Source organism: Rhizobium sp. L9, assembly GCF_002531885.1.
In the GTDB taxonomy this organism is placed as follows: domain Bacteria; phylum Pseudomonadota; class Alphaproteobacteria; order Rhizobiales; family Rhizobiaceae; genus Rhizobium.
In genome coordinates this window covers 112,666-168,332 of the sequence record NZ_NWSZ01000008.1, presented here as the reverse complement: position 1 = coordinate 168,332, position 55,667 = coordinate 112,666, and the positions used below count along the sequence as shown (strand labels likewise).

Genomic DNA, 55,667 nt, shown 5'->3' with positions numbered 1-55,667 from the left:
TCCTGATTTCTCGCTGCGGCAAGCCGCTTTGATCTTTCGATGCCGCCTACCATGGCGTTTTGCCAGCGGAAAGGTTATGAGGCAGCGGAATCGGTACTGTTCCCGGCTGTTTCTGTTGCATTCATCCAAGCTGCAACTATAGTCCGGCAACCTGAAAAGCAGGCGGAGTTCCGCCATAGAAGCCTGAGGAGTTTAGCATGTTCATCACCCCGGCATTCGCCCAGACTGCGACCGATACCGCAACAGGATTCGGCGGTTCCGGTTTCGAAATGATCATCCTGTTCGTGCCGCTGATGGTCGTCTGGTATTTTCTGCTGATCCGGCCGCAGCGCGCGCAGGCCAAGAAGCGTGAGGAAACTCTGAAGGCGATCCGCCGTGGCGACCAGATCGTGACCGGCGGTGGTCTCGTCGGCAAGGTGACGAAGGTCGTCGACGATAAGGAAGTCGAGGTCGAGATTGCCGAAGGTGTTCGCGTGCGCATCGTCCGCAGCGGCATTTCTGACGTTCGCGTCAAGGGTGAGCCTGTCAAGGCCGACGCGGCGTAACAAGCGATAACGGCGGAACCGCCGGATCGGAAGATCGTCGAGAGAATGTTGCATTTTTCCCGCTTGAAAACACTTCTGATTTGGCTGGTTGCATTTGCGGCCGTCGTCGTTGCTGCGCCCAATCTCCTGAGCGAGGCGCAGCGCTCTTCTCTGCCGGGATGGTGGCAAAACGACCGCGTGACACTCGGTCTTGACCTGCAGGGCGGTTCGCACATCGTTCTGAAGGTCGAGCGATCCGATATCGTCAAAGACCGGTTGGAAGAGACGGTCGCGAATGTGCGAAAGGCGCTGAGAGGTGCCGGCATCCGCTATACCGGGCTGACCGGCAACGGCCAGACTGTCACTGTCCGGATTACCGATCCGGCAGAGACGAAAAAGGCGGTCGATCTTCTGAAGCCTCTGACATCAGGTGACGAACATTCAGGCACCGGCCTTGCGCTGCGGCAGGGCGAGGAAGGGCAGCTCTCACTGCAGATATCCGATGCCGGCATCACCACCGACGTCGCCTCGGCCCGCAGCCGATCGCTCGATATCGTCGGTCGCCGCATCGCTGGCTTCGGCTATAAAGACTTTCAGGTTCGCCCCGATGGCGACGACCGGATCGTCGTGCAGGTGCTGGGATTCGTCGATGCGGAGCGGCTGAAGAATATTCTGAACCAGCCGGCAAAGCTTTCCTTTCATCTGCTCGACGAAAGCATGTCGGGACAGGAGGCGCTGAACGGCCGCTGGCCGGCCAGCTCGCAGGTGCTCTATTCGATCGACGATCCACCTGTTCCTTATCTCGTCGACCGCACGGCATTCGTCACCGGCAGCAACATGGTCGATATCGAGCCTGTCGTCGATCCGCAGACGCAGGATACCTTGATTGACTATCGCCTCGATGCGGAGGGCACGCAGCGGCTGGCGCAGGCGACAGCGCAAAATATCGGCAAGCACCTTGCCATCGTCTTTGACGATCAGGTGATGGCTGCGCCGGTCATCGATGCGGCGATCACTGGCGGCGAGGGCCGGATTTCGGCGAATTTCTCCGAGGATGGCGTTCGCGAACTTGCGGTAATGCTGCGCGCCGGCGCCATGCCGGCGACGTTGACCAGCGTCGAGGAGCGCAGCGTCAGCCCAAGCTTCGGCGCCGATTCCATATTCTCCGGCCTGGTTGCCGGTCTCGTCGCCGTCGTACTGGTCGCAGCGCTGATGATCGCGCTCTACCGTATTCTCGGCGCCATCGCCGTCGTCTCGATCTTCTTCAATCTGATCTTCATCGTCGCTGCACTCAGCCTTGCCGGCGCCACGCTGACTTTGCCTGGTATTGCCGGCATCGTGCTTATTGTCGGCATGGCGGTCGATTCCAACGTGCTGATCTATGAGCGCATCCGCGAAGAGGAAAGAACCGGCTCCTCCTTTGCACAGGCTGTCGGCCGCGGCTTCTCGCGCGCCTTCGCAACGATCGTCGACGCGAATGTCACGATCTTTATCGCCGCAATCATCCTTCTGTTTCTCGGCAGCGAGTCTATTCGCGGTTTCGCGGTGACGCTGGCGGTCGGCATTCTGACGACAGTCATCATGGCTTTCACGGTGACACGCTCGATCGTTGCCGCCTGGCTGAAAGCGCGCCATCCCAGGCATCTGCCGAAGAGCGTTCTCGCGCAGCTTTTCGAGCACGCCAATGTGCGTTTCATGGGGATCCGCCGTTACGTCTTCACGGCCTCGGCAGTGATCTCGCTGATCGCCATGGCGGCCTTTGCCACCGTTGGCCTGCAGCTCGGGATCGATTTCACGGGCGGCTCTCTCATCGAGGTGACGGCGAAACAGGGCAATGCCGACATCGCTGATCTTAAATCACGCCTTGACGATCTCAATATTGGCGAGGTCAGTGTCGAGCGTACGGGCGGGCCGTCGAACGCGCGCATCCGCATCGCCTCCCAAGGGGGCGGCGAGAACGCCGAGCAATCAGCGGCGACGCTGGTGCGCGGCGAACTCGAGACAGACTATGATTTCCGCCGCGTCGAGGTCGTCGGCCCCGCCATTTCGGGCGAATTGACGACGATGGCGACGCTTGGTGTCGCAGCCGCACTCGCGTCGATCCTGATCTACATATGGATCCGTTTTGAATGGCAGTTCGCCATTGGCGCCATTATTGCCACGCTGCACGACGTCATCATCATGCTCGGGCTTTTCGTGCTGACCGGCATCGAGTTCAACTTGACGAGCATTGCCGCCGTACTGACCATCGTCGGCTACTCCTTGAACGACACGGTCGTCGTCTATGACCGGATGCGCGAGAATCTCGTACGATACAGGAAGATGCCGCTGCCGATCCTGATCGATGCCTCGATCAACCAGACATTGTCGCGCACTGTCTTGACGGCCGCGACGACACTGCTTGCGCTGCTCGCGCTCTATCTGTTCGGCGGCGACGTCATTCGCTCCTTTTCCTTTGCGATGCTCTTCGGAGTCGCGCTCGGCACTTTCTCTTCGATCTATATCGCGGCTCCCGTCTTGATCGTCTTCCGGCTGCGGCCGGAGGTTCCCGACGGCGAAGAGAGCAACAAGACGGATGCTGGTGTAAAATCCGGCACGGTGGTTTGAAAACATGGCAAAAGGCATAGAAATCCGCGCGGCGCATTTTCCTGGCCGGGCTCCGATCGACACCTACGGCAATGGCGGTTTCCGTTTTGCCGACATGTCCCATCGCGGCTCGATCCTTTGCCTGCCCTCCGGCATTTACGGCTGGGACATGGACGTATCGGAGCCGCTGACGCCTGAAAACTTCCGCCGTGTGCTTGATGAGGCCGCCGATATCGAGGTTCTGCTCGTCGGCACCGGAACCGAGCTTCGCCGTCTGCCCGACGAATTGAAACAGGTGCTGAAGGCGCGCGGCATTTCTTCCGATCCGATGAGCACGGGTGCCGCGGTCCGCACCTTCAACATCATGCTGTCGGAGCAGCGCGCCGTCGCTGCGGCATTGATTGCGGTCTGACGATGGCTGATGCGAAACTAGCGACGAACCAGGACATCTGCCTGGCGATGCTGCGCGACAATGATCGCGACCGTTATCTCGCCTGTCTCCTGTCGCCGCAGGAGAAGCGCGGCGCGCTGGCGGCCCTTTACGCGTTCAACGCGGAGCTTGCCCGCATCCGCGATCTGGTGCACGAGCCGCTGCCTGGCGAAGTGCGCATGCAATACTGGCGCGACCTGCTGGAAGGCAGCGCGCATGGCTCGACGGCAGCCAATCCCGTCGCCGCCGCACTTCTGACGGCGATCGAAACCCATCGCCTGCCGCGCAAGACGCTGGTCGACATGATCGACGCCCGCACTTTCGACCTTTATGACGATCCAATGGAGACGCGGGTCTCGCTCGAAGGTTATGCCGGCGAAACGGCCTCCGCGCTGATCCAGCTCGCAAGCCTCGTGCTTTCGCCGGAGGAGGCACCGCGATCGGCGGATGCCGCCGGCCATGCCGGCGTCGCACAGGCGATTGCCGGGCTGTTGCTGCTGATGCCGCTGCATCGCCGCCGCGGCCAGCTCTATATTCCGCTGCAGATCCTTTCCGCCACCGGGCTCGACCGCGACGCCTTCCTCGCCGGCGAAGACCGATCGCGCATCTCCGCCGCCATCGAGGCCTTCGCCGGGCTGGGCCTTGAGCATCTGGCAAAGGCGAGAGGGGCAGGATCGATTGCGTCAGCCGTCTTCCCTGCTTTCCTTCCCGCGACTTTGGCCGAACCGGTGCTCCTCAAGGCGCAGAGGCAGGGTTCTCTCCTGTTCGACCGGCCGCTGCAGCCGCCGCAATGGCGCCGCCAGCTCAGAATGGCGCTGTCAGCGGGCCGTCGGAAAATCTGATATCGTTCAAATTCGCGCAAGTCTCGCGCGCTATAACGCCTTCACCACTATGCTTTGAACGGAGACTCGGCGTGGGCATTATCGTCTGGTGCGTCCTTTTCGCCATCGTCATCTTCTTTGCTTTCGCAGCCACACGCATGGCTGCGCAAAACAAGGAAGACAATCTGCACGACACGGGTCTGGCCATCATCGAGTTCGGCCGCGCCTTTCCCAACGAGGCGATCCGCCAGCTGCAGGCGACGGAAAACGGGCAGGCGATCTTCGTGCGCCTGCACGACAACAAGGCCGGCCTCATGCGCAACATGGCACGCCATTTCTCCTGCCATCTGATTGAGCCCGGCCGTGTGCGTGCCGTGAGCACGGAGACGGGCAGGGGGTTGGCGATCGAATTTCTCGATGCCCCCAGCCACAACGGCAAATTCGAGTTTGCCTCGCCGAAGGAGGCTTCCGAAGTGGCGCTCTGGCTGCTCGGCAATTACATCGCCGAGCCGGATAAGGATCTGCCATCCGACAGTATTTCCGCGGCCAACAAGCAGTAGAACAGCTGCTAGAGCGGATCATTGCTTATCGGAATCGGTTCTGGATTCCCAAATCAGCAGATTTGTGATTCATCATGGATGCTGGAATGGAGGCCAGCATCCATGACGCGACCCTATTCGAATGATCTTCGCGAGCGAGTCGTTGCAGCGGTTGTGGACGGTCAGAGCTGCCGGGTGGTGGCGGAGCGGTTCGACATAGCTGTCTCATCCGTGGTGAAGTGGTCACAGCGTTATCGGGCCACCGGCAGTGTGTCACCGGGCAAGATGGGCGGCCATCGCCGACGTGTGCTGGAGCCGCACCGCGCCTTCATCGTCGAGCAGATCGAGCAGACATCGCATCTGACGCTACATCGGCTGAAGGATGAGTTGGCCGCCCGCGGCGTGAGCGTCTCCCACAATGCCATCTGGCAGTTCATGCGCCGCGAGGGCTTGAGCTTTAAAAAAACACTGTTCGCCCTTGAGCAGGGCCGCGCCGACATTGCCCGGCGCAGAGCCCGCTGGAAAGCCTGGCAAGACCGCTTCGATCCGAAGCGGCTCGTCTTTATCGACGAGACCTGGATCCGCACCAACATGGCGCCGTTACGCGGGTGGGGGCCGAGGGGCAAAAGATTGCGCGGCTTTGCCCCGCATGGCCGCTGGCGCACCCTGACCTTCCTCGGCGCCCTACGCTGCGACAAGCTCACTGCGCCCTGCGTCTTCGACGGTCCCATCAATGGCGAATGCTTTCACGCCTATGTCCGCCAGCAGTTGATCCCGACCCTCAAACCTGGCGACATCGTCATCCTCGATAATCTCGGCTCTCACAAAGCCAAAGCCATCCGCGACGCCATCAGGGCCGTCGGCGCCAAGCTCTGGTTCCTGCCAAAATATTCCCCCGACCTTAATCCGATCGAACAAGCCTTCGCCAAGATCAAGCACTGGATGCGCCAGGCCCAAAAGCGAACCAGCGAGGAAACCTGGCGCCATCTGGGCTTACTCGCCGACACCATCAAGCCAGAGGAATGCGCCAACTACTTCTCAAATGCGGGCTATGCTTCCGTCAAAACATGAAAGGCTCTAGGCACTTTCGGCAAAGGTCGGCGTCTGGCCGAGCCAGGCGGCGCAGTCGGCAAGCGCGCGATGTGCGATCAACTGCCGTTTCATGATCGTTTTGTCCTTGCCGCGAAAGCGCTTGACGCCCTCGGGCTTGACGATCGAGCCCGGCTCGAGTTCGGGAAACAGCCCGAAATTGATATTCATCGGCTGGAACGATCGCTTGCCCGGCTCCTCGTCGGTGACGATATGCCCGCCGATGATATGACCGAGCAGCGAACCAAGTGCCGTCGTCGCCGGCGGTAGCGAGATTGCCTCACCCTTGCGTTCGGCGGCGGCGAAACGCCCGGCCATCAGCCCGACGCTGGCGCTTTCCACATACCCCTCGCAGCCGGTGATCTGGCCGGCAAAACGCAGGCCCGGTCGTGATTTCAGCGTCAGCGACGGATCGAGCAGGGTGGGGGAATTGATGTAGGTATTGCGGTGCAGGCCGCCGAGCCGGGCAAATTCCGCATCTTGAAGACCCGGAATCATCCGGAAGATTTCCGCCTGCGCGCCGTATTTCAGCTTCGTCTGAAAGCCGACCATGTTGTAGAGAGTGCCGAGCGCATTGTCCTGCCGCAGCTGCACGACGGCATAGGCCTTGACGGTCGGATTGTGCGCGTTCGTCAAACCCATCGGCTTCATCGGCCCGTGGCGCAGTGTCTCGCGGCCGCGTTCGGCCATGACCTCGATCGGCAGGCAGCCGTCGAAATAGGGGGTGCCTTCCCATTCCTTGAAACCGACCGTGTCGCCTGCGATCAACGCGTCGACGAAGGCATTGTATTGCGCTTCGTCCATCGGGCAGTTGATGTAATCCTTGCCGGTGCCGCCGGGGCCGATCTTGTCGTAGCGCGACTGATACCAGCAGATATCCATGTCGATGCTGTCGCGGTAGACGATCGGCGCAATGGCGTCGAAGAAAGCAAGCGAATCCTCACCGGTCTCCGCCTGTATCGCGGCTGCGAGCGACGGCGCCGTCAGCGGTCCGGTGGCGACGATGGCTAGATCCCACTCACGCGGCGGCAGGCCGGTGATCTCTTCGCGCACGACGGTGATGAGCGGATGGTCGTGGATTGCCTTGGTGACTGCCTTGGAGAAGCCGTCGCGATCGACGGCGAGCGCGCCGCCGGCCGGTACCTGGTGGCGGTCGGCCGCGGCCATGATCAGCGACCCCGCCATGCGCATTTCCGCATGGATGACGCCGACGGCATTGCTGGTCGCATCGTCGGAACGGAAGGAATTGGAGCAGACGAGTTCGGCAAGACCGTCGGTCTTGTGCGCATCCGTGCCGCGCACGCCGCGCATCTCATGCAGAATGACGGGTACGCCCACACTGGCGATCTGCCACGCGGCTTCCGAACCGGCAAGCCCGCCGCCGACGACGTGGATAGGGGAGTAGGAGGAGATCGTGTTCATTCCGGGCTGATATCATGTCGGCAGGTGCGATCCAACACCCGGAATCAAAAACGGCGCCCATAATGGCGCCGTCTTGAAACATCGTGCCCGTTGCGAGATCCGCGATTAGCGGAAAGAGCGGGATGCGATGTTGCGGATGTCGTAGCGGCTGACACCGATATCAGACAGGGTCTGGTTCGACAGGCTGCCGAGTTCGTTGATTGTACGACGATAGCTGAGCCAGCTTTTTGCGATACGGATCGGGTTCATTGTCTTCTTCCTCGAACAAATATCCGCGGGACGGCGGGATCGCCTGTCTCTCTGCGGTTGATGTTTATATAGGCGATATCGGTCGCATTGTGCAGTGCAAATAAGAGGCGTCTGCCATGCAATTGTGCACGATGATGCTCGCAATTTGAGCGGTGAATATTTTTTAAGCGGACGAAAGAACGGGGAAGGTCGCAACCGGAGCGGAAGTGCATTGTTTGCAAAAGAAAACGCCCGCTGCGGTGCAGCGGGCGTTTCAATCATTTGCGATCTGCTTGGGAGGAAGTAGCGATCGCCTTGAATTAGCGAGAAGAAGCTTCGCGAGCGACGCGATGGATGTCCGAACGGTCAATGCCGAGGTCATGCAATTCGCGGTTGGTCATGCGACCGAGTTCCGTGACGGTCTGACGATACTTGCGCCAGTTGTTGAAAGAGCGAGTGATGTTCATGTTAAGCCCCTTTCCTAGGGTTTGACCTGCCAGCGGCCACCGATCGGCGCTGACCTCTATTTGATGGCCGGAATATATGTTGCGTCGCGAAGAACGAAAACAGCCAAGTTTTCAAGTCACCCATGCGAGCTGTGCAATGCTTTACATAATCTTACCGCATTCTGGTCAACGAATAGGCAAAATAATCGCTGGAGAAATCCGCCTTTTCTCCCGCTCACTCGCCTTGCGATGAAACAAAGCCCACCTTTCTGACGATCAGTCCGGTGGCGTTTCGCGCTGCATCGCCAAGCTGTTCATTCGTCTCAATGCCAATGGCAAAGCGATGGATCGTGATGGGTCCCGCAGTTTCACGCAACCGGGACTTCGACATCTCGCTTTGGCGGCAGCGCCGCAGCTCGGATGCCGTTAAGTGTTTGAATTGTCTAAGTTACAATCTTCAAAAAGAACGCCCGCCGGGGAGGATCCGGCGGGCGCATTATATTGACTGGCAACTGGGAGGAGGAGTGTTGCCAGTCTATCACAGCGCGCTTGGGAGGAGGAGTGCGCGGCTGCGAATCTCATCACGAACAAAGCGTCCGTGGGCATCCGGAAAACCGGGCCGGGGCGCCATCCCCGTGCTTCGATAGAGCGGTAAATAGTATGACTAATGGATATTTTGCAGTGCAATAAATACATGAGGGGTATGCGTAAACCGCATGTCTGTCTTTTATATGCTCATATTAGCAGTTGCGACGTTAGCGCCCGGTTAACATCTGACCCAAATTAGACCACTGAGGAATTTGCATATTTGTCGCCGCGACGGGCGTTTGCGAAGCCGCTTGCTGCGGCTATAACGATGGAAGCCGCAGCGCCGGAGCGAGCGACACGGAAATGAGGGGTGGAGGTATGTATCGCGGCAGATTGGAGCGGGATCTCTCGCTCTGGGTGGGCAAGGGTCTGATTGGACAGGAAACGGCGGCCAAGCTTCTCACCGAATATGACAGCCGTCCGGCAAGTTTCAGCCTGGGTCGAGTGCTGATGGCGCTGGCGGCGGTGCTGCTTGCTGCTGCCGTCCTGCTGGTCGTCGCGTCCAACTGGGAGGCCATTCCGCGGCTGGTGCGGGTCGGCGCCATTCTCGCGCTGATCTGGGCTGTGCACATTGCCGCCGCTTCCATGTTTGCCCGAGGTGCGACAGCGGCAGCAAGCGGGCTGTTGGTCATCGGCGCGATGAGCTTCGGTGGCGCGATTTCGCTGGTCGGGCAGATGTATCATCTCTCCGGCGACGAGCAGACCGTGATGTATCTCTGGTTCGCGATTGCGACGGTCTCGGCGATCTTGTTTCGTTCGGGCGCGGTCGTCGTCGTCGCGGGCTTTCTCTCCTGGGCGTCCTTCGCCGTCTATCTCGAGAACAACGACACGCATTGGATCGGATTTGATCCCTGGATGGCGCCGGTCATGGCGGTGATCACAGTCGCGCTGGTGCGTTACACCGGTGCCGAGCGCGCCCGTCATCTCGCCTATCTGCTGTTGATCGGCTGGCTCGCCTGGCTCTATACTCTTTATGAGGAGATCGCGGTGGCGCTCGCCTTCGCGATCGGCGGCATGGCGGTGTTCGCGCTGACAGCCTTGCCGCACCCCCGTATCACTTCCCTCGTCAGGAGTGCCGGCGCAGCGCCGGCTTTCTACAGCTTCCTCATCGCCGTCATTGGCTTGCTGCTGCTGCATATCGAGATCGAGCAAGGCTGGCGGCTGGTGGTGCTCGGGGTGGCGACGCTCGCCGCTGCCGTGCTGGCGATCGCTCTGCAGGGCAGGGATAACGGCGCGGTGCGTTATCTCGCCTATACGACCTTTGCCGCGGAGATGCTCTATCTCGCCTCCGTCACCGTCGGCTCGATCCTCGGCACGTCGAGCCTCTTCCTTTTCTCCGGTCTCGTGGTGGCGCTTGTCGCCTGGATTGTCATCCGTCTCGAACGGCGCTTTTCACGGGAGGCGCGCGCATGAGCTCGTTGATGGCTTGGCTGCAGTCCGGCAAGGGATATCTCGTTTCGGCGATCATCGTCGCCGGCTTGCAGACCGTGATCCTCGGCACGATCATCCAGAGCCGTGCATCGATCCTCAGCAGCGGCGCTGAGGTCCTGCTGAAAACCGCCCCGGTCGACCCACGGGATTTCCTGCGCGGCGATTATGTCGTCTTGAATTACGACATTTCTACCGTGCCGGTGCAGACGGTCTCCGGCGGTATTCCCGCCCAACCCGGCGAACGCATGCTGTGGGTCCGGTTGAAGAAGCAGGCGGACGGTTTCTGGACGGTGAGCGAATCGTCTTTCCAGGCGCTGCCGCCGCAGCCGGAGACGGTGATCCTGCGCAGCAAGCCTTTCTATAGCGGCGGGATGGCTGCGGGCGACAGCATCCGGGTCGAATACGGCATCGAGCGCTATTATGTTCCGGAAGGTCAGGGCAAACCGATCGAGGAGGCCCGCAACGATGGCAACGTCGCCATAGCGGTGAGGGTCTCGCCGGATGGAAGCGCGCAGATTCGCAGCCTGCTCGTCGACGGCAAGCCGGTCTACGACGAACCGCTTTACTGATCTCCGAAGCCTTCGGGGCAGGGCGGCTTTGGGCCTTGAATAGCCTGTCATTGGACGTTCATTTTTCCTTTGCCTCGACCAAATCGGGTGATATAGAGACGCCGCGCTTCGGAAGGCCTCATGCGCAGGCATAGGCATGCGGTTCTGTGAACGCGGGTATGGTGAAATTGGTAGACACGCCAGATTTAGGTTCTGGTGCCGCAAGGCGTGGGAGTTCAAGTCTCTCTACCCGCACCAGGCTGTTTGCAGGGGGAGACTAAGAATTTAGTCCCCTGATACCCGGAAGCGAGTGCCGTTCCCCCTTGGGCGGAATGATGCAGGAATTGGGAAAAGCCACGCGCGGCACGCTGCCGGCGTCGTGCTCATAGAAACGAACGGCGTCTGGGCACGGCCGCCACGACATGAAGGTAGGAAGACATGCAGGTTATCGAAACGCTCGCTGAAGGGCTGAAGCGCGAAATCAAGGTCGTTATCCCGGCCAAGGACATGGAACACAAGATGAATGAGCGTCTTGCCGATGTGAAGGACAAGGTCCGCATCAACGGCTTCCGTCCGGGCAAGGTCCCCGCTGCTCACCTGAAGAAGGTTTACGGCAAGTCGATCATGGCCGATCTCGTCAACGAGATCGTCCGCGAGCAGCCCGCCGCTATCCTGTCCAGCCGCGGCGAGAAGTCGGCCACGCAGCCGGAAATCGCCATGACCGAGGACAAGGACGAGGCCGACAAGATCCTCACCGCCCAGCAGGATTTCGAATTCACGCTGTCCTACGAAGTGCTGCCGCCGATCGAGCTTAAGTCCGTCAAGGGCATCAAGGTTACGCGCGAAGTCATCGATATCTCGGATGAGGAAGTCAACGAGCAGGTCCTGAAGGTCGCCGAAAGCGCCCGCTCCTACGAGAGCAAGACCGGCAAGGCCGCAAACGGCGACCGCGTCACCATGGATTATGTCGGCAAGGTCGACGGCGAAGCCTTCGAGGGCGGCACCGACCAGGGCGCCGAACTGGTGATCGGCTCCGGCCGCTTCATTCCGGGCTTCGAAGACCAGCTCGTCGGCGTCAAGGCCGGTGAAGAAAAGACCATCACCGTCACCTTCCCAGCCGACTATCCGGCCAAGAACCTCGCCGGCAAGGAAGCGACCTTCGACATCACGGTCAAGGATGTCGCAGCTCCGGGCGCTGTCGAAATCAACGACGAGCTCGCCTCCAAGCTCGGCATCGAATCTGCCGATCGCCTGAAGGAGATCGTCCGTGGCCAGATCGAATCGCAGTACGGCTCGCTGACCCGCCAGAAGCTGAAGCGCCAGATCCTCGATCAGCTCGACGAGATGTACAAGTTCGAGACCCCGGCTTCGCTCGTCGATGCCGAGTACAACGGCATCTGGAGCCAGGTGAACAACGACCTTGCCCAGTCGGGCAAGACCTTCGAGGACGAAGACACGACCGAAGAGAAGGCACGTGAGGAATACAAGACGCTTGCCGAGCGTCGCGTCCGCCTCGGCCTCGTTCTCTCCGAGATCGGCGAAAAGGCCGGCGTCGAAGTCACCGAAGACGAGATGCAGCGCGCGATCTACGATCAGCTGCGCCAATATCCCGGTCAGGAAAAGCAGATCCTCGAATTCTTCCGCAGCCAGCCGGGCGCCGCCGCTTCGATCCGCGCCCCGATCTTCGAAGAGAAGGTCATCGATCACCTGCTGACCGAAATCGACGTCACCGACAAGAAGGTGACGAAGGAAGAACTGCTCGCCGAGGAAGAAGGCGAGACGAAGGCCGAGACCAAGAAGGCCGCGCCGAAGAAGAAGGCTGCCGCCAAGGCCGAAGCTGCCGACGCCGGTGAAGGCGAAGAAGCCGCGCCGAAGAAGAAGGCTGCACCGAAGAAGAAGGCGGCTGACGAAAGCGCCGAATAATCGCCTTTCAGTTCTGAAACTTGGAAAGGCCCCGCCATCGTGCGGGGCTTTTTCTTTTCGGGTCATCCGGACGGGGTACTCGACGCCCTCTCCGTCATGGTGTTATCTTGGCTGGCAACAACAAATAGTTGAGAAAGCTGCAAGCCGGCGCAGATTTTACTGGCGCATGTTGCCCGGGATCAACATGCATAAAAACCGAGAGCGTTGGGTAATGGAGGACCTGGAAATGACCGCAAAAAATGACATGAAGACGCTGGTAGAGGAAATCTATTCTGTGCGTGGTCGTGGCGACATCGAGGGTACGCTTGCGCTGTTCGGCGAGGGTTGTACCTTTCGCATGGTCGGCAATGCACGGCTGGCGCCTTTGACGATCGAATCGGGCGGGCATGACTTTCGCCAAACGATAACGCAGCTTATCACGGCATGGGACCTATCCAAGGTCAGGACGACCGGCATCTATGTGGATGAGGACGAGCAGATGGTCTTTGCCCATCGTGAAGGCGAGGTCAGACACATCCCATCGGGCGTAACCTTCTCAACGGAATTCGTCGACAAGATCCATTTCCAGGATGGCAAACCCGTCAAGATCGTCGAATTCGTCGACACGCTACAAGTGGCCGAGACGAGCCGGATGATCCAAATCGCATAGAGCGTGGCGCGTCTCTGGGAGGTCGCGACGCGCTTTAGCCGAATCAAAGTCGGAGCCTCCAAGCTTCGCCTTGATGTCGCCTGTGATCTCTGGCCGGCGGGGAGTCGGCCGCTATTGCAAGAATTTCCGCTCAATGCCCCGTCAGTTGCGCGACTTTCCTGACATGGCTGACGGCTGCGGCGCCGCCTGATGTCTGGGTGAAGAGGTGGAGCGTTTCTTCTTCGTCGTCGGCGACGGGCGTCAGAGCCTGATCCATATAGGTCTTCGACTTGGCATCCCGTGAAATCAGGAAGGCCGAAATCGTCAGTCCGATAATCGTGCCGGCGAGCGAAGCATGTTTGCGGAAGGTGTCCCAGGCAAAACGGGGCCAAAAGACCAGCGGATGTTCGCGCGGGAGTTCCGGACGCCGCTCCGACGGCGTCTTCAGGCGCAAGAGGCCGCTCTGCAACGGATGCACGTTTTCCAGCGGCACCGTGGTTGCAAAGGAGACGAGAACCTTGACGAGCCTTGCCAGCGGCACTCCGGTCGCAACGGCGCGGCGCAGCAGCGTCTTCATATGATGGGGCGAATAATAGAGCGACCAGGCCTCGTGGTAGATGTCTTCCCATTCCTGCTTGCTCATCTTGGGATGGGACGTGCAGACATGCTCGACATCGTAGATGTTGAGATCATCATTCATCTCGACGCCCTTCTTCCACAGAACCTGATGGTCCTCGGAGCCGGGAAGCGGCGTCAGGATGAAGAACTCGATGACGTCGAGCGGCAGCTCTTCCTGGATGATGGCGATGTCGCGGCGGATCGATTCCGGCGTGTCGGCGGGGAAGCCCAGGATATAGCCGGCGAGCGTCATGATGCCCTGCGCCTTCCAGGCGAGCAGCATCTTGCGATATTCGGTGATCTTGTTCTGGTTTTTCTTGGCGGCAGTCAGATTATCCGGATTGACGTTTTCGAGGCCGATGAAGACACGGGTGACGCCGGCGCGCTTGGATTTTTCAATGAAATTGGGGATCTTGTGGCAGAGCGTATCGACCTGGATCATCAGGCCGAGCGGAATGCCATCCCGCTCCTTGAGGTCGATCAGCCGGTCGAAGATCGCTTCCCAATCCTTGTTTCGGGCGAAATTATCGTCGGTGATGAAGAACTTGTGGATGCCCTGCGCCCAGTTCATCCGCACGAGCTTTTCGACGTCGTCGGCCGAGCGGAAACGCGATTTTCGACCCTGCACGTTGATGATGGTGCAGAACGAGCACTGGTAGGGACAGCCGCGTCCGGCATCGAAGCTGGTGCTGAGGCCGAGCGTGCGCTGGATGTTGTCCTTCGGCAAGAAAGGAACCGGCGTGCCGCCGATGCCTGGAAGGTCGTTCATGAAATTATAGAGGGGCTTCAGCTCGCCGGCGGCGGCATCAAGCAGCACCATGTCGAGCCGCCCCTCGGCCTCGCCGGCGAACATCGAGATGCCCATATCGCGGCAGGCATCGAGCCCAACCGCTGTGCCGTCGAGCATCGACAGGCAGCCGGACACATGAAAGCCGCCCATTGAGACGGGCAGGCCGGCATTGCGAAAGGGGCGGGCAATGTCGAGCGCGCGCGGATATTGGTTCGATTGGACGCCGACCAGCGCCACCATGCCGAAATTGCCGTGGCGCTTGAACTGGGCGAGCAGCCCGGCAAAATCGATCCGTGTATTGGTTTCATCGATCACGGTAATGTCGATCGCGGTATCCGGCCCGAGCACCTTGCGTTCGGCGCATTCGGCAGCGATGCCGTAGAGGGCCGCGAGCGAATTGGACGGGATCATCGCCCGCCACCAGCGGATGACGTAGCCGTCATCGTCATAGTGAGACGGCTTGATCAGGATGAGCTGAAAACGTCTGCGCGCGGTTTCCGAAGCATGGGGCAAGAGTATCTATCTTTCTCTAGAAACGTCTGCCCGGAGGCAAAAGGGAGTTGAAGGCACAAGTCAGGCACGGCGTATCGATGCGATTGATCAGGGTTCAAACCAAGGCGTAAAAACAGGAAACTGCGCGCAGAAGTTTCGCACAGCGCATCCCTCAATATACTACGCGATATCGAGCAGCAATGCGCGGTGGTCGGAGACCTCGGGCGATTCGACCACCTCGAACCTGGCAACCTCCACGTCAGGCGTAACCAGCATGTAGTCCGCGAAGCGGCCCTGCTTCAGATAGTAGGAGGTTCGCGTGTCGACAAGGCCGTTTCCGGTGACGAGATCGGAAAGGCCCGACCGGGCAAGGATGCGAAAGGTCGCGCTGTCGGGCAGCACATTGAAGTCACCGCAGACCACGAGCCCTTCGTCGCCGGGCCAGATCCGCCCGATGAGGTCGGCCAATGCCAGCGCCTGCTGTTCGCGCTGCGCCGTATCGCCCTTGCCGGCGGGATCGCGCAGGCCATGCATATGGGCGATGGTCACCGCGCGGCCGTGCGCATGGCTGAAGAGGCGAATGCAATGGGCGTTGCGCGGTCTGGGATGTTCACCCCAGCCATCGGCGGAAAAACTGCCATGCACGAAGTCCTGCGACTGTGCGATGATGGAATGTGATTTGCGGACGAAGGTCGCCAACCCGAATTCCGCGACAATGGCGGCGTCGCCATTGAAAAGCTCACCTCGCGATGTCGGGCAGAAGAAGGCGTCGTGGGCGGGCAGGGCGGCGCTGATTTCCTGAAACAGATTGACACGTTGCGGCAGTTCCAGCCCCGCATCCCGGTATATCGACCATCCGCTATCCGCATTCGGCGCCCGCAGCACCTCCTGAAGGCACAGCACATCAGGGTCAGCCTGCTTGACATAGGCGATCAGGGCCTCGTGCAGTCGGCCGCCCCATGCATTCAGTGAAATGATGCGCAAGCTCTCGGCTCCATCTTGGCTGGCGGAATCAGATGGGCGCTGCCGTCGGGCCTTCAGAGTTCCGACTTGATGTCACCCATCCGGTTCCAGGCGTCGAGGCCGGCGATCTTGTAGGCTTCGGCGAGCGTCGGATAGTTGAAGGTGTTTTCGACGAAATATTCAACCGTGCCTTTCAGATTGAGCACCGCCTGACCGATGTGCACCAGCTCGGTGGCGCCCTCGCCGACGATATGCACGCCGAGCAGTCGGCGGGTCTTCAGCGAGAAGATCAGCTTCAGAAGCCCGGTATCGAGGCCCATGATATGGCCGCGCGAGGTTTCGCGGAAGCGGGCAATGCCGCATTCATAGGCGATGCCGCGCTCCTTCATTTCCTCTTCGGTCAAACCGCAGGTCGAGATCTCCGGCACCGCATAGATGCCGTATGGGAAATATTTCTGCGGCTCCTTGGCGACCGCGCCGATTGCCACACGCGCGGCGATGCGGCCTTGTTCCATCGAGGTCGAGGCAAGGCTCGGAAAGCCGACGACGTCGCCGGCGGCGTAGACGTTGGCAACCGATGTCTGGAAGGTCTCGGGATTGACCTTCAGGCGGCCACGGCTGTCAGCCTCCAGTCCGATGGCCGGAAGGTTCAGCGCGTCGGTCGCTCCCATGCGTCCGGCGGCAAAGAGCACCATGTCGGTCACAAGATGACGGCCGTTGTCGAGCATCAGCTGGACCTTGCCGCTATCCAGCCGCTCGACCTTCTCGGCCTTCGTGCCAAGCAGCAGCTTCATATTGCGGTCACGCAGCTGATAGGTGAAATCCTCGACGATTTCCTTGTCGATGAAGTCGAGCATCGTCGACTTCGGGTCGATCACCGTCACGGCAGTATCAAGGGCCGAGAAGATCGTCGCATATTCGATGCCAATAACGCCGGCGCCGATGACGACCATGGTGCGCGGCAGCTCTTCGATATCAAGCAGTTCGTCGCTGTCGAGCACTGTCTTGCCATCGAATGGCATGTAATCCGGGCGGAAAGGCTTGGTGCCAACGGCAAGGAGAATGCTGGCGCCGCTCACCGTCAGCGCTTCGCCGTCATCCTTGATGACCTGCAAGGTGGTGGAATCGATAAAACTTGCCTTGCCGCGCATATGGTGGACACGGTTGCGGGCGAACTGATGCTCGAGCACTTCCACTTCATGGTTGAGGGTAATCAGCAGGCGGCGACGCAGGTCTTCCGCACTGATCTCCTGTTTGACGCGGTAGGATCGCCCATAGAAGCCGCGCTCGCGCCAGCCGGAGAGATTGAGCGCGGTCTCGCGCAGCGTCTTCGAAGGGATGGTGCCGGTATGGACGGACACGCCGCCGACGCGCTTGCCCTGTTCGATGACAAGCACTTTCTTGCCGAGTTTCGCAGCCTGGATCGCGCCGCGGCGCCCTGCGGGACCGCTACCCACCACAACGAGATCGTACTGAAACATCCTCTAGCCTCGGACTTGAAATGGAATCATTTGCGACAAAAATGTCGCTCTTCTATCGGTAGCCGGTCAATGTTACAGATTGTTTTACGGCTGCCGTTTCAGGCGGACCTGTGCTTTTCAGATCAGCGTCAGCCCTTTCAAGCTCACATGGCCGTCCTTGCCGATGATGATGTGGTCGTCGAGAGTGATATCAAGTGTCTTCGCCGCGTCGATGATCACCTTCGTCATATCGATGTCAGCGCGCGACGGTTGTTCATACGCGAGTGATGTAGTCGGTGGAAATATCGCTCACCCCAATGACCCCGAGCAGCGCCATGTTGCTATGCAGTTCCGTCTTCAGGATATCCGCCGCCCTGAGCACGCCCGGTAGCCCCGCGACGGCTGCAGCATAAAGGAACGGCCTGCCCACGAACACGAAACAGGCGCCAAGCGCGAGGGCCTTTATGATATCCGTTCCACGCCGGATGCCGCCGTCGATCATGACGGCAATGCTGTCTCCGACACGTGCAGCAACCTCCGGGAGGACCTGAAGGGGAGATGCGGTGCCGTCGAGCTGGCGGCCGCCGTGATTGGAGACGATCACGCCATCCGCTCCGGTATCTGCAGCCCGTGCCGCGTCTTCAGGATGCATGATCCCCTTGACCACGAGCTTGCCGGACCACCGCTTGCGTATCCGCTCCAAGTGGCTCCAATTGAGATGGTCACGCTTGCCGAAATCGCGCGTGACGTTCGAAGAGATGATCGGCGCGCCTCTTGTGGCGTAGGAATTTTCGAAATGCGGAATGCCGTGCCGGACGATCGTGCGCAGGAATGTGCCGGTTGTCCAGCGGGGATGCGAGATGCCCTGCCATGCCAAGCGGATTCCGGGACGCAAAGGTGTCGAAAAGCCCGCCCTTACATTATTTTCCCGATTGGGCAGCGTGGCGGTATCCACGGTCAGCAGAAGGGTGGTGAGGCCGGCCGCGGCGACCCGATCGATGAGAGCGTCGATGCGGTCGGGTTCGCCGGGGAGATAGGCCTGAAACCATGCTTGTGGCGAAACCGCCGCGATCTCTTCCAGGGGGATGAGTGACGAACCGCTTATAATCATCGGGATTCCCGATTGGTCCGCTCCTTGCGCGAGCACAATGTCCCCCCGGTAGGCCATCAGCGCGCTGATCCCCATCGGCGCAATGCCGAACGGTGCGGCATAGGTTTTGCCGAAGAGGGTCGTCTCAGTGCCGCGCCCCGAGACGTCCCGAAGTACACGAGGCCGAAAGGCATAGGCCTTGAAGGCCTCTGCGTTATGCCGCAGCGACGCATTGGTCTCGGTCGCGCCGGCGATATAACCGAACAGAGGCTTCGGCAGATGCCGCCGTGCCCTCATTTCAAAGTCATCGAGGCAGAGCGCATCGCGGCAGAGCCGGGTCGATCGATCAGTGTTACCGCTGGAGATCGTCATGAAGCTTTATCTTCTCGGCATTTGCGGGCGGCTATTATTCAGAGTGGCGGCGCAGGATTGCATAGAATCCGCGCCGGCGACCGCTGTCAACTGAAGCTTTCCGCAGTCTTCGCTTGCCTCAGATGCTTGCCTGCGGCCTCCGGGTCGAACGGCAGAATGAGCGTCAGCAGCTGCCGCCGGGAAGAAGCAGCAGAGCGCCGCTGATCGGACCGCCGGTCCAGCGCGCGCTCGGCCGCGACCTTTCCGTGCAGGAATGTCGCTAATTATCCGTCAATAGAGTAAACCGACGTCTGTCGCTCCGCTCGCGCGCCAACTGCCCCGCCGCTGCGCAGAGATCGGGCGCATAGAGCTGGCAAGTTTTTCGCTTTTCGATTCCCCTATCAATCAGATCCAGAAGTCGTGCAGGTGCGATGTCGGGCGGCGCGGCAATGCGACCGGTGACGACGTGTTTTTCCATTTTCTCATGATCGGCGTGATCGATGTCGGGGTTGCGCCAGCAATTTGCGCACATGCTCCTAAAGTTTTCGGTGTGTGAATAGATAATGGCGTCCTCGTCCAATTCCCCGCTTAGATCGATCAGTTGCCCTGCTGTCTCTTGCGTGCCCGCGAAAGCAAAAAACTGGTAGTTCCGGCGCACAAGCGTTGCCAGATGCGGGAAGACCGGGACCTCTTGTTCACCGTAGGTATGATACGTAATCGGAGCGCCGTCCATGAGGACGACATCGCCATAGTCGACGCCGAGACTGCCGAACAGTACGCTGCGAATAATGCCATGACATGGACTTAGACGCTCGATCCATACGGTCTCCTCCTCCCCTGGATCATCCGAGTCCGCCGTCCGCTCAGCAAGAGGCCGCTGGGCAAGTCTCACCTTGCAGGCCGCATACCCGCCTTCCGGTAACCCGAACCGCCCAAGCTCGATCTTCTGACCCATCCGCTTCCACACGTCCAAAGCGGTCTCGGCGTCCCCTGCGCCCGTGGCGCAGATTCCAAGGTTCCACTCGGTGCTGTCGATAACCTCCCGCTGCAAGCTTGCAGCAGCCAGGCCCGCCGCTACGCCTTCTGCGAATCTGCCCCGCGTCTTGTAGAAAAGGCCCAAATTGTATTGATGCGCGCTGTTCCGTGGATCGATTTCCGTCAGTTTCCGGAGACTGTTCTCGGCGATTGCATCCATCTGGCGTGCCATCATTCGCGCCGACGTGGCGAGCCCGCGCAGTATCTGCTCCTGTTCAGGCCGCCCGTCATGAAGCTTGGCTAAGCGGTCCAGCGTCGCGGCCATCGACTGAAATATCGGGTGTTCCGGCGGTGGCGCGTTCAGATCATCGATGTCGCGGACGGATTCCAGGCATAGTCCGATCGCCGAAAGGATATCGATATTGTCTTCGTGGGCATCTGCGATCTCGGAAAGAACGTCTGTTGCGTCTTCTCTTGTGAGGCTTTGTTGGTCAACAATCCATAACAATGCCATCGCGGCCTCAGTCTGGTGACGCTGGGCTTTTCGAAATGGTTGGATCTTCTGCCATGCCGCCGACGTGCGGCCCGCCTGTCCTTCTGCAACGACGTCACGCGCTATCGCGTCGATCTCATCGGAAGTGAGAACCGCATTGGGACCATTCGACATGTCGTCTCCGTGGAGGGCTTCGGGGCGGGCGATGGTTATGTAGTCACGTCTCAAGGCGGCGGGATTACATCAACTTCAGCCCCTTCAGGCTGACATGGCCGTCCTTGCCGATGATGATGTGGTCGTGGACGGTGATGTCGAGCGCTTTGGCTGCCTCGACGATCACCTTCGTCATGTCGATATCGGCGCGCGAGGGCGTCGGATCGCCGGAGGGGTGGTTGTGCACGAGGATGATCGCCGTCGCCGAAAGCTCAAGCGCGCGTTTGACCACCTCGCGCGGATAGACCGGCGTATGGTCGACCGTGCCGCGGCCCTGCACCTCATCAGCGATCAGCACATTGCGCTTGTCGAGGAAGAGAATGCGGAATTGTTCTCGTGTTTCATGCGCCATGGCGGCATGGCAGTACTGGATGACCGAGGACCAGGAGGAGAGAACCTGCTTGCTTCTGATCTCGCTCTTCAGGGTCCGGTGAGCGACGGTGGCGATCAGTTTCAGGTCGAGGGCGACATTCTCGCCGACGCCCTTCACCTCCGTCAGTAGCGCCGCCGGCGCGCCAAAGACGCCGGCGAGAGAGCCGAATCGTTCGATGAGCGCCTTGGCGATCGGCTTGGTGTCGCGTCGCGGGATCAGCCGGAAAAGTAGGAGTTCGAGGATTTCGTAATCGGCAAGCGCCGTATCGCCCAGTTCGCGGAAGCGGTCACGCAGCCGCTCGCGATGACCATGATAATGTTCCGGCCCGGAAAGCGAGGCGGGTAGGGCGGTCCGGGCGTTCGGCGCGGCTGGTTTTCGCGGCCGGCCGCCGAAGAACGAGCGTTCGTCGACAACAGGCTCTTCAGTCTCGAAAGGCAGCTTGTCGTCGGAAGATGTCGCAACAGGCCGCTTCGCCATCAGATCTTTACCTGGCAAGCGGCGGCAGTCCGGGCCGGTCGAGGCCACCCGGTGACAGCGTAAAGATTTCGCAGCCCTCGGCGGTGACGCCGACCGTGTGTTCATACTGCGCCGAAAGCGAGCGGTCGCGGGTCACGGCCGTCCAGCCGTCGGCAAGCACCTTCACATGCGGCCGGCCGAGATTGATCATCGGCTCGATGGTGAAGATCATGCCTTCGCGCAGCTCCGGTCCTTCATTGGCGCGGCCATAATGCAGGATATTCGGCGAATCGTGGAACAGCCGGCCGACGCCGTGGCCGCAGAAATCACGCACCACCGAACAGCGCTCGGCCTCCGCATAGGTCTGGATCGCCTCGCCGATCGCGCCGGTGCGGGCGCCGGGCCTGACGGCCGATATGCCGCGCATCAGAGATTCATAGGTCACCTCGAGCAGCCGCTCGGCTGCCCGCTTGATCGTGCCGACCGGATACATGCGGCTCGAATCGCCATGCCAGCCGTCGAGCACGAAGGTAACGTCGATATTGACGATATCGCCTTCGCGCAGCGGCTTGTCGTTAGGAATGCCGTGGCAGACGACGTGGTTGATCGAGGTGCAGGTGGATTTGGTGTAGCCGCGATAATTCAGCGTCGCAGGAAAGGCGCCGTGATCCATGCCGAAATCGAATACGAATCGGTCGATCTCGTCGGTAAGGAGGCCGGGCCTGACGATATCGGCGAGTGCATCGAGGCAGCGCGCGGTCAGCTGGCACGCCCTGCGCATGCCTTCAAATGCCTGCGCATCGTAAAGCCGGATGGCGCCCGTATTCTTCGGCGGCGCGGAGGAGGCTTCGATATAATTCACCATTGCAGGGCCTTAGCGGAGATTGTTAGATTTGTTCATAATGCAGCTATGCCGGGTTCGTCTATTGCGATCAACCGTCGGGACGAGATTTCTAGAAGGTTTCGATCCGCCTTCCGCAGCCATTCGGCGCCGAATTCTGAGTGCCGGAGGAAATATCCACAATCATCCCAAGGGGATAGGATTGATCGAATAAGGTCTCCCCGCTACTCACCGATTGGTGACAGTGGGGAAGGGTCGGTCGTGCTGAATGAAGCTGAAAATTTTGATAATTCGCCCGGGGTCGGCGCGGAGCCGGAACGGCGCGTGCGCGATCGCGGCGCCACCGAGCGCGCCATCCTTGCCGCCGCCAAGGGCCTGCTGGCGGAGGAGGGCTTCCAGAATTTCGGCATCAATGCGGTCGCCCGCCGCGCCGGCTGCGACAAGCAGCTGATCTACCGCTACTATGGCGGACTTGACGGTCTGGTCGAGGCGATCGGCGCGGATCTCGGCACGTGGGTGAGGGATCGCATTCCGGAAGATGCCGGCGGCATGTTCATGCTCACCTATGGCGATCTGATGGAGCGGCTGGCGCTTCTCCTGCTCGACGCCTTGAGAAATGATCCGCTGATGCGCCGCATCCTCGCCTGGGAAGTATCGGAACATACCGAGCAGGTGAGGCGGCTGTCCGAGGCCCGTTCGAAGGCTCTCGCCCTTTGGCTGGATCGCATGCGCGGTTCGCTGGCGCCGCCGAAGGGCGTGGATGCGGCAGCCGTCAATGCCGTCGTGATCGCGGCGATTCAGTACCTCGTGCTTTCCGGCGCAGCCGGCGGCCAGTGTGCAGGCCTGTCGCTGAAGACGTCGAAGGACTGGGAGAAGGCCGCGACGGCACTGAAGCGTCTCGTGCGCGGCGTCTACGGCTGACCCCATTCATCCACAGGGAGGCGGCGCGGCGTTAACCTTAACGAATGGTTTACGTTGCGTGGGGCTGGTTAACCGGACAGTGTGGCGGGGAGCAGAGATGATACGAGTGAGAACCTGCGAGTTGACGCCCATGGGAAGCAAGATCGCGAAAGCCGCAATTCTGGTGACGGCAATGATGTTCTTCGCAATCCTGGCGCTCGATATCGCAATTCCCACGCTGGTGCTTTGCATCATGGCGTTGTCGACCTGGCTGGTTTCCCTCGATCTGCCCATCGCCCGCAAGCAGGGAGGAGAAGCCGCATGAAGTGGTTTCTAGTCTTCTGGGCCGGTCCTATCGTCTTTCTGGGCGCATGGTACTGGCTCTCCTATTACGACATGAATTTCGGCATCTTCATGCTGACACGGCAGGTCCATGACCTGACTTTCGCGATTTATGGCGAAGCCCTCGGCATTCCGCCGGAAACCATTCCGCCGCTCGTTGCTCGCGCCATTGCGGTGGACAGTCTCATCGTCTTCGCCATCCTCGGCTTCAGAAAGCGGAAGTTGATCGCCGCCTGGTGGAAGGCGCGTCAGGCGCTGGATTCGTCTCCCGCAGACCTTGCGAGCGAGGACAGCCTGTCGAGGGCCCCCTGAAGGATGAAGCTTGCCGCGGCCGAATCGATCCGTTCGGCTCGCTTGGCGCGTGAGACGTCCATTTCGATGAGCGTCCGTTCGGCCGCGACCGTCGAAAGCCGTTCGTCCCAATAGACGAAGGGCAGCACCGTTTTCTGCTCCATGTTACGCACGAAGGCGCGCGTCGCCTGCACGCGCGGCCCCGCCGATCCGTCCATATTCATCGGCAGGCCGATGATAAAACCGGCAACCTTTTCCACCGCCGCGAAGTCCAGCAGCGCCTGCGCATCGACGGTGAACTTGACGCGGCGGATCACCGGACGTGGCGTGGCGAAACGCCGGCCGAGATCGGACATCGAAAGGCCGATCGTTTTGGTGCCGAGGTCGAGACCGGCGATCGCCTGCCCGGGAGCAAGGATTTCAGCCATTTGCTCGATCGTCAGCACCGTCATTGCCGTTTCATCCCGTCAAAAGAAATTGAAGCCGCCGCCGCTTTCCTTTGCCGGGGCGTGAGATATGTCCTTACCATCGAAATCAGATTTTGCATCACGTAAGGAGAGATTTCATGAAGATCACCTGGCTCGGCCATTCCGCCTTCCGCATTGAGACCTCAAAGGCGAAGATCCTGCTCGATCCCTTCCTCAGCCACAACGCCTCCTTTTCCGGCCAGGACATCAAGGATGTGTCCGCAGGCATCACCCATATCCTGCTGACCCATGGCCATGGCGACCATGTCGGCGACACCGTGGCGCTTGCCAAGGAAACGGGTGCGGTCGTGCTCGCCAATGCCGATCTTGCCGCCTGGCTCGGCTCCAAGGGCGTCGACAGGATCGAGATGGGCAATACCGGCGGCACGGTCACGTTCGGCGGCTTCTCCGCGACCTTCACCAATGCGCTGCATTCCTCGGCCCAGATCACCGAGGACGGCGTCTCGCATGCGCTCGGCAACGCCAATGGTCTGATGCTGCACTTCGACGACGAAGCCTCGATCTTCGCCATGGGCGACACCGACATCTTCTCCGACATGGCGCTGATCAACGAACTGCACCAGCCCGATATCGGCTTCGTGCCGATCGGCGACCGCTTCACCATGGGCGGCGCGGTGGCGGCACTCGCCTGCCAGCGCTATTTCAGCTTCAAGACCGCGATCCCCTGCCATTACGGTACATTCCCGATCATCGACCAGACGGCCGATAAATTCGTCGCCGGCATGGAGGGATCGAAGACTGAGGCGAGGGCGCTGAAGCCTGCCGAGAGCCTGTCGATCTGACGAAACCCCGTTGCACCGGGCGGACATGGCCTTTATAGCGGGTGGGAAAAATCCTATCCGGAGAATGCCATGTCCGTCGATCTTGCCACCGTGAAGCGCGTCGCCAAACTTGCCCGTATTGCCGTCTCCGAAGATGAGGCAAATCGCATGGTCGGCGAGTTGAACGGCATCCTCGGCTTCGTCGAGCAGCTCTCCGAAGTCAATGTCGATGGCGTCGAGGCGATGACGTCGGTGACGCCGATGGCGATGAAAAAGCGGGCCGACGAGGTGACCGACGGCAACAAGGCCGCCGATATCGTCGCCAATGCGCCGGTCACCGACCATAATTTTTTCCTGGTGCCGAAAGTCGTCGAATAAGGCGTCGAAAGCCTCTTTCCGACCCTGTTGCCATTTTCAAGACCTGAAGCGAAAACACGATGAGCGAACTCACCAGCCTGACCATTGCCGAAGCCCGCGAGAAGCTGCGCGCCAAGGAAATCACCGCGCTCGAACTGACCGAAGCCTATATCGCGGCAATCGACGCGGCCAACGACCGGCTGAACGCCTATGTCAAGGTGACGCCGGATCTCGCCCGCCTCATGGCCAGGAAGTCCGACGAGCGGATTGCCGCCGGCACGGCGGGCGAGCTCGAAGGCATTCCGCTCGGCATCAAGGATCTGTTCGCAACCGTTGGCGTCCACACCCAGGCCTGCAGCCATATCCTCGATCGTTTCGAGCCGCGTTATGAATCGACCGTCACGCAGAACCTCTGGGACGATGGCGCCGTCATGCTCGGCAAGCTGAACATGGACGAGTTCGCCATGGGCTCGTCCAACGAGACGTCCTATTACGGCCCGGTGATCAATCCCTGGCGTGCGTCGGGCTCCAACCAGCAACTCGTTCCCGGCGGCTCCTCCGGCGGCTCGGCCGCTGCAGTTGCCGCCCATCTTTGCGCCGGCGCCACCGCGACCGATACCGGCGGCTCGATCCGCCAGCCGGCCGCCTTCACCGGCACCGTCGGCATCAAGCCGACCTATGGCCGCTGCTCGCGCTGGGGCACCGTCGCCTTTGCCTCCTCGCTCGACCAGGCAGGCCCGATCGCCCGTGATGTGCGCGATGCCGCTATCCTGCTGAAGTCGATGGCAAGCGTCGACGCCAAGGACACCACGTCTGTTGATCTGCCGGTGCCTGATTATGAGTCCGTCCTCGGCCAGTCGCTGAAGGGCATGAAGATCGGCATTCCGAATGAATACCGCGTCGACGGCATGCCTGAGGAGATTGAGACCCTCTGGCGCCAGGGCATCGCCTGGCTGAAGGATGCCGGCGCCGAGATCGTCGATATCTCCCTGCCGCACACCAAATACGCGCTTCCGGCCTATTACATCGTCGCGCCTGCCGAGGCGTCCTCGAACCTCGCGCGATACGACGGCGTGCGCTACGGCCTGCGCGTCGACGGCAAGGATATTGTCGATATGTACGAAAAGACGCGCGCCGCCGGCTTCGGCCAGGAAGTCAAGCGCCGCATCATGATCGGCACCTACGTGCTGTCGGCCGGCTATTACGACGCCTATTACATCCGCGCCCAGAAGGTCCGCACGCTGATCAAGCGCGATTTCGAACTGGCCTTCGATGCCGGCGTCGACGCCATCCTCACCCCGGCAACGCCGTCCTCCGCCTTCGGCGTCGCCGACGAAAACCTCGCGGCCGATCCGGTGAAGATGTACCTGAACGACATCTTCACGGTGACGGTCAACATGGCGGGCCTGCCCGGCATCGCCGTGCCTGCCGGCCTCGACCATAAGGGCCTGCCGCTCGGCCTGCAGCTCATCGGCAAGGCCTTCGACGAGGAGACCCTCTTCAAGACCGCCTACGTTATCGAGCAGGCCGCCGGCAAATTTACGCCGGCCAAGTGGTGGTAACGGGTCTCACGATCCGAAAGATGACGTCCGCCGACCACGAAACGGTCGGCGCCGTCGGCTTCGCCGCATGGGCCGCAGCCGACGCCTTCGACGAGAGTTATCGCGACCCCGCTGTGATTGCTAAAATCAGGCAAGAGTTCACTGTTTTTCCGCGAGAGACAAAAGGTGAGATCTTCGTTGCCGAACTCGACGCGGAGATCGTCGGCTGGATTGCTCGTGAAGGCCAACCCAACTATGTGTCCGATCTCTGGGTGCATCCCCATCATCAGGGCAAGGGTGTGGGCGAAGCTCTGCTGTCGTATCTGTGCGAGCTGATGACGGCCGAAGGACTGACGACCGCCCGGATCGACACCCATGCCAGGAACCTGGGCGCGATCCGGCTTTACAAACGCTGCGGTTTCACCATCATCTGGCACGGTATCGAATTCTCCAGGAGCATGGGCGTCCCGCTCGAAAAGGTGCATCTGGAGAAGCAGCTAGGCTGAGCAACAGCCGAAACTGGGAGGGCTTCATGGCAGGCAATGATCTTATGCGCCTGATCGATGCAATCGATCGCCTTGCTGCCGGCGGCTTCGCCATCGGCGCTGATTGGCAGGCGGTTCACGATATCTGTCAGCGCCACGAAGGCGAACAGCCGTTCGACTGGGGCCACGCCCTCTGCCATCGCATCGAGGGCGACGACTGGAACGCCGACTACTGGTATCGCCGCGCCGGTAAGACCCGCAGAACGGGCACGATGGCCGACGAGTGGGCGGCGATGCGGGCGGAACTATCTGCCAAGGCTTGAGGTTTGCCCCGACCGTGCCGGTTTAAGGCGCGGTCAGAGTGAGTTGGTCGCCGACCTATCTATTGTCCAGCTGCGACCTGACAGCCCCGGCCGCGATGGGCTCCTTGTCTCCCGCGTTAAAGGATGCGCTGCAGCCGACAGTCTTCAACCTGCCAAGGCTGTTGTGCAAATTCTTTTGAGAAGTACGGTTTGGCCAGAAATGCTGGATTGACGAACGTGATTAACAGCATCTCAACAGCATATGCTGGAGCAAAGCAACGTGGGCCGATCTGTTGAAACAAGTTGGCTATCCGGGGTACTAAAATGGCGACGCTGAGAATCGGCGATATTATCGAGATCAACACCGCGAGAGGACTAGCTTATCCGCATTAAGCATAAGCAATATGGTGCGTTGCTTCGGGTGTTTAGGAAACTTTTTTGATAGACGGCCGGACAGTTTTGCCGATTTAGTAAACAGCCGGCCAGTGTTTATGTGTTTCTTTCCGCTAAGCGCATCGGTTGATCGAGGTATTGTGTCAACAATGTGCCGCTGCCATCTGAAGCCACGAAATTCCCGACGTTCCGTGCCGGTGTTGTAGACCCGGCTACGCGGAAGGTGGGCGTGTGGTGGCTGTGGGATGGTGAAAAGGAATGGCGGATTGGGCAGTTATCTGCTGAACAGCATCAGCTGTCGATTCGTGGGGTGTGGAACGATACGTTGTTGGTCGAGCGGATTGAATTTGGTTGGACGCCGGAAATAGATTCGGCGTGACATAGAGCTTTCATCCCTGGGGCGCGACTCTTTCGGAAACATTGTCGGTTCGAGGTGAAAACATCAATGTCTGATACGGTGAAGCTTGATCGTAGCCAAGGTTCTGAAAAATATTTCTGTAATACAATTTGGTGGCGCTTCGAAATTCGGCCCAGTTAACAGTGTTGCTTGCAAAACCATGTGTGATGGCTGTGCTCCAGTCGATGCGCCAAGCGCCGTTCTTCGTCCTCTCTTATCTGAGAGCAAGATACTGTTCGACGAGATTGTGAAGTGATGGGAGCAGCGCCTGAATGTTTCTAAAAGAAATCACATCTGCGCTAGACGAAAAAATGGCGCAGATAGGCTTCATCAAAGTGTCAAAATTCTTGTATTGCCATTAGCAATGATGGCGAGGCAGAGAGTTTTGTCGAGTGGAATTTATTTGGGCGACCCGTCAACAATTTCGCATGTGACTTTGGACTGCGGAACATTGCCGCGTTTAGTTTTGCAGAAAAGTGCTTGAAACTCTACGGCGGGAGAAACAGTCGGATGGAGGGCCGATTTAATGAGCGGTGCCAATTGGGACAATACTACTCATGGGGAGAACGGTCATCGCTGCGGTTGAGTGACCACGGGGGGAATTTGAAGTTAGTGCTTGAGAAGGCTCAAGCCGACATTCGCCGCTTCGACCGAGAGGTGGGAGGGTTTTTGATCTCGAAGGACAAGCTTTGCGATCTTCTGATAAGTGATTACAAATGGATGCCGTGGGACTGGTGTAATGGCGCGGCAAGGGCCGCGGAATATGCCTACCTCGCTTCAAGCATCGGCGGCACAAGCGCAGGCGTAATACGTGCTGCTCTTAAGCCGTACGAGAATGTAAACATAAGATCCGGCCTAGATCGCTCTGTTGAAGTTCGCGAGTATTTGGATAACGTATTCCGGGACTTGGGCGCGATATCACGTGATTAAATGGTATCGCGAAGTCTAGTCTTGAATATACTGGCACCCCGCAAGCGGCGCTGATGGAACAAGATAGATATTCGGGTGACTTTGCCCCGTTCGAATTCCAATTCAAAGCTGAGCCCTGAGCGCGCAGGTTTGATGCGCGACCAGGGTTGGTTGCCCGACCTATCTATTGTCCAGCTGCGACCTCACCAGCCTCAACCCTCGTTCGGAAATCCGGTAGGGCTGGCCGCCTGAGGACTTGATCGCCCTCAGCCGCTTCAGTCTGCGGAAGAGATCGAGGTCGACGCCGGGATAGAGCCAGCCGTCGCGGGTGAAACAACTGACGTTTTCGATCTTTCTGTAGTCGTCGCGGGTAATTTCGATGCGGCCGCCTTGGGCCATGAGATGCAGGATGCGCTGCTCCGTGCGGGAAATGTCCATGTTGTGAGATCCGGTATCGCGCCGTAGGGGCGCACAAAAACGATCTGGCGCTCATTCGAACGCCAGGGTTTCGTTTTTTCGGGCCCATGCGCGCAAGACAACTTGCGGGCAGGGCCTTTACAGGGCCTCAGGCAGGCTCAACATAAAACACCTCGATAAGATCTATTATTCAGCCCCGAAAAAGCGGTCAAGAGCATCCCTGTCGGTGAAATCCGGTCGAAAACCTTGGTTTCGGTTGATCCTCCCTTTGCAGCTACTGGTAAATTCCGCGACTCAGTGCTCTAGTTGGAGGGGTAACGCGGAGGTGTCGTTGATCCACATTCGCAATGCCCGCGACGGGGAAGCGGAACTGTTGAGCGAGATCGGGCTCAGGGCCTGGCAAAAGGCGATGGCGTCGATTGGCGAATCGGATGCGATGATCGACGCGGCGCGCAACGCCTTTCGCAACTTCGTGGAGAACGACTGGCTGACAATCACCGTCATCGAGCAGAACGGCCAGGTCGCAGGCTGGGCTGCACGCGAGGGATTGGACGAAACCATCTCGGATTTCTGGATCGATCCCGTCTTCACCCGGCAGGGACTCGGCTCAGCCCTTCTCGAACGCATCGAGAAGGATATCGCCGGCCGAGGCTTCGAGACGGCGGCGGTGCAGACCCATTCCGGCAATAGCGAGGCAATCGGCTTTTTTCGGAAGCATGGTTATGGCGTCCACTGGCTGTCGGTCGCCTATAATCCGAAGCTTGACCGCGACGTGCCCTCTGTCGGGCTGACGAAGCCGCTGGTTTCGGACAGCCAAGGCGGCTATGGGCAGGAATTCTGACGTTTAAAAATCCAGATGAAGGTGAGGGGCCTATAGCGGCGCGAAGGCCAGCATCATGACCAAGGCGCCGTGAAGGATCAGGATCGCCGCCAGGATCGACCGGAACGGCTCCTTTCTCGTCTTGTGGCGCAGGATCCGCTGTGCCGCCACCGCACCGAGGCTGCCGCCGATCATCGCAAGAGTCAGAAGCGTGCGCTCGCTGATGCGCCACCCGCCATTGCGCGCCGCCTGCTTGTCGAGGAAATAGATCGAAAAGACGATGAGGTTCAGCGCCAGAAACAGTGCGGCCATTTTTGTGATGTCGGTCATCGTCATGCGGCTACACTGCCATCCCTCGGTTAACCCGCGGCAAATGTCGCCGCCCTGCGTCAAACCGCGGTGCGCGATGGGGAAAGCCTTGCACCGGAATGCCATTTCCTTTACCTCACCAGTGGAAAAGAACAGCCTGCAAAGAGCATCAGATGACCATTGTCGACGTCCGCACGCCCGATCCGAAACGCTTCATTCCCGGCGCCACCGGCGACTGGGAAGTCATCGTCGGCATGGAAGTCCATGCCCAGGTGCTGTCCAATTCGAAGCTCTTCTCCGGCGCTTCGACGGAATTCGGCAAGCCACAGAATTCGAACGTATCGCTGGTCGATGCCGCCATGCCCGGCATGCTGCCCGTCATCAACGAGGAATGCGTCAAGCAGGCCGTCCGCACCGGTCTCGGCCTCAAAGCTGAGATCAACAAGCGTTCGGTCTTCGACCGCAAGAACTATTTCTACCCCGACCTGCCGCAGGGCTATCAGATCTCGCAGTACAAGGATCCGATCGTCGGCGAGGGCAAGATCGTCATTTCGCTCGGGCCGGATCGTCAGGGCCAGTTCGAGGACATCGAGATCGGCATCGAGCGCCTGCACCTGGAGCAGGATGCCGGCAAGTCGATGCACGACCAGCACGCGACCATGTCCTACGTCGACCTCAACCGGTCCGGCGTGGCGCTGATGGAGATCGTCTCCAAACCCGATATGCGCTCGTCCGACGAAGCCAAGGCCTATATGACCAAGCTGCGTTCGATCGTGCGTTATCTCGGCACCTGCGACGGCAACATGGACGAAGGCTCGATGCGCGCCGACGTCAACGTCTCCGTCCGCCGTCCCGGCGAGCCCTTCGGCACGCGCTGCGAAATCAAGAACGTCAACTCGATCCGTTTCATCGGCCAGGCGATCGAATATGAAGCGCGCCGCCAGATCGGCATTCTGGAAGACGGTGGTACGATCGATCAGGAGACGCGCCTCTTCGATCCGAACAAGGGCGAGACGCGTTCCATGCGATCCAAGGAAGACGCGCATGATTATCGCTACTTCCCCGACCCGGATCTGTTGCCGCTCGAATTCGACGACGCCTTCATCAAGGCGCTCGAAGCCGATCTGCCGGAGCTGCCCGACGACAAGAAGGAGCGCTTCGTGCGTGAACTCGGCCTGTCGGTCTACGATGCTTCGGTGCTCGTTTCCGAAAAGGCGATCGCCGATTATTTCGAGGCCGTGGCCGCCGGCCGCGACGGCAAGACGGCGGCAAACTGGGTGATCAACGACCTGCTCGGCGCGCTCAACCGTACCGGCAAGGACATCGAACAGACGCCGGTGTCGCCGGCCCAGCTCGGCGCCATCATCGACCTCATCAAGGCTGGGACCATCTCCGGCAAGATCGCCAAGGATCTCTTCGAGATCGTGCTGACTGAAGGCGGCGATCCCGCCGAGATCGTCGAATCACGCGGCATGAAGCAGGTGACGGATACCGGCGCCATCGAAAAGGCCGTGGACGAGATCATCGCCGCCAATCCCGAACAGGTCGAAAAGGTCAAGGCGAAGCCGACCATGGCGGCATGGTTCGTCGGCCAGGTGATGAAGGCGACCGGCGGCAAGGCCAATCCGCAGGCGGTCCAGGCGCTCGTCAAGGCGAAGCTCGGAATCGAGGAATAAGCGGTGTATTTCGTCCGCACCGCCGGCGAGCGCGACCTCGAGAAGGTCCGCGCTCTTCTGGTGGAGAGCTTTCACGCCACCTATGACAAGCTCCACGGCACAACAAAGGTGAACGATCTGATCGCCCATCTCTTTACGCCGGCAGCGCTCAAGGCGCGGCTGGTGCGCAGGGATGCCGAGTTCCTCGTCGCCGATAATGGCAGCAACATCGGCGGCGTGGGTTATGCAGCGATGTCGCAGGCGCTGACGAAGACGGTCATGTTGCATCTCCTCTACGTCAGCCCGTCGCTGAAGCGCCAGGGCATCGGCCGCGATATCTTCGCCGAGCTCGAATCCTGCTTTCCGGATGCCGAGATCATGCGTCTGGAAGTCGAGCCGCAGAATGCGGCGGCGATCGCCTTCTACCAGGCGCATGGTTTCACCGAAGCCGGCCGCAATGAGAACAGCGCGCCCGGACAATCCGGCATTCCCTCGCTGATTTTCGAAAAACCGCTCGAAGGGCATTGAGACCGTGGCGGCCGAATTGTCCGATACTCTCATTCGCGAAGCGCGCAGGGACGATCTGTCGGCGCTTGTGGCGCTGTTTGCTGCCGATGCTCTCGGCGGTCACGGCGATACAACGGATGCCGAGGCTTTTGCCGATTATGCCAGGGCCTTCGCGGTCATCGACGCTTCGCCCGACCAGACGCTTTATGTCGCAGAGCGCGGCCGCGAAATCGTCGGCACGTTCCAGACGATGCTCACCACCTCGCTGACGGGCCGCGGTTCTTCGACGATGATCATCGAGGCGGTGCAGACGCGGCCGACATGCGCGGGCAGGGCATCGGCACTGGAATGATCGAATTCGCCGTTGCCGAGGCAAAAAGCCGCGGCGTGCGGCTGGTACAGCTGACCTCGAACGCCATACGCAAGGATGCCCATCGTTTCTATGAAAGGCTTGGCTTCAAGCCTTCGCATATCGGCTTCAAGATGGCCTTGAAATGACCCCTGCCTCTCGTGGAATCGCTGGACAATTCGGCTTGGCGACGGCATAAGCGGGGAGCTAAATTCTGGTTTGGCCCGCACTGGCGGGCACAAGGAAAAGACATGCGGAATCTTCTGGTTCAAATCTTCACCTGGTGGAACAGTCAGACGATAGGCACGCGTTTTGCGACCTGGCGTTTTGGCAAGCGCGTCGGCGAGGATGAATTCGGCAACGTCTATTATGAAGGCGGCATGTCTTCCTATGGCCTGCCGAAGCGCTGGGTGATCTACAAGGGTTATGCCGAAGCCTCCGCCATTCCGCCGGGCTGGCATGGTTGGATGCATCATCGCACCGATGTTCCGCCGTCCAAGGAAAACTATGTCGCCAAGGAATGGCAGAAGGCGCATCGTCCGAACCTCACCGGTTCGCCGCAGGCTTACCGTCCGCCGGGCTCGCTCGCGGTTCCCGGCGAGCGGCCGCGCGTCACCGGCGATTACGACGCCTGGACGCCCGGCAACTGAGACGGCTCGACCGGGCGATCGCAAGCCCGGCTTTTGGCCACAATTGACCTTTACCCGCAGGTTGGCCGCGCTGGATCGCGGCCGTGAACCGAAAATGTCTGGAGACGGGTGCATATGAAGCTCTTCACGCGGAACATGGTCCTGCGTGGCGCCGGATCGCTGCTGGCGCTCTCGGCTCTGCTTCCACCGGGTGCGGCGCATGCCGCACGCATCGACAATCCGGTTGCCGTGTTCTCCGGCCTCGACAAGATCACCGGCCGCATCACGACGTTCGATGTCTATGTCAATGAGACGGTACAGTTCGGCGCCCTGCAGGTGACGCCGAAAGCCTGCTATTCGCGCGACCAGGCTGAAGCGCAGAAGATCGACGGTTTCGTCGAGGTCGACGAAATTACCCTGGACCGCAAGATCCGCCGCATCTTCACCGGCTGGATGTTCGCCGACAGTCCCGGCCTCAACGCCGTAGAGCACCCGATCTACGACGTCTGGCTGAAGGACTGCAAGACAAGCTCAGACGTCCCGGCACCTGACAGCGCCAAGGCGCCGGCCCGCTGATTGATATCAGCTGGGACAGACGCCGAAAAAGCTTCACAATTTCGGCGCCGTCCCCTGGTTAGGCGGCGAGCCTATGCCGTGGGTGTCTTGTTTCGCGTGAAAAGACCTTTGGCAAACCGAAGCGCACCGCCAAGCACGACGACAATAAGGATGCCGGCTTTTTTGAGGAAGGCGGCGGCAAGCGCCAGTAGCCCTACCTTTGCGGCGATCTTGGCGCCAGCACCCGCAGCGATCATCCCGGCCATTCCGTAGGCGGCGATCTTGTCGCCTTCGACGAAGTCGGTATAGGCCATTCCCTTGTCGAACTGCACGAGCGTCGTGACGGTCGGAATGACCTGCTCGATCTCCTTCAACTGATTCAGGCCGGCAACGAAATCGAACTCGAATACGCCCTGGCGACCAAGAACGCGTACCGAATAGTTAAGGGTATGCGGGGCTTGCGCATCATCGCCGAACAGCAAATCGCGCGCCCAATGCATCGCATGCGCAGATTTGTCGTAATGCGGCGTCGAGGCCCAGCCGACAAGCGTAATCTTTTTAAAACCCTGCTTTTCGCGCTCGACGTTATTTTCCCTGATCGAATCCTTGATGTTCTGCAGCAATTCATCGTAATCGGTCGTGGCGGCGTCGGCGTCTGAGACATAACCGTCGGCGCTGTATTCGACGATGGAACCCCGGGCCCCGATATCGGTCGGCGCGTATTTCGCCGGGAAGATCATTCCCATCGTTCCCTCCGCCGCCTGCGGCGGATTTCCCCAATATCGACCAGCACCTTCTTCGTGTCTGCGGAATTGAGATAGTAGAAGCCTTCGGGCATGTTCAGCGTCGCCTTTGCAGCGGGCAGCTTGATCGCACCCTGCTGAAAATCGAGCTTTTGCAGCAGTGGTTTTTCTGCATCCGAAAAAGCCCTGCCAGGAAACATCTCCTGGTACGGGCGTGCTTCGGCCTGACCCGCAAACAAGGCAAAAAGGAGTGTGGCCGCATAATATCGTTTCAAAATTCTATCCCCCGTTTTATGGCCGAACCTATTTGAATCGGCTCGAAGATCAACGCTGGGATGAAACGATCACGCTTAAAACTCCAGGTGTGGCGATTCCATCGCGCTGGCGAGCAACAGCGCATATTCGGCCTTCGGCACGTCGATCGCTCCGAACGTTTTCAGATGTTCGGTGGTGAATTGCGTGTCGAGCAGCGTGAAACCCTTTTCCCTCAGCCGGTCGACCAGGTATACAAGGCAGATTTTCGAGGCGTCCGTCCGGCGTGAAAACATGCTTTCGCCGAAAAAGGCCGAACCCAGCGAGACACCGTAGAGGCCGCCGACCAGTTGATCGCCTTCCCAGGCTTCAACGGTATGGGCATGACCAATTTCGAACAGCGTGGAATAAAGCGACCGGATCGTCTGGTTGATCCAGGTGCTCGGGCGTCCCGATGTTTCCTCCGCGCAAGCCGCGATCACCTGGTCGAAATCGTGATCGAAGCGGATTTCGAAGGGTTTCCTGCGCACACGTTTGGCGAGGCTTTTCGATATGTGGAAATCACCGAGCGGCAGAACGCCGCGCAATTCCGGTTCGACCCAGAAGATCTCCGGGTCATCGGCAGACTCGGCCATCGGAAAGAGGCCGATGGAATAGGCGCGCAGGAGGATGTCAGGGGTTATGCCTGGTGACTTCCTGCGCGATCCTGCCATTCCTGTCCTATGCCGCTGGCGTGTTGGCGAGGTAATGTTCAAGCCAGTGGATATCGTAGTCGCCGTTGGCGATATCCTGGTTGGAGACGAGATCCTGGAACAACGGCAGCGTCGTCTTGATGCCGTCGACGACGAATTCGTCGAGCGCGCGGCGCAGGCGCATCATGCATTCGACGCGCGTGCGGCCGTGCACGATCAGCTTGCCGATGAGGCTGTCGTAATAGGGCGGGATCTTGTAACCTTGGTAGGCGCCGGAGTCGATGCGCACGCCAAGGCCGCCCGGCGCATGGAAATGCGTGATCGTGCCGGGGGAGGGCACGAAGGTGCGCGCATCCTCGGCATTGATCCGGCATTCGATGGCATGGCCGGAGAAATGCACCTCGTCCTGCGTCACAGACAGGCCGCCGCCGGAGGCGACGCGGATCTGCTCATGCACCAGGTCGATGCCGGTGATCGCTTCCGTGATCGGATGCTCCACCTGCAAACGGGTGTTCATTTCGATGAAATAGAATTCGCCGTTCTCGTAGAGGAATTCGATCGTGCCGGCGCCGCGATATTTCAGCTTCTTCATGGCATCGGCGCAGATCTGGCCGATCTTCATGCGCTGCTCAACATTGAGCGCAGGCGAATTCGCTTCTTCCCAGACCTTCTGGTGGCGGCGTTGCAGCGAGCAGTCGCGTTCGCCGAGATGAATGGCATTGCCTTCACCGTCACCGAAGACCTGGATTTCGATGTGGCGTGGCTTGCCGAGGTATTTTTCCATGTAAACGGCATCGTTGCCGAAGGCCGCTGCCGCCTCCGTGCGCGCCGTCGACCAGGCCTCGATGAGATCGGCCTCGCTCTTGGCAACCTTCATGCCGCGCCCACCGCCGCCGGCCGTTGCCTTGATCAGCACGGGATAGCCGATTTCGGCGGCCGTCCGCAGCGCATCCTCTTCTGTCTTCACTTCGCCGTCCGAGCCGGGAACGACGGGAATGCCGAGTTCCAGCGCCGTCGTCTTGGCGGTGATCTTGTCGCCCATGATACGGATGTGATCCGCCGTCGGCCCGATGAAGGTGATGCCGTGCGCTTCCAGGATATCGGCAAACTTGGCGTTCTCCGACAGAAAGCCATAACCCGGGTGCACGGCATCGGCGCCGGTGATCTCGCAGGCGGCGACGATCTGATGGATGTTGAGGTAGCTCTCGCGCGAGGAGGGCGGACCGATGCACACGCTTTCGTCGGCAAGGCGCACGTGCATGGCATCGGCGTCGGCGGTGGAATGCACCACGACGCAGGCAATGCCGAGCTCCTTGCAGGCCCGAAGCACGCGAAGGGCGATTTCCCCGCGATTGGCGATAAGGATTTTCGAAATCATGGGCTTGGGCCTATTCGATGACGACGAGAGCTTGGCCGTATTCGACGGGATGTCCGTCGTCGACGAGGATCTCGGTCACCTTGCCCGACTTCGGCGAAGGAATCTGGTTCATCGTCTTCATCGCTTCGATGATGATGAGCGTCTGGCCTTCCTTGACGGTGGCGCCGATTTCGATGAACGGACGTGCGCCCGGAGCCGGCGCCATATAGACAGTGCCGACCATCGGCGCATTGACGACATTCGCCGGGTTGCGGCCGGGGGCTGCGGCAGGCGCGGCAGCGGCGGCTGCCGGAGCGGCGGCTGCTGCCGGAGCAGCGGCAAAGGCCGGTGCAGCGATCGGTGCCTGGACGTATTGCGGCGTGCCGCCGCGGGAAACGCGGATACGCAAGTCGTCCTGCTCGACCTCGATCTCCGTCAGATCCGTCTCGTTGAGGATGTTGGCGAGATCGCGGATCAGTGCCTGATCGATACCCGATTTCTTTTCAGCCATGGTGTTGCCCTGTCTTCTTCTTATGCCGTGATGTTCTTCAGCGCTTGCAGCGCCAGGATGTAACTATGAGGCCCGAAGCCGCAGATCACGCCCTTGCATGCCGGTGCGATCATCGACTCGTGGCGGAATTCTTCCCGCGTATGGACGTTGGATATGTGGAGCTCGACGACGGGAATAGAAATAGCGCGGATCGCGTCGTGCAGCGCAACTGACGTATGCGTGTAGGCGCCTGCATTGATGGCGACGCCGGCGGCCTTTTCGTCGGCCGCGTGGATCCAGTCCACAAGCGTGCCTTCGTGGTTGCTCTGACGGAAATCGATATCAAAGCCGAGTTCGCGCCCGGCTGCCTTGCAGTCTGCCTCGATGTCCTTGAGCGTCTTGCCGCCATAAATGCCGGGCTCTCGTTTGCCCAGCATGTTCAGGTTTGGGCCGTTCAGGACAAAAATCGTTTGCGTCATCGAATGTTCCGTAAATGCACGACGGCAACCTATAGACTCCGCGAGGGCTGAATGAAAGCCCTTACGGGTTGGCCGGCAGGAATCGCGCCACATTTGTCCACATGGCTGAAACGCTTCGATTCTGGCGATTTGATGAGCGGCCGGTCGGCTGCCTGCTTCCTCAGCAGGCGGTCTTGCCGCAGCTGCGCATGTTCTTGACCTTGGCTTCGAGATCGTCGAGCCCGACTGCGCCCGGGACCAGCTCGTTGCCGATTACGTAAGAGGGGGTGCCGCTGATGCCGAGGCTGGAGGCAAGCTGATAGGTCGCCTGAACGATCCCGTCATTCGGGCTCTTAGCCATCTCGGCACGAATCTTGTCCTCGCTGACGCCGAGAGAGCCTGCGACGGCAATCGCACTGTCTTCGGAGGCGCGGCCTTCGCTGCTGAGAAGGGCGACATGAAAGTCGGCATATTTCGCAGGCGCCAGCCTGCGGAAGGCGTCGGCCACTTTGTGGGCGGCAACCGAATCCGGCCCGAGGATCGGGAATTCCTTGAGCACGAAGCGAACGTTCGTGTCCTTCTTCAACATCGCCTGCATGTCGGGAAGCGCGTGACGGCAGTAGGTGCAATTATAATCGAAGAATTCGACGACCGTCACATCGCCCTTGGGATTGCCGAGTGCGACGTCATCCTTCGAATTGAAGATATTCGCGGTGTTCTCCTCAATCGCCATATTGGCTTTCACCAGCCGCGCGGCTTCCTGCTTCTTCTGCAGCGCCTCCTGGACATCAAGCATGATCTCCGGGTTCTCGATCAGATATTGCTTGATGAATTCGCCGAACTCCTTCTTCTGCTGATCGTCGAGCGCTGCCGCCGGAAAGGGAAGAGCGATCGATGCGGCAAGCGCCAGTGCGGTGAAGCTTTTCGGGAAGAAGGCCATGATATCCTCGTCATCGGCGATGTGGTCTTGGTCGAGAAACCGTCGCCGGGTTATGGACTTGAACGCGTCGCGTCAAGGTACGGTGCGTCGAGTTCTGCTCAAACAGGAATTTTCATCCCTGCGCCGCCCTCGCGGGATTGTGATGAGCCGATTAATGCGGCAATTGTCTGGCCAACAGCCAAGAAGCCGAGCGAGAAGCGATCTTGTTTTCCATATCGAAACGCAGCGAAGTCGAGCCTTTTCATGCCATGGACGTGTTGGCGGAGGCCACGAAGCGGCGGGCGGCCGGCCATCCCGTCATCTCGATGGCGGTCGGCCAACCTTCGCATCCCGCGCCTCGAGCTGCCCTCGAAGCGGCAAACGCCGCCCTCGTCGAAGGCCGGATCGGTTATACGGATGCGCTGGGGACGGCGCGGCTGAAATCCGCACTTGCTTGGCACTACAGTGACCGTCACGGCCTGGAGATCGATCCCAAGCGCATCGCCATAACCACAGGCTCCTCGGCAGGGTTCAATCTCGCCTTTCTGTCGCTTTTCGATGCCGGCGATGCCGTGGCGATCGCGAGACCGGGTTATCCCGCTTATCGCAACATTCTCGGCGCGCTGGGGCTGAAGGTCCTCGAAGTGCCGGTGACGGCCGAGACCCATTTTACCCTGACACCCGAGAGCCTCGAGGCGGCACAGCAGCAAAGCGGCGTCAGGCTCAAAGGCGTACTGCTTGCAAGTCCCGCAAATCCGACCGGCACGGTGACCGGCCGTAACGGGTTGAAGGCGCTTGCGGACTACTGCGCGGCCCAATCCATCGCCTTCATCTCCGATGAGATTTATCACGGACTGACCTTCGCCGGCGAGGAGGCGAGCGCGCTCGAGCTGACCGACGAGGCGATCGTCATCAACTCCTTCTCCAAATATTACTGCATGACCGGCTGGCGAATCGGTTGGATGGTGCTGCCGGAGCACCTGGTGCGGCCGATCGAGCGCGTGGCGCAGAGCCTCTATATCTCGCCGCCCGAGCTCTCCCAGATCGCAGCGGTGGCCGCACTTGGCGCAAGCGAAGAGCTTGATCACGTCAAGGCGAGCTATGCCGCAAACCGAGCGCTGCTGCTCGACCGCCTGCCCAGGATCGGCCTTGCGCCCGCTTCGCCGATGGACGGTGCCTTCTACGCCTATATCGATGTCTCGCGCTTCACCAATGACAGCATGGGTTTTGCCAAACGCATGCTTGCAGAAATCAACGTCGCGGCGACGCCGGGGCTGGATTTCGATCCGCTGGAGGGACATCGAACCTTGCGTCTCTCCTATGCGGGTTCGCAAGGAGAGATCGCCGAGGCGGTGGAGCGGATAGCAGTCTGGCTGAAGTAGGGCTGCGGGGGGCAAGCGGCTGCTTGCCCCCTGCTCTAAATCAGCTACGCGACGAAAACAGCGAAGCTAGCGTCGAAGCCGGCTTGTTGTTCAGCCGCGGCACCACCACGAGCTGCTTGATCTCGCCACGTTTGTAAGCGGCCAGGAAGCGCTTATAATCCTTGAAGGAAACGCAGCCATTGGAATCGCCGTTCTTGCCGAGCATATAGGTGTGGGCAAGCAGGCCGACGCGGTCAAAGATGGCATCCGAGCCCTCCACCGGTGTCAAGCGCAGCGCTTCGACACCGTGAAAGAGGGCCTCGCGCATCGTGAGGACATAGGTATGCGGCGGCGTCGGTCCGCGCATCTTCTTGTCGACGTAGCGCGGGTTGTCGCGCATCTTGCCGAGACCGGAATGAGCCTCCAACCGTTCGCCGCTCGGCAGGTAAACGGTGCTGTTTTCGATATCATAGATCGCGACACCTGCCCGCAGTTTCGGCGAGAAGACCGGCTTGTCGTAGCGCGGCACGGCATCGTCCTCATCGTCCTCGATCGGCGAGTTCGGCTGGGCATAGGCCAGGACAGGCCCGGCAGAGCGCTGCGCACCCTTGGCGGCCGGCGCCGGTTTGCCGACGAGTCCGTCCGGACGCGCCATCGGCAACGGCACGGAACCTGTATCGGGTGACAGGACGAGATCGAAGGGTTGATCCTCTGCCGCTGCGACCTCCACCCGAGCGGATTCTGTTGCAGGAACCGAGGCGGTCCTGACGGGAGAGGCGACTGGCTCGATCGGGGCGGGTGCGATCTGCCGGGGGTCGGCATCGGCAAGCGCGAGCATCGCCTGGAGTTGGGCCGCTGCGACGGCCTCCTTCGACGGAACGATGATGCGGTTGCCGTCGTCTTCTTCAATCTCTGCCGAGGCGAGTTCGACCGGCGGCGGCGCGATCGCATCATCCTTGCGGAACTTGGCGCTGTCGGAAATCGCGGCGACGACCGGTTGCTCGGCAGTCACGGTCAGCCGATTGTTCTTCGCCAGAGCCGCCAATGCAGTTGCGGCGGCGGCGGTCTTTTCGGCGTGAGACTGGATGAGGCTTGCCGTCAGCGGCATCTTCGGCTTCGCGTTGAAGGCAGTCAGCCGGTCACCCTTGCCGACATGGATCAACCTTTCAAGGCGAGTCGACGACGCCACTGTCGGGGTGGCGCCGATCTGTGCCAGGCTACCTGCTGGAGAGAAGGGCGCGGCGACCGAATGCATCGTTGCCAAGGTCGCGATCAGCCATGTTGAGGTTAAAAGCCCGGCGCCGACGACACCGTAAAGAAAACCGCGAGATCTGTGCGAACGCAAAGCAGATCCGCCAAGAGGGGCGACGTTATCCAACGTCCCTACCGCAAACGCCATACTACACTCGTCTTTCAAACTCGCTACGCAGGCCGGCGGCACTGACTGACTAAAACTTCGCCGGGGCCGGTAAGGGCGCAAAGGGGCCGAATTTAGGCCGCCTGCGACTTCCGACTGTTTTGAGAGGATGACGAATTATGGTTTCTAATTTGTTTACGCGATATCGCTGTTTCTTGGGATGTCTCAAAAAGAGATGCCTGCTGGCGTCTCAGGTGCGTTCCATCACATAACTTCCCGGTGCTTCTTCGATCGCGTTCAGCGCATCGCCGCCGGGTTTGCGCGCCGCAACGCGTCTACTGTCCTGCGACTCGATCCAGGCCTGCCAATGCGGCCACCACGATCCCGGCGTCTCGCTGGCTCGCTCGAGCCAGGTCTCATAGTCGCCCTTCGCCGGGCCGCCCGTCCAGAATTGGTATTTCTTCTTGTCGGGCGGGTTGACGACGCCGGCGATATGTCCCGAGCCGGTGACGACGAATTCGACCTTGCCGCCGAAGAACTGGCTGCCGAGGAAGACCGATTTTGCAGGCGCGATGTGGTCCTCGCGCGTTGCGAGATTATAGATCGGGATCTTCACATCTTTCAGCGATACGCGCTTGCCGTCGAGGATCATCTCGTTCTGCGTCAACGCATTGCGGAGATAGCAGTTTCGCAGGTAGAAGGCGTGGTTTGCCGCCGCCATGCGCGTCGAATCGGCGTTCCAGAACAAGAGGTCGAAGGGCAGGGGCTCCTGACCCTTGAGGTAGCTGTTGACGAAATAAGGCCAGATCAGCTCGGAGGCGCGCAGCATGTTGAAGGCCATCGACATCTTCGTGCCGTCGAGATAGCCGGCCGCCTTCATATGCTCTTCGAGCGCGGCAAGCTGCTCCTCGTCGACGAAGACTTTGAGGTCGCCGGCATGGGTGAAGTCGACCTGAGTGGTGAAGAGAGTCGCGGTCTTTATGCGCCGGTTCTTCTCCTTGGCGTGCAGCGCCAGTGTCGCGGCCAGCAGCGTGCCGCCGACGCAGTAGCCGACGGCATTGACGTCCTTCTCGCCGGTCGCCTTCTCGATCGTCTCGAGCGCGAAATCGATGCCTTCCCGGGCATAGGCGCCCCAGTCCTTCTCGGCGTGACTCGCATCCGGGTTGACCCAGGATATGACGAAGACGGTCTGGCCCTGGTCTACGCACCATTTGATGAAGGATTTCTGAGGGTTGAGGTCGAGAATATAGAACTTGTTGATCCAGGGCGGGCAGATCAGCAGCGGCCGCTTCAGCACTGTTTCGGTCGAGGCTTCGTACTGGATGATCTGGCAGATATCGTTCTGGGCGATGACTTTGCCCGGTGTCAGCGCCATGTCACGGCCGACAGCGAATTTCGTCATGTCGGTCTGTCGAAGGCGAAGCTCGCCGTTTCCGGCAGCGATGTCCTCGGCGAGCATCTTCATGCCGCGCACGAGGTTTTCGCCGTTGGTTGCGATGGTCTCGCGGTAAAGCTGCGGGTTGGTAACGATGAAGTTGCTCGGCGAAAGAGCCGCCGTGATCTGCTTCACGTAAAATTCTGCCTTGTGCTTGGTGTGTTCGTCGAGGCCGTCGGTCTCCGACACCAGCTTGTCCACCCAATCGCTCGTGACGAGATAGACCTGGCGGAGGAAATCGAAGAACGGATTTTTCTGCCAATCCTCGTCGGAAAAGCGCTTGTCCTTGCGGGTGTCGGGCTCGGGCGGCAGGGGCTCGCCCTGCATCCCACGCGTGCCCTGCAAGCGCTGCATCGAGCGCATCCAGATGCCGAAGAACGAGGACATCAGCTGGGTCTGCGCCTCGAAGGTGCGGCGGGGATCGGAAATCCAGTATTCGCTGACCTTCGAAAGCGTCTTGACCATGTCGGTCATCGGATCGATGGAGCTTTCGGTGATCTCACCGCGTTCGCGCGGCGCAAGCCAAGCCGAGGCGGCCTGGCCGAGATTTTCGAGCGCCCGGGCGAAATTCATCGCCATGGTCTCGGGATCCTTCAGCAGATAGGGTTCGAGATCGGTTGCGTCGAAACCGGTCTTGTCGCCATTCTTCTGGGCGCCACTCTCCTGCTTGCTGTCGGTCACCATTTCCTCCGGCGGCAGCACTCTTTTTATCCGTTTGTTGTACATCGTGACCGAACGAGAAAACAAGTTCCACCCGCATCGGCTCGTGCTATTGCTTTGTGGCTGCGACAAATTTAACAGTCGAGGCAATCAGAACTGGATTTTGAGGCATGATCAAGAACGGCATTCGGCGCATCGCAACCTTCAACCGCACCGCATTAATCTGCGCCGCGGCGGCGATGACCCTTGCCGGATGCAATCTGACGGCGGAGGAAAAAGCCGCAGCTGCCGCCAAGCGAGCGGCGCCGACCGCCGTCGTCATGCCGGCAACCAAGGGTGAGGCGGTTGAAGGCGGTCTGACGAAATCACCGGACGGCTATCCGAATTTCGGTGCGCCGCTGACGGCGGCCAACGTCCAGATGAGCGATGAGCAGGCGGCCGAACTGCAGCATCAGTTGACCGCGCTTGCCGGCCGGCGCAAGGCCGGCACGATCTCGGAAGCCGAATATCAGGCCAAGGTCGCCGAAATGCGCCGCCTCGCCGCCGAGCATGGTCCGCAGACGCTCTCCGAAATATCCAAATAAGCCTTGCCTTTCAGGCAATTTGGACGCAAAGCCTTCCGGATGGATCGGAAGATGCGATTTTCCCGATAATGCAAGGTTGTGCGGCCTTTCCGTCAAAGATTTGCCGCTTGGCTTGGGTCTGATGAATACGGCGCTGCGATTGTGAAGTTCGTGTCGCAGCCGCCGGGAGACGGAACGAACTTCGACCGCGGCCCGAAATGCCGCCTTTCCACGGGGAATGAAATGGAAGAGTTTCACAAAGTCCGGCGTTTGCCGCCTTATGTTTTCGAACAGGTCAACCGTTTGAAAGCAAGCGCGCGAGCGGGCGGCGCCGATATCATCGATCTCGGCATGGGAAACCCTGACCTTCCCACCCCCCAGGCGATCGTCGATAAGCTCTGCGAGGTCGTGCAGGATCCGCGCACGCACCGTTATTCCTCCTCCAAGGGCATTCCCGGTCTGCGCCGCGCCCAGGCCGCCTATTATGCCCGCCGCTTCGGCGTCAAACTCAACCCGGATACGCAGGTGGTCGCCACCCTCGGCTCCAAGGAAGGCTTCGCCAATATGGCGCAGGCGATCACCGCGCCCGGCGACGTGATCCTCTGCCCGAATCCAACCTATCCGATTCACGCCTTCGGCTTCCTGATGGCCGGCGGCGTGATCCGCTCGATGTCGGTGGAGCCGGACGAGACCTTCTTCCCGCCGCTTGAGCGCGCGGTCCGGCATTCGATCCCGAAGCCCCTGGCGCTGATCCTCAACTATCCCTCGAACCCGACGGCCTTTGTCGCGACGCTCGATTTCTACAAGGACGTCGTCGCCTTCGCCAAGAAGCACGACATCATCGTGCTGTCCGATCTTGCCTATTCGGAGATCTATTTCGACGGCGCTCCGCCGCCTTCGGTCCTCGAAGTGCCGGGCGCAATGGATGTGACGGTCGAGTTCACCTCGATGTCGAAGACCTTTTCCATGCCCGGCTGGCGCATGGGCTTTGCCGTCGGAAATGAGCGGCTGATCGCTGCGCTCACCCGCGTCAAGTCCTACCTCGACTACGGCGCCTTCACGCCAATCCAGGTGGCGGCGACGCATGCGCTGAATGGCGACGGCTCCGATATTGCCGAAGTGCGCAATGTCTATAAGCGCCGCCGCGACGTCATGGTCGAAAGCTTCGGCAAGGCAGGCTTTGAAGTGCCGCCGCCGGCAGCCACCATGTTCGCCTGGGCGAAAATTCCGGAAAAGTTCCGTCATCTCGGTTCGCTGGAGTTTTCCAAGCTGCTGGTCGAGAAGGCCGACGTCGCCGTTGCTCCCGGCATCGGATTCGGCGAGATGGGCGACGACTATGTCCGTCTGGCGCTTGTCGAGAATGAACACCGCATCCGTCAGGCTGCGCGCAATATCAAAAAGTTCATGTCGACGGCAGACGAGACGATGCATAACGTCATCTCGCTGAACGCCCACCGTTAATTCCAACTCTTGGGCAGCCGCATTCGGCGGCTGCCGCCACACAGACATTTCAGGATCGATCCATGGCAGATGCCCTCAAAATCGGCATTGCGGGCTTAGGCACCGTTGGCGCCTCGCTTGTCCGCATCATTCAGCAGAAAAGCAACGAGCTTGCCGTCACCTGCGGACGTCCGATTACGATCACCGCGGTTTCCGCCCGCGACAAAACGCGAGACCGGGGCGTCGATCTTTCTGCCGTCACCTGGTTCGATCGGCCTGAGGATCTGGCCGAAAAGGGTGATATCGACGTCTTCGTCGAACTGATGGGCGGTGCCGAAGGGGCTGCCAACGTCTCGGTGCGCGCCGCGCTGCAGCGCGGTCTCCATGTGGTGACAGCCAACAAGGCGCTGCTCGCCTATCACGGCGTCGAGTTTGCGACGATCGCGGAAGAGAAGGGCTCGCTGTTGAATTTCGAGGCGGCGGTCGCCGGCGGCATCCCCGTCATCAAGGCGCTGCGCGAATCGCTGACGGGTAACGCCGTCTCGCGCATCTACGGCATCATGAACGGCACCTGCAACTACATCCTGACCAAGATGGAGAAGGAGGGGCTTTCCTTCGCCGAATGCCTCAAGGAAGCGCAGCGGCTGGGTTATGCCGAAGCCGATCCCGCCTTCGATATCGAGGGCAACGATACCGCCCACAAGCTCGCCATCCTGACGACGCTTGCCTTCGGCAATCGCATCGCAGCCGACGATATCTATCTCGAAGGCATCACCAATATCTCGATCGAGGACATCCACGCCGCGGCCGAACTCGGTTACCGCATCAAGCTGCTCGGCGTTGCCCAGCGCACCGAGACCGGCATCGAACAGCGTGTACACCCGACCATGGTCCCGATCGATTCCGTCATCGCCCAAGTCGACGGCGTTACCAATGCGGTGGCAATTGAGTCCGACGTCCTCGGCGAACTGCTGATGGTCGGTCCAGGCGCTGGCGGCAACGCGACGGCCTCGTCCGTGCTTGGCGATATCGCCGATATCGCCAAGAGCCAGCCGGGCGCTCAGCGCGTCCCGGTGCTCGGTCATCCCGCAAAGGCGCTGGAGCCTTACCGCAAGGCACAGATGCAGAGCCACGAGGGCGGATATTTCATCCGCCTGACTGTGCTCGACCGCACCGGCGTCTTTGCAAGCGTCGCCACCCGCATGGCGGAAAACCACATCTCGCTCGAATCGATCGTTCAGCGCTCCACGCAGCACCTGGCGCCATCGCATCACCAGACGATCATTCTCGTCACCCATGCGACGATGGAGGAGTCCGTGCGCAGGGCGGTCGCTTCGATAAAGTCGGAAGGCTATCTCTTCGGCGAGCCGCAGGTAATCCGTATCGAACGGCCGAAAGAAGAAGCCTAGCGCGTCGGCCCGAAAATCGGATTCGATTTTCGGAAAGCACGATGCGCAGCTTCAGAGTGTTAAAGCGTTTTCCGAAGTATGAACCGCCCTGTCTCTGGCAGGGCGGATTTTTTGTTAATCGTTCAGCCTCCCCTTGCGGAAGTCTATATTACCAAATGCCGAAATACTGCTATAAATAAAACCACAGATGGTGAGTCGTCGGCGTGGAGCATTTCATGAGCAAGGACAGCCACGCCGGAAAAGAGCATGGCAGTCCGAGCAAGGTGCCGCCAGCCCGCCCTGCGATGTTTGCGGACATCCTCAAGCCGCTGCACAGTGACATTCGTGAAGTGAGCCATGACGAGGCTTTTGACGACGAACATACGGAAGGCCGCAACTGGGCCATTCTGCTGACGCTGTTTTCGGTCTTGTTGGTGCAGATCGGCGGCATCGCCGTGATCGTCTGGCTGATCTTCTGGTAAAAATCGTGTCTGGAAATCCGTCACTGTGTTATCTCCGCTGCTCCTGTAGAAAGAACAGATAAAGTTAGCGGAGTTTGGCATGGCAGATCTCGTCGATCCGGTACAGCGCGCGTTTCTCGGCGTGGAGAAATCCGCACTCGACAATCGCTGGGTTGCAAGACTCGACCAGGCCGGCCAGAACCGGGCGCTCGCCATGGCGCAGGTTCACGGGCTGCCGGATCTGATCGCCCGCGTTCTCGCAGGACGCGGCGTCCCGGTTGACGAAGCGGTCGAATTCCTCGACCCGACGATCCGCAGCCTGATGCCCGATCCCCACACGCTGACCGATTGCGAGAAGGCGGCAACCCGTCTCTTGCTTGCAATCGAGCGCGGCGAGAGCGTGGCGATTTTCGGCGACTACGACGTCGACGGCGCGGCTTCCTCGGCGCTGATGTTCCGCTTTCTAAGCCATTTCGGCGTCAAGGCGAACATCTACATTCCCGACCGCATCTTTGAAGGTTATGGCCCCAATCCGGCGGCGATCAACCAGCTGATCGACAATGGCGCCGGGCTGATCGTCACCGTCGATTGCGGCTCCACCAGTCACGACGCGCTTGCGGCCGCTGCCGCGCGCAACATCGATGTCGTCGTCATCGATCACCACCAGGTGACACATGAGCTGCCGCCCTGCCATGCGCTCGTCAATCCGAACCGTGAAGACGATCTGTCGGGGCAGGGGCATCTTTGCGCAGCCGGCGTCGTCTTCATGGTGCTGGTCGCGACATTGCGGCTGTTGCGCGCGGCCGGCAACAAACGCATCCTGGCGCTCGATCTGCTGCAATGGCTTGACATCGTGGCGCTTGCGACGGTCTGCGATGTCGTGCCGCTGAAGGGGCTCAACCGCGCCTATGTGGTGAAGGGGCTGGTTGCTGCCCGGCACCAGAGCAATGCCGGGCTTGCCGCGCTCTTCCGCAAGGCGGGGCTCGCGGGCCCCGTGACCCCCTATCATTTCGGCTTTCTGATCGGCCCGCGCATCAATGCCGGTGGACGGATCGGCGATGCCGCGCTCGGAAGCCGCCTGCTGACGCTCGATGATGCCGGTGAGGCGGAAATGATCGCACAGCGCCTCGACGAGCTCAACCGTGAACGTCAGGCGATGGAGGCGATGATGCTGCAGGAGGCGGAAGCCGAGGCGCTGGCCGAATATGGCGACGGCGAGGGCGCCTCCGTCATCGTCACCGCCCATGAGAAGTGGCATCCGGGCATCGTTGGGTTGATCGCCGCGCGGCTGAAGGAGAAATTCAAGCGGCCCGCCTTCGCGATCGCTTTCGATCCCTCCGGCCGCGGCACCGGCTCAGGCCGCTCCATCAATGGTTTCGACATGGGCAGGATGGTGCGGGCTGCGGTCGAGGAGGGCATCCTCATCAAGGGTGGCGGCCATGCCATGGCGGCGGGGCTGACGGTCGAGCGCGCCGATCTCGGCAGGTTGAGGACCTTCTTTACCGAGAAGGCCGCAAGGACGGTGGCGAGCCTCGTCGCCAACGAGACATTGAAGATCGATGGCGCAATCGGCGCAAGCGGCGCCACGCTTGAACTCATTGACCGCCTGGAAGCCGCCGGTCCCTATGGCTCCGGCCACGCTCAGCCGCTCTTTGCCGTACCGGCGCATCGGGTGCGAGACGCGCGCCTCGTCGGCGAGAAACATGTGAAGGTGACGCTGGAGGCGATGGACGGGTCGCGGCTCGATGGAATCGCCTTTCGCGCCGCCGATACCGGCCTCGGCAATCTTCTCATCAATTCACGCGGCGCGAGCCTCCATGTCGCAGGCTCGCTCGGCGCCGAACATTATCAAGGCGCACGCCGCGTCCAGCTGCGCGTCTGCGACGCAGCGCCAGCGAAATAGAACGGTCACGAAAAAGAGTCTCGGATGAGAAAATTAAAGGAAGAAAGTGGCACGCCCTAGGGGAGTCGAACCCCTCTTCCCAGAATGAAAATCTGGTGTCCTAACCGATAGACGAAGGGCGCTTCCTTCGTGGTGGCGCCCTTATAGTCAGCACCTTCGAAAGCCGCAAGCGCCAAGGCGCGAAAAAATCACAGTTTTCGCCGATTTTTTTGAGCTGTGGAAAACCACGGCGCTACGGGCGGTGGATGGCTGGAATATCAAACCGATGGGTGGTTGGCGGCAATCATAATTTCGATGGTACGCCCTAGGGGAGTCGAACCCCTCTTTACAGAATGAGAATCTGTCGTCCTAACCGATAGACGAAGGGCGCAGGCCAGTCTCGATAAAATAGGCGTGCGCGCGAGCTTCTGCAAGCGGATGCGATGGCTTCTGTATGAAGAGAAAGTGGCACGCCCTAGGGGAGTCGAACCCCTCTTCCCAGAATGAAAATCTGGTGTCCTAACCGATAGACGAAGGGCGCTTCCTTCGTGGTGGCGCCCTTATAGTCAGCACCTTCGAAAGCCGCAAGCGGCAAATTCGATTTTTTTCAAAAAAATGACAGATATTCCAGTGGCAGTACTATTTAAAATTACCACTGGCGAATCAAAGGCTTGTACAGCCTTCCAGAAGCAGGTGAAATTCAGCTGACGTGGGGTGAGGGAACTTCGCGTCGACGATGTCAGATCGCTCTTGCGGTGGTTAAGGGTGCCCGTTTGCCGCCGCAGCCCCAGTTCCAGTCCCGGGTCTTGCCGGTGTCGATGTGGACCGAGTCGGTGTGGCAATAGGTGCCGACCCCGCCGCGATCCGGCAAGGATCTTATATACGCGGCGATATCCCACTTGGAGACGCCGTCGATCTGAATGTCCGCGGCCTCACAGCTCTTGTGCATCGATTCGTCAGCCCCACCGACCAGGCGGTTATGTTCTTCGTCGCGATAGCCTGACGTGATGATGACAGGCCGGCCGAAATGGTTTTCGACCGTCTTGATCACTTTCAGCAGGTCCGGTTTGAAGCAGCCGACCTCGACATTGTCGTTCTGGACGTGCAGCCCGTTCGGCGCAACACGCGTCATGCCGGGCAGGGCCACTTTGTGCAAAAGGCCGGAAAGACTGCCGAGCAGGTTCTGCTTCGGAGCGCTGTAAAGCGCGTTTGTCGTCGAGGCGGGCATACCGCCTATCGCCAGCGAGGCTGTTTGTACGGGCGCAGGCTGCGTGCCGGAATTTTCGGACGATTGCTGCGGCAGCACCGGGGCGGCCGGCTGTGAGGGCATGATCGGCTGGCTGTAGACGCTGCTTTTTGTAGGGTCCACTCCTTCCGTGGGCGCATAGGCCTGCGGCTGAATGACGGTGGACGTGCTGTTGTTCTGTGGCGGCGGCTGGTGATCCGAAAAGATGCTCATCGCCTGCGCATTAATCCGTGTCGACTGCATGACGAGCCCGCCTATATTGGCAGGCGCCACCATTGCCGGATCGGCCGGCGGGACGGCGGCATTCGCATCGCCTGCCACGACCTGTGGCGCGGCCTCGGCGCCGGAGACATTGACGAGGCGGGGGTCGGTATAGACTGAGCGCGGGGCAGATTTCACGGGCGCCGTTGCGCCAAGCTGTGGCGCTGCGGCCGCCGTCGCCGGAACAGCTGCGGCCGAATCGAGCGTCTTCTTGTTCGATACGCAGCCGGAAAGCGCCAGCATCGAGGTGGCGATCAGCAATGCGCCCGTAATGGGCATCCGCATCTCAAAGTCACGCAAGCAATCGGTCTCCGGTTGATGCGAAAACGGCGAGATATCGCCATCTTCCGCTTCGAGTCACCGGGAGATTGCCTGCGGGGCCGGATCGCGGCAAGCGTCAAGGCGCCGGCCGGACCCGAAATCGCAAAAGCCGCAAGCTTCGCAAAAGCCTTGCGGCCAAAACCATTACCAGGCGCCGGTATTGCCCATGGAAGCCCAGGGTTCGGCGGCCGGAAGCGGGCTTCCCTTCTGCAGGATTTCGATCGAAATGCCGTCGGGCGAGCGCACGAAGGCCATGTTGCCGTCGCGCGGCGGTCGGTTGATGGTAATGCCGTTATCCATCAGCTTTTGGCAGATCGCGTAAATATCATCCACCTCATAGGCGAGGTGGCCGAAATTGCGTCCGCCGCTATAATCCTCCGTATCCCAGTTGTAAGTGAGCTCGAGGCAGGGGGCCTTTTCGCTGCGCGCACGGTCGAGATCGTCGCGAGCGGCCAGGAAAACCAGGGTAAAGCGGCCCTTCTCGTTTTCGTGGCGGCGAATCTCCTCCAGTCCAAACAGCGTGGTATAGAAGGCAAGCGAAGCGTCCAGATCTTTGACGCGAACCATCGTATGAAGATAACGCATTCTATCTACTCCTTTATAGGGGCTGGCCTTTTTGGCGAGCCGAGGTCAGCTTCGGGCAAGTCATCTTTATAAAATGTGCAGCTGGGAATAACCGAAAACTAGGACTTGCGCTTATCCGTTACCAAGATGTTAATCTTGATTTCAAGAATCAGTTAACCGTAACAGTGTGACGCGTATTCGAGGGGCTGGCGATAATGGCTGATAGGATTTCATCGAACGCATACACCGATGTCGACGAGCTGTCGTCGGAAGCGGTCGATCTTGTTGAAATCACCGGTGTCGTCAAGTGGTTCGACGTCGCCAAGGGCTTCGGCTTCATCGTGCCTGATAACGGCATGCAGGATGTTCTCCTGCACGTGACTTGCCTGCGTCGCGACGGCTATCAGACGATCCTCGAGGGGACGCGCATCGTCGCTCTCGTCCAGCGCCGCGAGCGCGGCTACCAGGCTTTCAAGATCCTCTCGATGGATCAGTCGACCGCCATTCATCCTTCGCAGCTGCCGCCGGTGCGCACCCATGTGCAGGTTACCGCCACGAGCGGGCTCGAGCGGGCGCTTGTCAAGTGGTTCAACCGTACCAAGGGCTTCGGCTTCCTGACGCGCGGTGAGGGCACCGAAGACATTTTTGTGCACATGGAGACGCTGCGCCGCTTCGGGCTGACGGAGCTGCGCCCCGGCCAGGTGGTCCTCGTCCGCTTCGGCGATGGCGAAAAGGGCCTGATGGCCGCAGAGATCCATCCCGACGTTCCGAGCCCGGCAAGCCGGTCGCACTGACATGCGCGGCATCGTCCCGTTTCATGCGATCAGAAGCGCCGTCATGGCGCTTTTTTTCTTGGTCGCCCTGCCGGCTTTGGCTGAGGAGGAGATGCGGTTCGAAAGGGAGCCGCTGCTCATCCAGACAGCCGCCGGCAAGATGCTGCATTTTACCGTCGAGGTCGCCGCCACCGGTGATCAGCGCGCCCGCGGGCTGATGTTTCGCAAGTCGATGGCTGATGACGCCGGCATGATTTTCGATTTCGGGCAAACACGGCGCGTTGCCATGTGGATGGAGAACACCATCCTGCCGCTCGACATGCTCTTTGCCGACGACACCGGCACGATCCGCCACATCAAGGAAAACGCAAAACCCTATTCACGCGAGATCATCGATTCGATGAGCCCGGTGAAATACGTCGTCGAACTCAATGCCGGCATCGTCGGCAAATTCGGAATCAAGCCGGGCGACAGAATCTTGAGCGCCACGACGACGAAGGCGAAGTGACGGCGCACCAGCTCGCGAGGTGCGATGTGGCCAACAAGAAATCCAAGAAATCAGAATATTGAATGGTCGGAGTGGAGAGATTCGAACTCCCGACCCTCTGGTCCCAAACCAGATGCGCTACCAGACTGCGCTACACTCCGTGCCGTGATTGGCAGCGGGAATACACGGTTCACTTCGTCGTCGCAACCCATAAATCCAGCTGTGGCCGGAGATTTCTCACCAGGCCTGTGGACGCAAGAGGAAAATCCCGGTCGGCCTTCAATTTACCTGTGAGGCGCAATTGGACGTCAGGGCGATCAGCCTTAGCCGCGGGCGATCAGGCCGATATATTGGGCATAGCTGATAGCGACATAGAAGAAAGCGGTGATGCCAGCTCCTATCATAATGGCATTGAACTCTGTCGAACGTCTCATCATGCGCGCATCCACTGAAGCCGATTGAGCCGCAAACTAGTGCCCGCGGCCGGCTGCGGCAATCACCCTGTGATCACAACATGAGACAATTGGTAATATTGCGCAATCGCCTGGAATGCCTGCGGATTTAGGTGGAATGGCAATCGACATGAGCGATGAATGTGCTGAGCCGCCCCAGTTAACGATAAGCCTTGCTCCCCAATACATTGGCGGATTGTGGCTGTGGCAGCGGCGTCGCGATCCGCTTTTTTCTTGAAAAAACGGGGATTCGCGGATAAGCAAAATTCAACTCTTCGCGTTATCGCAAACGACGAAGCAAGGGCCCGGCAACGGGATTGAGACCATGAAAGGCGGGGCGCTCTGTCCCCGCATATTCGGAGATGCCGCAGTCATGTCTGCCAAGATCTATCGTCCTGCTAAGACCGCCATGCAGTCCGGCAAGGCCAAGACCCATCTCTGGGTGCTTGAATTCGATCAGGAATCGCCGCGCAAGATCGATCCGATCATGGGCTACACCTCCTCGGGCGACATGCGCCAGCAGGTAAAGCTCACCTTCGAAACGCAGGCGCTTGCCGAATCCTACGCCCAGCGCAACGGCATCGAATACCGCGTCATCGCGCCGAAGGATCCGGCCCGCCAGGTTGTGGCCTATCCGGATAATTTCCGCTATACCCGCACGCAGCCCTGGACGCATTGAGATTTCTCGTCCACATATGGCGCATTCGGTCGCGCTCTTTGAACGTGACCGCCGGACGGCCCCTTAGCTCAGCTGGATAGAGCACCTGCCTTCTAAGCAGGTTGTCGCAGGTTCGATTCCTGCAGGGGTCGCCACCTGCTTTTCAAGTGTTTGTTTTTATTGTTTTTCTGGACGCTCACCCCTCATTGGGGAATGGTTTAGGGGCGGTATTCGGTCAAAAAAACCCCGCCGAAGCGGGGCAAGTCGTGACAACGGATCGCACAGGAGGAACCCCCGTGCTTTCCTACTGCTTTAACGAAAGAGCGATCGACTAGGTTCCGTACGGTGTTGGACCGACGGTATCGCTAATCGCACCAGTCATTGCGCTGCTTCGAGCTCCAGCTGCGAGGCAAGGCGTTAGGCTTCGGCCAACTCTTCTTGGCCGCGCGAAAAATCAGCCTCGGCTTTGTCCTTCTTCTTTGATTCTGTCGGGCCTTGCCAGCGATATGGGTCAGGAACCAGCAGGCACTCCTAAGAAAATGGGATCCATGATAGAGGTGGGCAGACGTTCGTTGCAAATCAAACGGCTGACCGATCCAAGAAGCTTTTTGGTGTGAATTGATGCAAATTGCCGGGCGAGCGCCCGACCGCATAACCCACCACATCAACATCGTCGAGACGAATGGCAACAGCTCGCGCAAAGCCGCGCCCGAAAGGCCGGC

General features: G+C 60.0%; 55 protein-coding genes, 6 tRNA genes and 3 pseudogenes. 36 read left to right on the top strand and 28 right to left on the bottom strand.

The window, feature by feature from the left end:
• Positions 1–197 precede the first annotated feature (197 nt).
• The 6 genes from yajC to CO660_RS10650 all read left to right on the top strand — a co-directional run bounded on the left by yajC (position 198) and on the right by CO660_RS10650 (position 5,971).
• Positions 198–545 (top strand): preprotein translocase subunit YajC, encoded by a 348-nt coding sequence (gene yajC, locus CO660_RS10675; RefSeq protein WP_064696006.1) that lies wholly within the window; start codon positions 198–200, stop codon positions 543–545.
• A 45-nt stretch (positions 546–590) separates the two neighbouring features.
• Positions 591–3,131, top strand: a complete 2,541-nt coding sequence (secDF, locus tag CO660_RS10670) for a protein translocase subunit SecDF (protein WP_097598649.1) — start codon at positions 591–593, stop codon at positions 3,129–3,131.
• 4 nt (positions 3,132–3,135) lie between these two features.
• Entirely contained in the window at positions 3,136–3,522 is a 387-nt protein-coding gene (locus tag CO660_RS10665; protein WP_097598648.1) for an Mth938-like domain-containing protein, read from the top strand.
• 2 nt (positions 3,523–3,524) lie between these two features.
• Positions 3,525–4,382, top strand: coding sequence for a phytoene/squalene synthase family protein (locus CO660_RS10660; protein WP_097598647.1), 858 nt, complete (start codon positions 3,525–3,527; stop codon positions 4,380–4,382).
• Positions 4,383–4,453: 71 nt separating this feature from the next.
• Positions 4,454–4,921, top strand: coding sequence for a hypothetical protein (locus CO660_RS10655; RefSeq protein WP_097598646.1), 468 nt, complete (start codon positions 4,454–4,456; stop codon positions 4,919–4,921).
• A 102-nt stretch (positions 4,922–5,023) separates the two neighbouring features.
• On the top strand, positions 5,024–5,971 hold the full coding sequence (locus tag CO660_RS10650; RefSeq protein ID WP_097598645.1) for an IS630 family transposase: 948 nt from the start codon (positions 5,024–5,026) through the stop codon (positions 5,969–5,971).
• Between the two features lie 6 nt (positions 5,972–5,977).
• On the opposite strand, the gene trmFO is transcribed toward CO660_RS10650, so the two are convergent.
• The 3 genes from trmFO to CO660_RS10635 form a co-directional block, all read right to left on the bottom strand.
• The gene (gene trmFO, locus CO660_RS10645; RefSeq protein WP_097598644.1) at positions 5,978–7,411 is read right to left on the bottom strand and encodes a methylenetetrahydrofolate--tRNA-(uracil(54)-C(5))-methyltransferase (FADH(2)-oxidizing) TrmFO; all 1,434 of its coding nucleotides are present in this window, start codon (positions 7,409–7,411) and stop codon (positions 5,978–5,980) included.
• Positions 7,412–7,516: 105 nt separating this feature from the next.
• Positions 7,517–7,660 (bottom strand): DUF1127 domain-containing protein, encoded by a 144-nt coding sequence (locus CO660_RS10640; protein ID WP_085777942.1) that lies wholly within the window; start codon positions 7,658–7,660, stop codon positions 7,517–7,519.
• A gap of 299 nt (positions 7,661–7,959) precedes the next feature.
• Positions 7,960–8,106, bottom strand: coding sequence for a DUF1127 domain-containing protein (locus CO660_RS10635; RefSeq protein ID WP_004678838.1), 147 nt, complete (start codon positions 8,104–8,106; stop codon positions 7,960–7,962).
• An 885-nt stretch (positions 8,107–8,991) separates the two neighbouring features.
• Here CO660_RS10635 and CO660_RS10630 point away from each other — a divergent pair.
• The 5 genes from CO660_RS10630 (at position 8,992) to CO660_RS10610 (ending at position 13,224) form a co-directional block, all read left to right on the top strand.
• Entirely contained in the window at positions 8,992–10,086 is a 1,095-nt protein-coding gene (locus CO660_RS10630; protein WP_097598643.1) for a DUF2157 domain-containing protein, read from the top strand.
• Positions 10,083–10,673: a GDYXXLXY domain-containing protein gene (locus CO660_RS10625; RefSeq protein ID WP_097598642.1), complete on the top strand. Its 591-nt coding sequence runs from the start codon at positions 10,083–10,085 to the stop codon at positions 10,671–10,673. The genes CO660_RS10630 and CO660_RS10625 overlap by 4 nt, the downstream gene beginning before the upstream one ends.
• Positions 10,674–10,825: 152 nt before the next feature.
• Positions 10,826–10,910: transfer RNA gene (locus CO660_RS10620), tRNA-Leu, on the top strand.
• A gap of 180 nt (positions 10,911–11,090) precedes the next feature.
• Complete coding sequence (tig, locus tag CO660_RS10615) at positions 11,091–12,575, top strand: trigger factor (RefSeq protein WP_097598641.1); 1,485 nt, start codon at positions 11,091–11,093, stop codon at positions 12,573–12,575.
• A 226-nt stretch (positions 12,576–12,801) separates the two neighbouring features.
• Complete coding sequence (locus CO660_RS10610; protein WP_097598640.1) at positions 12,802–13,224, top strand: nuclear transport factor 2 family protein; 423 nt, start codon at positions 12,802–12,804, stop codon at positions 13,222–13,224.
• Between the two features lie 130 nt (positions 13,225–13,354).
• On the opposite strand, the gene CO660_RS10605 is transcribed toward CO660_RS10610, so the two are convergent.
• The 8 genes and pseudogenes from CO660_RS10605 to map form a co-directional block, all read right to left on the bottom strand.
• Positions 13,355–15,124, bottom strand: a complete 1,770-nt coding sequence (locus CO660_RS10605; RefSeq protein ID WP_097598639.1) for a radical SAM protein — start codon at positions 15,122–15,124, stop codon at positions 13,355–13,357.
• Positions 15,125–15,283: 159 nt separating this feature from the next.
• Positions 15,284–16,087, bottom strand: a complete 804-nt coding sequence (locus tag CO660_RS10600; RefSeq protein WP_097598638.1) for an endonuclease/exonuclease/phosphatase family protein — start codon at positions 16,085–16,087, stop codon at positions 15,284–15,286.
• Between the two features lie 53 nt (positions 16,088–16,140).
• Positions 16,141–17,547: a Si-specific NAD(P)(+) transhydrogenase gene (gene sthA / locus CO660_RS10595; protein ID WP_085777991.1), complete on the bottom strand. Its 1,407-nt coding sequence runs from the start codon at positions 17,545–17,547 to the stop codon at positions 16,141–16,143.
• A gap of 117 nt (positions 17,548–17,664) precedes the next feature.
• Positions 17,665–17,796 (bottom strand): annotated as a pseudogene (locus CO660_RS10590) (JAB domain-containing protein); the annotation flags it as partial.
• A gap of 4 nt (positions 17,797–17,800) precedes the next feature.
• Positions 17,801–18,988, bottom strand: coding sequence for an alpha-hydroxy acid oxidase (locus tag CO660_RS10585; protein ID WP_097598637.1), 1,188 nt, complete (start codon positions 18,986–18,988; stop codon positions 17,801–17,803).
• 259 nt (positions 18,989–19,247) lie between these two features.
• Complete coding sequence (locus CO660_RS10580; RefSeq protein ID WP_097598636.1) at positions 19,248–20,609, bottom strand: prenyltransferase; 1,362 nt, start codon at positions 20,607–20,609, stop codon at positions 19,248–19,250.
• Positions 20,610–20,673: 64 nt separating this feature from the next.
• Positions 20,674–21,498 (bottom strand): DNA repair protein RadC, encoded by an 825-nt coding sequence (radC, locus tag CO660_RS10575; protein ID WP_097598635.1) that lies wholly within the window; start codon positions 21,496–21,498, stop codon positions 20,674–20,676.
• A 7-nt stretch (positions 21,499–21,505) separates the two neighbouring features.
• Positions 21,506–22,342 (bottom strand): type I methionyl aminopeptidase, encoded by an 837-nt coding sequence (map, locus tag CO660_RS10570; RefSeq protein ID WP_085777995.1) that lies wholly within the window; start codon positions 22,340–22,342, stop codon positions 21,506–21,508.
• A gap of 237 nt (positions 22,343–22,579) precedes the next feature.
• Here map and CO660_RS10565 point away from each other — a divergent pair, with 237 nt between their 5' ends.
• The 3 genes from CO660_RS10565 to CO660_RS10560 all read left to right on the top strand — a co-directional run bounded on the left by CO660_RS10565 (position 22,580) and on the right by CO660_RS10560 (position 23,872).
• Positions 22,580–23,239 carry a TetR/AcrR family transcriptional regulator gene (locus CO660_RS10565; protein WP_097598634.1) on the top strand — a complete coding sequence of 220 codons (660 nt, stop codon included), beginning with the start codon at positions 22,580–22,582 and terminating at the stop codon, positions 23,237–23,239.
• Positions 23,240–23,369: 130 nt separating this feature from the next.
• Positions 23,370–23,543 (top strand): hypothetical protein, encoded by a 174-nt coding sequence (locus CO660_RS33260; protein WP_176536264.1) that lies wholly within the window; start codon positions 23,370–23,372, stop codon positions 23,541–23,543.
• Positions 23,540–23,872: a DUF6105 family protein gene (locus CO660_RS10560; protein ID WP_085777997.1), complete on the top strand. Its 333-nt coding sequence runs from the start codon at positions 23,540–23,542 to the stop codon at positions 23,870–23,872. The genes CO660_RS33260 and CO660_RS10560 overlap by 4 nt, the downstream gene beginning before the upstream one ends.
• On the opposite strand, the gene ruvX is transcribed toward CO660_RS10560, so the two are convergent.
• Complete coding sequence (gene ruvX / locus CO660_RS10555; protein WP_097598633.1) at positions 23,809–24,303, bottom strand: Holliday junction resolvase RuvX; 495 nt, start codon at positions 24,301–24,303, stop codon at positions 23,809–23,811. The two genes, CO660_RS10560 and ruvX, sit on opposite strands and share 64 nt — an antisense overlap.
• Before the next feature lie 113 nt (positions 24,304–24,416).
• Between ruvX and CO660_RS10550 the strand changes: the two genes are divergently transcribed.
• The 6 genes from CO660_RS10550 to CO660_RS33255 all read left to right on the top strand — a co-directional run bounded on the left by CO660_RS10550 (position 24,417) and on the right by CO660_RS33255 (position 28,557).
• Positions 24,417–25,121 carry a metal-dependent hydrolase gene (locus tag CO660_RS10550; RefSeq protein WP_097598632.1) on the top strand — a complete coding sequence of 235 codons (705 nt, stop codon included), beginning with the start codon at positions 24,417–24,419 and terminating at the stop codon, positions 25,119–25,121.
• Between the two features lie 69 nt (positions 25,122–25,190).
• The gene (gatC, locus tag CO660_RS10545) at positions 25,191–25,478 is read left to right on the top strand and encodes an Asp-tRNA(Asn)/Glu-tRNA(Gln) amidotransferase subunit GatC (protein ID WP_011425142.1); all 288 of its coding nucleotides are present in this window, start codon (positions 25,191–25,193) and stop codon (positions 25,476–25,478) included.
• Positions 25,479–25,537: 59 nt separating this feature from the next.
• The gene (gene gatA / locus CO660_RS10540; RefSeq protein WP_097598631.1) at positions 25,538–27,019 is read left to right on the top strand and encodes an Asp-tRNA(Asn)/Glu-tRNA(Gln) amidotransferase subunit GatA; all 1,482 of its coding nucleotides are present in this window, start codon (positions 25,538–25,540) and stop codon (positions 27,017–27,019) included.
• Positions 27,010–27,504, top strand: a complete 495-nt coding sequence (locus CO660_RS10535; protein ID WP_097598630.1) for a GNAT family N-acetyltransferase — start codon at positions 27,010–27,012, stop codon at positions 27,502–27,504. Before gatA ends, CO660_RS10535 begins: the two co-directional genes overlap by 10 nt.
• Positions 27,505–27,530: 26 nt before the next feature.
• Positions 27,531–27,806 (top strand): hypothetical protein, encoded by a 276-nt coding sequence (locus CO660_RS10530; protein WP_097598629.1) that lies wholly within the window; start codon positions 27,531–27,533, stop codon positions 27,804–27,806.
• 601 nt (positions 27,807–28,407) lie between these two features.
• Positions 28,408–28,557, top strand: coding sequence for a hypothetical protein (locus CO660_RS33255; RefSeq protein ID WP_176536262.1), 150 nt, complete (start codon positions 28,408–28,410; stop codon positions 28,555–28,557).
• A gap of 1,107 nt (positions 28,558–29,664) precedes the next feature.
• On the opposite strand, the gene CO660_RS10520 is transcribed toward CO660_RS33255, so the two are convergent.
• On the bottom strand, positions 29,665–29,922 hold the full coding sequence (locus tag CO660_RS10520) for a YjhX family toxin (protein ID WP_097598627.1): 258 nt from the start codon (positions 29,920–29,922) through the stop codon (positions 29,665–29,667).
• Between the two features lie 310 nt (positions 29,923–30,232).
• Here CO660_RS10520 and CO660_RS10515 point away from each other — a divergent pair, with 310 nt between their 5' ends.
• Entirely contained in the window at positions 30,233–30,742 is a 510-nt protein-coding gene (locus CO660_RS10515) for a GNAT family N-acetyltransferase (RefSeq protein WP_097598626.1), read from the top strand.
• A gap of 30 nt (positions 30,743–30,772) precedes the next feature.
• Here the strand turns inward: CO660_RS10515 and CO660_RS10510 are convergent, their stop codons facing one another.
• Complete coding sequence (locus tag CO660_RS10510) at positions 30,773–31,057, bottom strand: DUF1294 domain-containing protein (protein ID WP_097598625.1); 285 nt, start codon at positions 31,055–31,057, stop codon at positions 30,773–30,775.
• Between the two features lie 146 nt (positions 31,058–31,203).
• Here CO660_RS10510 and gatB point away from each other — a divergent pair, with 146 nt between their 5' ends.
• From gatB to CO660_RS10485, 5 genes and pseudogenes are all read left to right on the top strand, one after another.
• Positions 31,204–32,706, top strand: coding sequence for an Asp-tRNA(Asn)/Glu-tRNA(Gln) amidotransferase subunit GatB (gene gatB, locus CO660_RS10505; protein ID WP_097598624.1), 1,503 nt, complete (start codon positions 31,204–31,206; stop codon positions 32,704–32,706).
• A gap of 3 nt (positions 32,707–32,709) precedes the next feature.
• Positions 32,710–33,213 (top strand): GNAT family N-acetyltransferase, encoded by a 504-nt coding sequence (locus CO660_RS10500; RefSeq protein WP_097598623.1) that lies wholly within the window; start codon positions 32,710–32,712, stop codon positions 33,211–33,213.
• A 4-nt stretch (positions 33,214–33,217) separates the two neighbouring features.
• A pseudogene (locus tag CO660_RS10495) lies at positions 33,218–33,690 on the top strand (GNAT family N-acetyltransferase).
• 102 nt (positions 33,691–33,792) lie between these two features.
• A complete protein-coding gene (locus CO660_RS10490) occupies positions 33,793–34,191 on the top strand; it encodes an NADH:ubiquinone oxidoreductase subunit NDUFA12 (RefSeq protein ID WP_011425152.1) in 399 nt (132 codons plus the stop codon).
• A 114-nt stretch (positions 34,192–34,305) separates the two neighbouring features.
• Positions 34,306–34,746 carry a DUF2155 domain-containing protein gene (locus CO660_RS10485; RefSeq protein ID WP_097598622.1) on the top strand — a complete coding sequence of 147 codons (441 nt, stop codon included), beginning with the start codon at positions 34,306–34,308 and terminating at the stop codon, positions 34,744–34,746.
• A gap of 71 nt (positions 34,747–34,817) precedes the next feature.
• Here CO660_RS10485 and CO660_RS10480 read toward each other — a convergent pair.
• The 6 genes and pseudogenes from CO660_RS10480 to CO660_RS10455 all read right to left on the bottom strand — a co-directional run bounded on the left by CO660_RS10480 (position 34,818) and on the right by CO660_RS10455 (position 39,657).
• Positions 34,818–35,743 (bottom strand): annotated as a pseudogene (locus tag CO660_RS10480) (DUF2167 domain-containing protein).
• Positions 35,744–35,818: 75 nt separating this feature from the next.
• A complete protein-coding gene (gene aat / locus CO660_RS10475) occupies positions 35,819–36,433 on the bottom strand; it encodes a leucyl/phenylalanyl-tRNA--protein transferase (RefSeq protein WP_097598621.1) in 615 nt (204 codons plus the stop codon).
• Between the two features lie 7 nt (positions 36,434–36,440).
• A complete protein-coding gene (gene accC, locus CO660_RS10470) occupies positions 36,441–37,790 on the bottom strand; it encodes an acetyl-CoA carboxylase biotin carboxylase subunit (RefSeq protein WP_085778015.1) in 1,350 nt (449 codons plus the stop codon).
• Between the two features lie 10 nt (positions 37,791–37,800).
• The gene (gene accB / locus CO660_RS10465) at positions 37,801–38,280 is read right to left on the bottom strand and encodes an acetyl-CoA carboxylase biotin carboxyl carrier protein (RefSeq protein ID WP_085778016.1); all 480 of its coding nucleotides are present in this window, start codon (positions 38,278–38,280) and stop codon (positions 37,801–37,803) included.
• Positions 38,281–38,300: 20 nt separating this feature from the next.
• The gene (gene aroQ / locus CO660_RS10460; protein WP_097598620.1) at positions 38,301–38,738 is read right to left on the bottom strand and encodes a type II 3-dehydroquinate dehydratase; all 438 of its coding nucleotides are present in this window, start codon (positions 38,736–38,738) and stop codon (positions 38,301–38,303) included.
• Positions 38,739–38,898: 160 nt separating this feature from the next.
• Positions 38,899–39,657, bottom strand: a complete 759-nt coding sequence (locus CO660_RS10455) for a DsbA family protein (protein ID WP_097598619.1) — start codon at positions 39,655–39,657, stop codon at positions 38,899–38,901.
• 203 nt (positions 39,658–39,860) lie between these two features.
• Here CO660_RS10455 and CO660_RS10450 point away from each other — a divergent pair, with 203 nt between their 5' ends.
• Positions 39,861–41,018: an aminotransferase class I/II-fold pyridoxal phosphate-dependent enzyme gene (locus CO660_RS10450; protein WP_097598618.1), complete on the top strand. Its 1,158-nt coding sequence runs from the start codon at positions 39,861–39,863 to the stop codon at positions 41,016–41,018.
• A gap of 40 nt (positions 41,019–41,058) precedes the next feature.
• Here the strand turns inward: CO660_RS10450 and CO660_RS10445 are convergent, their stop codons facing one another.
• Positions 41,059–42,396 carry a DUF2778 domain-containing protein gene (locus CO660_RS10445; RefSeq protein ID WP_097598617.1) on the bottom strand — a complete coding sequence of 446 codons (1,338 nt, stop codon included), beginning with the start codon at positions 42,394–42,396 and terminating at the stop codon, positions 41,059–41,061.
• 208 nt (positions 42,397–42,604) lie between these two features.
• Complete coding sequence (gene phaC, locus CO660_RS10440) at positions 42,605–44,473, bottom strand: class I poly(R)-hydroxyalkanoic acid synthase (protein ID WP_245421315.1); 1,869 nt, start codon at positions 44,471–44,473, stop codon at positions 42,605–42,607.
• Between the two features lie 146 nt (positions 44,474–44,619).
• On the opposite strand from phaC, the gene CO660_RS10435 reads away from it, so the two are divergent.
• The 5 genes from CO660_RS10435 to recJ all read left to right on the top strand — a co-directional run bounded on the left by CO660_RS10435 (position 44,620) and on the right by recJ (position 50,204).
• Positions 44,620–45,033 carry a hypothetical protein gene (locus CO660_RS10435; protein ID WP_097598615.1) on the top strand — a complete coding sequence of 138 codons (414 nt, stop codon included), beginning with the start codon at positions 44,620–44,622 and terminating at the stop codon, positions 45,031–45,033.
• Between the two features lie 222 nt (positions 45,034–45,255).
• Positions 45,256–46,473, top strand: coding sequence for an LL-diaminopimelate aminotransferase (locus tag CO660_RS10430; RefSeq protein WP_097598741.1), 1,218 nt, complete (start codon positions 45,256–45,258; stop codon positions 46,471–46,473).
• Positions 46,474–46,535: 62 nt separating this feature from the next.
• The gene (locus CO660_RS10425; RefSeq protein ID WP_097598614.1) at positions 46,536–47,861 is read left to right on the top strand and encodes a homoserine dehydrogenase; all 1,326 of its coding nucleotides are present in this window, start codon (positions 46,536–46,538) and stop codon (positions 47,859–47,861) included.
• Between the two features lie 215 nt (positions 47,862–48,076).
• Entirely contained in the window at positions 48,077–48,322 is a 246-nt protein-coding gene (locus tag CO660_RS10420) for a hypothetical protein (RefSeq protein ID WP_097598613.1), read from the top strand.
• A 79-nt stretch (positions 48,323–48,401) separates the two neighbouring features.
• Positions 48,402–50,204, top strand: a complete 1,803-nt coding sequence (gene recJ / locus CO660_RS10415; RefSeq protein WP_097598612.1) for a single-stranded-DNA-specific exonuclease RecJ — start codon at positions 48,402–48,404, stop codon at positions 50,202–50,204.
• 47 nt (positions 50,205–50,251) lie between these two features.
• Here recJ and CO660_RS10410 read toward each other — a convergent pair.
• The 5 genes from CO660_RS10410 to gloA all read right to left on the bottom strand — a co-directional run bounded on the left by CO660_RS10410 (position 50,252) and on the right by gloA (position 52,596).
• Positions 50,252–50,326: transfer RNA gene (locus CO660_RS10410), tRNA-Glu, on the bottom strand.
• Positions 50,327–50,499: 173 nt separating this feature from the next.
• Positions 50,500–50,574: transfer RNA gene (locus CO660_RS10405), tRNA-Glu, on the bottom strand.
• A 75-nt stretch (positions 50,575–50,649) separates the two neighbouring features.
• Positions 50,650–50,724 (bottom strand) — tRNA-Glu (locus CO660_RS10400).
• A 198-nt stretch (positions 50,725–50,922) separates the two neighbouring features.
• Entirely contained in the window at positions 50,923–51,990 is a 1,068-nt protein-coding gene (locus tag CO660_RS10395) for a D-Ala-D-Ala carboxypeptidase family metallohydrolase (RefSeq protein WP_097598611.1), read from the bottom strand.
• Positions 51,991–52,155: 165 nt separating this feature from the next.
• Positions 52,156–52,596: a lactoylglutathione lyase gene (gene gloA / locus CO660_RS10390; protein ID WP_085778026.1), complete on the bottom strand. Its 441-nt coding sequence runs from the start codon at positions 52,594–52,596 to the stop codon at positions 52,156–52,158.
• A 194-nt stretch (positions 52,597–52,790) separates the two neighbouring features.
• Here gloA and CO660_RS10385 point away from each other — a divergent pair, with 194 nt between their 5' ends.
• Together CO660_RS10385 and CO660_RS10380 are read left to right on the top strand one after the other, a co-directional pair.
• Entirely contained in the window at positions 52,791–53,369 is a 579-nt protein-coding gene (locus CO660_RS10385) for a cold-shock protein (RefSeq protein WP_064802232.1), read from the top strand.
• A gap of 1 nt (position 53,370) precedes the next feature.
• Positions 53,371–53,856 (top strand): DUF192 domain-containing protein, encoded by a 486-nt coding sequence (locus tag CO660_RS10380; protein ID WP_097598610.1) that lies wholly within the window; start codon positions 53,371–53,373, stop codon positions 53,854–53,856.
• A 63-nt stretch (positions 53,857–53,919) separates the two neighbouring features.
• Here the strand turns inward: CO660_RS10380 and CO660_RS10375 are convergent.
• Positions 53,920–53,996 (bottom strand) — tRNA-Pro (locus tag CO660_RS10375).
• Positions 53,997–54,660: 664 nt separating this feature from the next.
• Here CO660_RS10375 and CO660_RS10370 point away from each other — a divergent pair.
• Together CO660_RS10370 and CO660_RS10365 are read left to right on the top strand one after the other, a co-directional pair.
• Positions 54,661–54,966, top strand: a complete 306-nt coding sequence (locus CO660_RS10370) for an ETC complex I subunit (RefSeq protein WP_085778028.1) — start codon at positions 54,661–54,663, stop codon at positions 54,964–54,966.
• Between the two features lie 57 nt (positions 54,967–55,023).
• Positions 55,024–55,100 (top strand) — tRNA-Arg (locus CO660_RS10365).
• Positions 55,101–55,667: the final 567 nt, after the last annotated feature.

What these genes read in the sequence shown, in the direction of transcription:
- yajC (WP_064696006.1), top strand. Translation starts at nt 198, where the DNA reads ATGTTCATCACCCCGGCATTCGCCCAGACTGCGACCGATACCGCAACA.
- secDF (WP_097598649.1), top strand. Translation starts at nt 591, where the DNA reads ATGTTGCATTTTTCCCGCTTGAAAACACTTCTGATTTGGCTGGTTGCA.
- CO660_RS10665 (WP_097598648.1), top strand. Translation starts at nt 3,136, where the DNA reads ATGGCAAAAGGCATAGAAATCCGCGCGGCGCATTTTCCTGGCCGGGCT.
- CO660_RS10660 (WP_097598647.1), top strand. Translation starts at nt 3,525, where the DNA reads ATGGCTGATGCGAAACTAGCGACGAACCAGGACATCTGCCTGGCGATG.
- CO660_RS10650 (WP_097598645.1), top strand. Translation starts at nt 5,024, where the DNA reads ATGACGCGACCCTATTCGAATGATCTTCGCGAGCGAGTCGTTGCAGCG.
- trmFO (WP_097598644.1), bottom strand. Translation starts at nt 7,411, where the DNA reads ATGAACACGATCTCCTCCTACTCCCCTATCCACGTCGTCGGCGGCGGG.
- CO660_RS10640 (WP_085777942.1), bottom strand. Translation starts at nt 7,660, where the DNA reads ATGAACCCGATCCGTATCGCAAAAAGCTGGCTCAGCTATCGTCGTACA.
- CO660_RS10635 (WP_004678838.1), bottom strand. Translation starts at nt 8,106, where the DNA reads ATGAACATCACTCGCTCTTTCAACAACTGGCGCAAGTATCGTCAGACC.
- CO660_RS10630 (WP_097598643.1), top strand. Translation starts at nt 8,992, where the DNA reads ATGTATCGCGGCAGATTGGAGCGGGATCTCTCGCTCTGGGTGGGCAAG.
- CO660_RS10625 (WP_097598642.1), top strand. Translation starts at nt 10,083, where the DNA reads ATGAGCTCGTTGATGGCTTGGCTGCAGTCCGGCAAGGGATATCTCGTT.
- tig (WP_097598641.1), top strand. Translation starts at nt 11,091, where the DNA reads ATGCAGGTTATCGAAACGCTCGCTGAAGGGCTGAAGCGCGAAATCAAG.
- CO660_RS10610 (WP_097598640.1), top strand. Translation starts at nt 12,802, where the DNA reads ATGACCGCAAAAAATGACATGAAGACGCTGGTAGAGGAAATCTATTCT.
- sthA (WP_085777991.1), bottom strand. Translation starts at nt 17,547, where the DNA reads ATGTTTCAGTACGATCTCGTTGTGGTGGGTAGCGGTCCCGCAGGGCGC.
- CO660_RS10585 (WP_097598637.1), bottom strand. Translation starts at nt 18,988, where the DNA reads ATGACGATCTCCAGCGGTAACACTGATCGATCGACCCGGCTCTGCCGC.
- CO660_RS10580 (WP_097598636.1), bottom strand. Translation starts at nt 20,609, where the DNA reads ATGTCGAATGGTCCCAATGCGGTTCTCACTTCCGATGAGATCGACGCG.
- radC (WP_097598635.1), bottom strand. Translation starts at nt 21,498, where the DNA reads ATGGCGAAGCGGCCTGTTGCGACATCTTCCGACGACAAGCTGCCTTTC.
- map (WP_085777995.1), bottom strand. Translation starts at nt 22,342, where the DNA reads ATGGTGAATTATATCGAAGCCTCCTCCGCGCCGCCGAAGAATACGGGC.
- CO660_RS33260 (WP_176536264.1), top strand. Translation starts at nt 23,370, where the DNA reads ATGGGAAGCAAGATCGCGAAAGCCGCAATTCTGGTGACGGCAATGATG.
- CO660_RS10560 (WP_085777997.1), top strand. Translation starts at nt 23,540, where the DNA reads ATGAAGTGGTTTCTAGTCTTCTGGGCCGGTCCTATCGTCTTTCTGGGC.
- ruvX (WP_097598633.1), bottom strand. Translation starts at nt 24,303, where the DNA reads ATGACGGTGCTGACGATCGAGCAAATGGCTGAAATCCTTGCTCCCGGG.
- CO660_RS10550 (WP_097598632.1), top strand. Translation starts at nt 24,417, where the DNA reads ATGAAGATCACCTGGCTCGGCCATTCCGCCTTCCGCATTGAGACCTCA.
- gatC (WP_011425142.1), top strand. Translation starts at nt 25,191, where the DNA reads ATGTCCGTCGATCTTGCCACCGTGAAGCGCGTCGCCAAACTTGCCCGT.
- gatA (WP_097598631.1), top strand. Translation starts at nt 25,538, where the DNA reads ATGAGCGAACTCACCAGCCTGACCATTGCCGAAGCCCGCGAGAAGCTG.
- CO660_RS10530 (WP_097598629.1), top strand. Translation starts at nt 27,531, where the DNA reads ATGGCAGGCAATGATCTTATGCGCCTGATCGATGCAATCGATCGCCTT.
- CO660_RS10520 (WP_097598627.1), bottom strand. Translation starts at nt 29,922, where the DNA reads ATGGACATTTCCCGCACGGAGCAGCGCATCCTGCATCTCATGGCCCAA.
- CO660_RS10510 (WP_097598625.1), bottom strand. Translation starts at nt 31,057, where the DNA reads ATGACGATGACCGACATCACAAAAATGGCCGCACTGTTTCTGGCGCTG.
- gatB (WP_097598624.1), top strand. Translation starts at nt 31,204, where the DNA reads ATGACCATTGTCGACGTCCGCACGCCCGATCCGAAACGCTTCATTCCC.
- CO660_RS10490 (WP_011425152.1), top strand. Translation starts at nt 33,793, where the DNA reads ATGCGGAATCTTCTGGTTCAAATCTTCACCTGGTGGAACAGTCAGACG.
- CO660_RS10485 (WP_097598622.1), top strand. Translation starts at nt 34,306, where the DNA reads ATGAAGCTCTTCACGCGGAACATGGTCCTGCGTGGCGCCGGATCGCTG.
- aat (WP_097598621.1), bottom strand. Translation starts at nt 36,433, where the DNA reads ATGGCAGGATCGCGCAGGAAGTCACCAGGCATAACCCCTGACATCCTC.
- accC (WP_085778015.1), bottom strand. Translation starts at nt 37,790, where the DNA reads ATGATTTCGAAAATCCTTATCGCCAATCGCGGGGAAATCGCCCTTCGC.
- accB (WP_085778016.1), bottom strand. Translation starts at nt 38,280, where the DNA reads ATGGCTGAAAAGAAATCGGGTATCGATCAGGCACTGATCCGCGATCTC.
- aroQ (WP_097598620.1), bottom strand. Translation starts at nt 38,738, where the DNA reads ATGACGCAAACGATTTTTGTCCTGAACGGCCCAAACCTGAACATGCTG.
- CO660_RS10455 (WP_097598619.1), bottom strand. Translation starts at nt 39,657, where the DNA reads ATGGCCTTCTTCCCGAAAAGCTTCACCGCACTGGCGCTTGCCGCATCG.
- CO660_RS10445 (WP_097598617.1), bottom strand. Translation starts at nt 42,396, where the DNA reads ATGGCGTTTGCGGTAGGGACGTTGGATAACGTCGCCCCTCTTGGCGGA.
- phaC (WP_245421315.1), bottom strand. Translation starts at nt 44,473, where the DNA reads ATGGTGACCGACAGCAAGCAGGAGAGTGGCGCCCAGAAGAATGGCGAC.
- CO660_RS10435 (WP_097598615.1), top strand. Translation starts at nt 44,620, where the DNA reads ATGATCAAGAACGGCATTCGGCGCATCGCAACCTTCAACCGCACCGCA.
- CO660_RS10430 (WP_097598741.1), top strand. Translation starts at nt 45,256, where the DNA reads ATGGAAGAGTTTCACAAAGTCCGGCGTTTGCCGCCTTATGTTTTCGAA.
- CO660_RS10425 (WP_097598614.1), top strand. Translation starts at nt 46,536, where the DNA reads ATGGCAGATGCCCTCAAAATCGGCATTGCGGGCTTAGGCACCGTTGGC.
- CO660_RS10420 (WP_097598613.1), top strand. Translation starts at nt 48,077, where the DNA reads ATGAGCAAGGACAGCCACGCCGGAAAAGAGCATGGCAGTCCGAGCAAG.
- recJ (WP_097598612.1), top strand. Translation starts at nt 48,402, where the DNA reads ATGGCAGATCTCGTCGATCCGGTACAGCGCGCGTTTCTCGGCGTGGAG.
- gloA (WP_085778026.1), bottom strand. Translation starts at nt 52,596, where the DNA reads ATGCGTTATCTTCATACGATGGTTCGCGTCAAAGATCTGGACGCTTCG.
- CO660_RS10385 (WP_064802232.1), top strand. Translation starts at nt 52,791, where the DNA reads ATGGCTGATAGGATTTCATCGAACGCATACACCGATGTCGACGAGCTG.
- CO660_RS10380 (WP_097598610.1), top strand. Translation starts at nt 53,371, where the DNA reads ATGCGCGGCATCGTCCCGTTTCATGCGATCAGAAGCGCCGTCATGGCG.
- CO660_RS10370 (WP_085778028.1), top strand. Translation starts at nt 54,661, where the DNA reads ATGTCTGCCAAGATCTATCGTCCTGCTAAGACCGCCATGCAGTCCGGC.